Origin of the sequence: Aeromonas sp. DNRA1 (genome assembly GCF_963888745.1) — a bacterium.
GTDB lineage: Bacteria > Pseudomonadota > Gammaproteobacteria > Enterobacterales > Aeromonadaceae > Aeromonas > Aeromonas hydrophila.
Genome location: NZ_CAWPKQ010000002.1, coordinates 396,237 through 453,907, shown reverse-complemented (window position 1 = coordinate 453,907; position 57,671 = coordinate 396,237). Strand labels below are relative to the sequence as shown.

47 protein-coding genes and 2 tRNA genes (2 of these 49 cut by a window edge) are annotated in these 57,671 nt (G+C 63.5%); 25 read left to right on the top strand and 24 right to left on the bottom strand.

The genetic code is table 11. The features are described from left to right. The 3 genes from mscK to pgl form a co-directional block, all read left to right on the top strand. A protein-coding gene (mscK, locus tag AACQ43_RS08115) for a mechanosensitive channel MscK (RefSeq protein ID WP_168966884.1) crosses the window boundary here: on the top strand, nt 1-3,254 show its 3' portion. The gene continues 70 nt to the left of window position 1, outside the view; 3,254 of the gene's 3,324 nt are visible here — the last part of the coding sequence; its start codon lies off the left edge, out of view; it ends in the stop codon at nt 3,252-3,254. A gap of 211 nt (nt 3,255-3,465) precedes the next feature. Continuing rightward, on the top strand, nt 3,466-4,299 hold the full coding sequence (locus tag AACQ43_RS08110; RefSeq protein ID WP_168966882.1) for a hypothetical protein: 834 nt from the start codon (nt 3,466-3,468) through the stop codon (nt 4,297-4,299). Between the two features lie 64 nt (nt 4,300-4,363). Then, nucleotides 4,364-5,371, top strand: a complete 1,008-nt coding sequence (gene pgl, locus AACQ43_RS08105; RefSeq protein ID WP_168966880.1) for a 6-phosphogluconolactonase — start codon at nt 4,364-4,366, stop codon at nt 5,369-5,371. Nucleotides 5,372-5,471: 100 nt separating this feature from the next. Here the strand turns inward: pgl and AACQ43_RS08100 are convergent, their stop codons facing one another. Next, nucleotides 5,472-6,710: a uracil-xanthine permease family protein gene (locus AACQ43_RS08100; RefSeq protein ID WP_016351527.1), complete on the bottom strand. Its 1,239-nt coding sequence runs from the start codon at nt 6,708-6,710 to the stop codon at nt 5,472-5,474. Between the two features lie 305 nt (nt 6,711-7,015). Here AACQ43_RS08100 and AACQ43_RS08095 point away from each other — a divergent pair, with 305 nt between their 5' ends. Further along, the gene (locus tag AACQ43_RS08095) at nt 7,016-8,419 is read left to right on the top strand and encodes a hypothetical protein (RefSeq protein ID WP_168966878.1); all 1,404 of its coding nucleotides are present in this window, start codon (nt 7,016-7,018) and stop codon (nt 8,417-8,419) included. Beyond that, on the top strand, nt 8,416-8,757 hold the full coding sequence (locus AACQ43_RS08090; RefSeq protein ID WP_168966876.1) for an RT0821/Lpp0805 family surface protein: 342 nt from the start codon (nt 8,416-8,418) through the stop codon (nt 8,755-8,757). Before AACQ43_RS08095 ends, AACQ43_RS08090 begins: the two co-directional genes overlap by 4 nt. 67 nt (nt 8,758-8,824) lie before the next feature. On the opposite strand, the gene AACQ43_RS08085 is transcribed toward AACQ43_RS08090, so the two are convergent. Continuing rightward, nucleotides 8,825-10,540 carry an NAD-dependent malic enzyme gene (locus tag AACQ43_RS08085; protein WP_168966875.1) on the bottom strand — a complete coding sequence of 572 codons (1,716 nt, stop codon included), beginning with the start codon at nt 10,538-10,540 and terminating at the stop codon, nt 8,825-8,827. 241 nt (nt 10,541-10,781) lie between these two features. Here AACQ43_RS08085 and AACQ43_RS08080 point away from each other — a divergent pair, with 241 nt between their 5' ends. Then, nucleotides 10,782-11,912, top strand: coding sequence for a hybrid sensor histidine kinase/response regulator (locus tag AACQ43_RS08080; protein WP_168966872.1), 1,131 nt, complete (start codon nt 10,782-10,784; stop codon nt 11,910-11,912). A 65-nt stretch (nt 11,913-11,977) separates the two neighbouring features. Here the strand turns inward: AACQ43_RS08080 and AACQ43_RS08075 are convergent, their stop codons facing one another. The 9 genes from AACQ43_RS08075 to AACQ43_RS08035 form a co-directional block, all read right to left on the bottom strand. Then, nucleotides 11,978-12,949 (bottom strand): formate dehydrogenase subunit gamma, encoded by a 972-nt coding sequence (locus tag AACQ43_RS08075; protein ID WP_168966869.1) that lies wholly within the window; start codon nt 12,947-12,949, stop codon nt 11,978-11,980. Continuing rightward, nucleotides 12,946-13,569: a formate dehydrogenase FDH3 subunit beta gene (fdh3B, locus tag AACQ43_RS08070; protein ID WP_011706855.1), complete on the bottom strand. Its 624-nt coding sequence runs from the start codon at nt 13,567-13,569 to the stop codon at nt 12,946-12,948. Before fdh3B ends, AACQ43_RS08075 begins: the two co-directional genes overlap by 4 nt. A 4-nt stretch (nt 13,570-13,573) precedes the next feature. Beyond that, complete coding sequence (locus AACQ43_RS08065) at nt 13,574-16,450, bottom strand: formate dehydrogenase subunit alpha (RefSeq protein ID WP_168966866.1); 2,877 nt, start codon at nt 16,448-16,450, stop codon at nt 13,574-13,576. A gap of 23 nt (nt 16,451-16,473) precedes the next feature. Further along, complete coding sequence (locus tag AACQ43_RS08060) at nt 16,474-16,677, bottom strand: transcriptional initiation protein Tat (RefSeq protein ID WP_168966864.1); 204 nt, start codon at nt 16,675-16,677, stop codon at nt 16,474-16,476. A 73-nt stretch (nt 16,678-16,750) separates the two neighbouring features. After that, nucleotides 16,751-17,383: a TorD/DmsD family molecular chaperone gene (locus AACQ43_RS08055; RefSeq protein ID WP_168966862.1), complete on the bottom strand. Its 633-nt coding sequence runs from the start codon at nt 17,381-17,383 to the stop codon at nt 16,751-16,753. A gap of 10 nt (nt 17,384-17,393) precedes the next feature. Further along, complete coding sequence (locus tag AACQ43_RS08050) at nt 17,394-19,139, bottom strand: 4Fe-4S binding protein (protein WP_445206788.1); 1,746 nt, start codon at nt 19,137-19,139, stop codon at nt 17,394-17,396. 104 nt (nt 19,140-19,243) lie between these two features. Further along, nucleotides 19,244-19,891 (bottom strand): DUF3306 domain-containing protein, encoded by a 648-nt coding sequence (locus AACQ43_RS08045; protein WP_168966860.1) that lies wholly within the window; start codon nt 19,889-19,891, stop codon nt 19,244-19,246. After that, complete coding sequence (locus AACQ43_RS08040; protein ID WP_168966858.1) at nt 19,884-20,438, bottom strand: DUF3305 domain-containing protein; 555 nt, start codon at nt 20,436-20,438, stop codon at nt 19,884-19,886. Before AACQ43_RS08040 ends, AACQ43_RS08045 begins: the two co-directional genes overlap by 8 nt. 378 nt (nt 20,439-20,816) lie before the next feature. Further along, complete coding sequence (locus tag AACQ43_RS08035) at nt 20,817-21,881, bottom strand: hypothetical protein (protein WP_211162497.1); 1,065 nt, start codon at nt 21,879-21,881, stop codon at nt 20,817-20,819. Nucleotides 21,882-22,123: 242 nt separating this feature from the next. On the opposite strand from AACQ43_RS08035, the gene AACQ43_RS08030 reads away from it, so the two are divergent. After that, nucleotides 22,124-22,981: a formate dehydrogenase accessory sulfurtransferase FdhD gene (locus AACQ43_RS08030; protein WP_168966856.1), complete on the top strand. Its 858-nt coding sequence runs from the start codon at nt 22,124-22,126 to the stop codon at nt 22,979-22,981. A gap of 15 nt (nt 22,982-22,996) precedes the next feature. Further along, the gene (locus AACQ43_RS08025) at nt 22,997-23,863 is read left to right on the top strand and encodes a helix-turn-helix transcriptional regulator (protein WP_103471061.1); all 867 of its coding nucleotides are present in this window, start codon (nt 22,997-22,999) and stop codon (nt 23,861-23,863) included. Nucleotides 23,864-23,917: 54 nt separating this feature from the next. On the opposite strand, the gene AACQ43_RS08020 is transcribed toward AACQ43_RS08025, so the two are convergent. Both AACQ43_RS08020 and AACQ43_RS08015 read right to left on the bottom strand, forming a co-directional pair. After that, complete coding sequence (locus AACQ43_RS08020; RefSeq protein ID WP_168966852.1) at nt 23,918-26,026, bottom strand: sensor histidine kinase; 2,109 nt, start codon at nt 26,024-26,026, stop codon at nt 23,918-23,920. A gap of 31 nt (nt 26,027-26,057) precedes the next feature. Next, the gene (locus tag AACQ43_RS08015; protein ID WP_029299487.1) at nt 26,058-27,413 is read right to left on the bottom strand and encodes a sigma-54-dependent transcriptional regulator; all 1,356 of its coding nucleotides are present in this window, start codon (nt 27,411-27,413) and stop codon (nt 26,058-26,060) included. A 248-nt stretch (nt 27,414-27,661) separates the two neighbouring features. On the opposite strand from AACQ43_RS08015, the gene AACQ43_RS08010 reads away from it, so the two are divergent. The 6 genes from AACQ43_RS08010 to AACQ43_RS07985 all read left to right on the top strand — a co-directional run bounded on the left by AACQ43_RS08010 (nt 27,662) and on the right by AACQ43_RS07985 (nt 33,478). After that, nucleotides 27,662-28,504, top strand: coding sequence for a substrate-binding domain-containing protein (locus AACQ43_RS08010; RefSeq protein ID WP_017765080.1), 843 nt, complete (start codon nt 27,662-27,664; stop codon nt 28,502-28,504). 67 nt (nt 28,505-28,571) lie between these two features. Further along, nucleotides 28,572-29,273 carry an ABC transporter permease gene (locus tag AACQ43_RS08005; RefSeq protein ID WP_168966850.1) on the top strand — a complete coding sequence of 234 codons (702 nt, stop codon included), beginning with the start codon at nt 28,572-28,574 and terminating at the stop codon, nt 29,271-29,273. Between the two features lie 34 nt (nt 29,274-29,307). Further along, nucleotides 29,308-30,003: an energy-coupling factor ABC transporter ATP-binding protein gene (locus AACQ43_RS08000; protein ID WP_168966848.1), complete on the top strand. Its 696-nt coding sequence runs from the start codon at nt 29,308-29,310 to the stop codon at nt 30,001-30,003. Further along, a complete protein-coding gene (mobA, locus tag AACQ43_RS07995) occupies nt 29,975-30,613 on the top strand; it encodes a molybdenum cofactor guanylyltransferase MobA (protein ID WP_168966847.1) in 639 nt (212 codons plus the stop codon). The genes AACQ43_RS08000 and mobA overlap by 29 nt, the downstream gene beginning before the upstream one ends. Further along, nucleotides 30,610-32,355: a bifunctional molybdopterin-guanine dinucleotide biosynthesis adaptor protein MobB/molybdopterin molybdotransferase MoeA gene (locus AACQ43_RS07990; RefSeq protein WP_168966845.1), complete on the top strand. Its 1,746-nt coding sequence runs from the start codon at nt 30,610-30,612 to the stop codon at nt 32,353-32,355. Before mobA ends, AACQ43_RS07990 begins: the two co-directional genes overlap by 4 nt. 64 nt (nt 32,356-32,419) lie before the next feature. Beyond that, nucleotides 32,420-33,478, top strand: coding sequence for an FUSC family protein (locus AACQ43_RS07985; RefSeq protein ID WP_168966843.1), 1,059 nt, complete (start codon nt 32,420-32,422; stop codon nt 33,476-33,478). Between the two features lie 69 nt (nt 33,479-33,547). Here the strand turns inward: AACQ43_RS07985 and AACQ43_RS07980 are convergent, their stop codons facing one another. The 9 genes from AACQ43_RS07980 to AACQ43_RS07940 all read right to left on the bottom strand — a co-directional run bounded on the left by AACQ43_RS07980 (nt 33,548) and on the right by AACQ43_RS07940 (nt 40,726). Further along, nucleotides 33,548-34,921: an HD-GYP domain-containing protein gene (locus AACQ43_RS07980; RefSeq protein WP_017409128.1), complete on the bottom strand. Its 1,374-nt coding sequence runs from the start codon at nt 34,919-34,921 to the stop codon at nt 33,548-33,550. Between the two features lie 87 nt (nt 34,922-35,008). Next, nucleotides 35,009-35,629 (bottom strand): DUF3332 domain-containing protein, encoded by a 621-nt coding sequence (locus AACQ43_RS07975; RefSeq protein WP_076360281.1) that lies wholly within the window; start codon nt 35,627-35,629, stop codon nt 35,009-35,011. 128 nt (nt 35,630-35,757) lie between these two features. Beyond that, nucleotides 35,758-37,053 (bottom strand): methyl-accepting chemotaxis protein, encoded by a 1,296-nt coding sequence (locus tag AACQ43_RS07970; protein ID WP_168966841.1) that lies wholly within the window; start codon nt 37,051-37,053, stop codon nt 35,758-35,760. A 193-nt stretch (nt 37,054-37,246) separates the two neighbouring features. Further along, complete coding sequence (locus AACQ43_RS07965) at nt 37,247-37,708, bottom strand: GNAT family N-acetyltransferase (RefSeq protein WP_168966839.1); 462 nt, start codon at nt 37,706-37,708, stop codon at nt 37,247-37,249. Nucleotides 37,709-37,786: 78 nt separating this feature from the next. Further along, the gene (locus AACQ43_RS07960) at nt 37,787-38,230 is read right to left on the bottom strand and encodes a DoxX family protein (RefSeq protein ID WP_106553085.1); all 444 of its coding nucleotides are present in this window, start codon (nt 38,228-38,230) and stop codon (nt 37,787-37,789) included. Nucleotides 38,231-38,235: 5 nt separating this feature from the next. After that, nucleotides 38,236-38,991 carry an HvfC/BufC N-terminal domain-containing protein gene (locus tag AACQ43_RS07955; protein ID WP_168966837.1) on the bottom strand — a complete coding sequence of 252 codons (756 nt, stop codon included), beginning with the start codon at nt 38,989-38,991 and terminating at the stop codon, nt 38,236-38,238. Next, the gene (bufB, locus tag AACQ43_RS07950; RefSeq protein ID WP_168966835.1) at nt 38,984-39,832 is read right to left on the bottom strand and encodes an MNIO family bufferin maturase; all 849 of its coding nucleotides are present in this window, start codon (nt 39,830-39,832) and stop codon (nt 38,984-38,986) included. The genes AACQ43_RS07955 and bufB overlap by 8 nt, the downstream gene beginning before the upstream one ends. A gap of 71 nt (nt 39,833-39,903) precedes the next feature. Further along, nucleotides 39,904-40,167 carry a BufA1 family periplasmic bufferin-type metallophore gene (locus AACQ43_RS07945; RefSeq protein ID WP_016351554.1) on the bottom strand — a complete coding sequence of 88 codons (264 nt, stop codon included), beginning with the start codon at nt 40,165-40,167 and terminating at the stop codon, nt 39,904-39,906. Between the two features lie 358 nt (nt 40,168-40,525). Beyond that, nucleotides 40,526-40,726 (bottom strand): YbfA family protein, encoded by a 201-nt coding sequence (locus tag AACQ43_RS07940; RefSeq protein WP_011706879.1) that lies wholly within the window; start codon nt 40,724-40,726, stop codon nt 40,526-40,528. 214 nt (nt 40,727-40,940) lie between these two features. Here AACQ43_RS07940 and AACQ43_RS07935 point away from each other — a divergent pair, with 214 nt between their 5' ends. Beyond that, a complete protein-coding gene (locus tag AACQ43_RS07935) occupies nt 40,941-41,234 on the top strand; it encodes a hypothetical protein (protein WP_011706880.1) in 294 nt (97 codons plus the stop codon). Between the two features lie 63 nt (nt 41,235-41,297). Here the strand turns inward: AACQ43_RS07935 and AACQ43_RS07930 are convergent. Both AACQ43_RS07930 and AACQ43_RS07925 read right to left on the bottom strand, forming a co-directional pair. Next, a tRNA-Cys gene (locus AACQ43_RS07930) sits at nt 41,298-41,371 on the bottom strand. Between the two features lie 55 nt (nt 41,372-41,426). Continuing rightward, nucleotides 41,427-41,502 (bottom strand) — tRNA-Gly (locus AACQ43_RS07925). 249 nt (nt 41,503-41,751) lie between these two features. Here AACQ43_RS07925 and AACQ43_RS07920 point away from each other — a divergent pair. The 10 genes from AACQ43_RS07920 to AACQ43_RS07875 all read left to right on the top strand — a co-directional run. Then, complete coding sequence (locus AACQ43_RS07920; RefSeq protein ID WP_168966833.1) at nt 41,752-45,189, top strand: ATP-binding protein; 3,438 nt, start codon at nt 41,752-41,754, stop codon at nt 45,187-45,189. Between the two features lie 406 nt (nt 45,190-45,595). Continuing rightward, on the top strand, nt 45,596-47,281 hold the full coding sequence (locus tag AACQ43_RS07915; protein WP_139707041.1) for an ABC transporter substrate-binding protein: 1,686 nt from the start codon (nt 45,596-45,598) through the stop codon (nt 47,279-47,281). A gap of 119 nt (nt 47,282-47,400) precedes the next feature. Beyond that, entirely contained in the window at nt 47,401-48,384 is a 984-nt protein-coding gene (locus AACQ43_RS07910; RefSeq protein ID WP_011706883.1) for an ABC transporter permease, read from the top strand. A gap of 1 nt (nt 48,385) precedes the next feature. After that, a complete protein-coding gene (locus tag AACQ43_RS07905; RefSeq protein ID WP_011706884.1) occupies nt 48,386-49,306 on the top strand; it encodes an ABC transporter permease in 921 nt (306 codons plus the stop codon). Then, nucleotides 49,303-50,325, top strand: coding sequence for an ABC transporter ATP-binding protein (locus tag AACQ43_RS07900; protein ID WP_168966831.1), 1,023 nt, complete (start codon nt 49,303-49,305; stop codon nt 50,323-50,325). The genes AACQ43_RS07905 and AACQ43_RS07900 overlap by 4 nt, the downstream gene beginning before the upstream one ends. Before the next feature lie 11 nt (nt 50,326-50,336). Next, complete coding sequence (locus AACQ43_RS07895; RefSeq protein WP_101150162.1) at nt 50,337-51,329, top strand: ABC transporter ATP-binding protein; 993 nt, start codon at nt 50,337-50,339, stop codon at nt 51,327-51,329. A gap of 102 nt (nt 51,330-51,431) precedes the next feature. Further along, a complete protein-coding gene (locus AACQ43_RS07890) occupies nt 51,432-53,165 on the top strand; it encodes a glycoside hydrolase family 9 protein (RefSeq protein ID WP_168966829.1) in 1,734 nt (577 codons plus the stop codon). Beyond that, nucleotides 53,158-54,030 (top strand): BadF/BadG/BcrA/BcrD ATPase family protein, encoded by an 873-nt coding sequence (locus tag AACQ43_RS07885; RefSeq protein ID WP_168966827.1) that lies wholly within the window; start codon nt 53,158-53,160, stop codon nt 54,028-54,030. The genes AACQ43_RS07890 and AACQ43_RS07885 overlap by 8 nt, the downstream gene beginning before the upstream one ends. Nucleotides 54,031-54,190: 160 nt before the next feature. After that, entirely contained in the window at nt 54,191-56,059 is a 1,869-nt protein-coding gene (locus AACQ43_RS07880) for a beta-N-acetylhexosaminidase (RefSeq protein ID WP_168966825.1), read from the top strand. Between the two features lie 215 nt (nt 56,060-56,274). Then, nucleotides 56,275-57,671, top strand: the 5' portion of a protein-coding gene (locus AACQ43_RS07875; protein ID WP_168966823.1) for a methyl-accepting chemotaxis protein. 157 nt of this gene lie beyond the right edge of the window; the window shows 1,397 of its 1,554 coding nt (coding positions 1-1,397); it begins with the start codon at nt 56,275-56,277; the stop codon falls past the right edge of the window.

Genomic DNA, 57,671 nt, shown 5'->3' with positions numbered 1-57,671 from the left:
GCGCCCCGCAGGCCATGGCGCAGGATGTGCCCTCACGTGCCAGCGTGCAGCGGGCGCTCGATGCCCTTGGCAAGTCTGATACCCTCACCGTCAGCCAGCAGGCCGACCAGAAATTCCTGACCGACACCCTCACCCTGCTCGACAGCATCGAGAAGGAGAAGAGCAAGGCAAAGAGCCAGAGCGAGCGCATCCGCTCCCTGCCGGCCGAGCTCAGGGACATCAGCGCCAAGCTCGATGCCCTGACCCAGAACAAGAGTGCCGAGCAGATCAAGAGTGAATACGCCAGCATGAGCCTGAGCGAGCTGGAGAGTCGCCAGCCCGACGTCATGGCCAACATGCAGGACGCCCAGGAAGCCCTCGGCACCATCGGCAGCCAGATCACCAGCCTGCAAACCCTGCCGGAGCGGGCCCAGGCCCTGATGAGCCGCGCCTATCAGCGCAGCCAGGAGATCCGTACCCGTCTCAATGCCGGTGACGGGGTGAGCGGTGCCGAGAAGATGAAGCTGGGTGCCGAGCTGGCCTTGCAGGAGCTGCAACTGGCCAACCTGCAACAGCAGCTGGACAACCGCACCAGCATGCAGGATCTGGCGGTCAAGCAGCGCGACTACCAGAGCGCCCGCCTCACCAACGAGGAGCAAAAGCTGCAGCTGCTGCAAGAGCAGAGCAGTGCCAAGCGCCTCGGTGACACCGAAAAGACCGCCGAGCAGACCGGCGAGCTGGTCGCCGCGGATGACAATCCGCTGGTACAAAAAGAGCAGGAGCTCAACCATCAGCTCAGCCAGCAGCTGGTCAGCGCCACCACCAACCTCAACTCGCTGGTGCAGAAGAACCTGCAGGCCAAGAGCTGGCTGGAGCGCGGCACCCAGACCGAGCGCAACCTCAACGAACAGGTGCAGATGCTCAAGGGCAACCTGCTGCTGTCACGCATTCTCTACCAGCTCTATCAGCAGCTGGAGTCGTCACCCTCCACACTGGTGAAGAACCTGGAAGAGCAGATCGCCGACCTGCACCTGGCCCAGTTCGAGCTGAGCCAGCAGCGCGACCAGCTGTTCCAGAAGACCCAGTATCTGGACAACCTGATCGCGAGCAGCAGCGAACCGGTGAGCCAGGAGGACAGAGCCAGCCTCTCCAAGCTGCTCGACACCCGCATCAGCCTGCTCGACCAGCTCAACCGCCAGCTGGATGCCCAGCTGACCAACGCCATCAGCCTGCAGCTGACCCAGCAGCAGCTGGCGCGGATCTACTCCTCCATCGAGTTTACCCTGCAGCAGCACATCTTCTGGGTAAGCAGCAACAAGCCCATCGATGGCAAATGGTTCATCAACTGGCCGGCCCAGGCCTACAAGCAGGCCTCCGACTGGGTGCTGAAACCGGACTGGAGCGGCTGGGGTGAAACCTTGCTGCCGATCACACTGCTGGCCATGCCGCTGCTGCTGATTGGTGGCCTGCTGATCTGGAAGCGCTCGGCGCTGGTGGAGCGGCAGAAGAAGATCACCAAGGACCTGGGACGTTTTCGCCAGGACAGCCAGTGGCACACCCCGGTTGCCCTCTGCTATACCGTGCTGCAACGCCTGCCGGGCAGCCTGTTCATCCTGGCTGCCGGTCTGCTGCTGACCGACTGCGGTCTGCTCAGCTCCAAGCTGATTTTCCAGATCACCCTCAATCTGGCGCTCGGTTACCTGGTGTTCAGCGTCTATCTGGCGGTGATGCGGCCGGGCGGCATTGCCGAGACCCATTTCCGCATTGCCAGAGCCGAGCTGCAGGCCAAGCGCACCAGCATGCGCTACCTGTGGGTGCCCTTGCTGCCGCTCATCATGCTGTCGACCAAGGCGGTGGTAGAACCCTCGTCGCTGGGCAACGACGTGGTGGGTCAGGCGCTGACCCTGGCCCTGCTGGGGCTGGCCGCCTATCTGGTGTTCCCCATCTCCCGCGCCCGCATCAAGGGCGAGGCGAGCATGCAGCAGTCCATCACCGCCATTGCCCTGGCACTGGCACCGGTGGCGCTGATGGTGCTGGTGGGACTGGGCTACTACTACACCGCCCTCAAGCTGACCGGCCGGCTGATCGAATCCTTCTACCTCATCATCATCTGGAGCCTGGTCTACCGCACCGCCCTGCGCGGGCTGGAGCTGGCGGCCCGCCGTCTGGCTTATCGCCGTGCGGTGGCCAAGCGCGAGCACAAGTCCTCGGAAGATGCGGAAGGGGGTGAATCCATCGAAGAGCAGCCCATGGATCTGGAGGACGTCAGCCAGCAGTCCCTGCGCCTGACCCGCACCGTGCTGCTGCTGGTGTTCGGCGTCGCCTTCTACTGGCTCTGGTCCGATCTGGTGGCGGTCTTCTCCTACCTCGACAGCATGGTGCTGTGGCACAAGAGCGTGGGCTCCGGTGCCAATGCGGTGCTCTACCCCGTCAGCCTGAGCGATGTGCTGACCGCCATCTTCATGCTGGGGGCGGCCTGGTCGCTGGCCCGCAACCTGCCGGGTCTGCTGGAGGTGCTGGTGCTCTCCAAGCTGCGTCTGGCCCAGGGCACGGCCTACGCCATCACCACCATGCTCAACTACGTGCTGATCGGGGTCGGAACCCTCACCGCCCTCTCCCTGATGGGCATGCAGTGGGACAAGCTGCAGTGGCTCGCAGCTGGTCTGACGGTCGGTATCGGTTTCGGTCTGCAGGAGGTGGTCGGTAACTTCGTCTCCGGCATCATCATCCTGTTCGAACGTCCGGTGCGGATCGGTGACACCGTCACCATCGGTACCTTCTCCGGCACCGTCTCCAAGATCCGCATCCGCGCCACCACCATCACCGACTTCGACCGCAAGGAGGTGATCATCCCCAACAAGGTGCTGATGACCGAGCGGCTGATCAACTGGTCGCTGAGCGACACCGTCACCCGGGTCATCGTGCGGGTGGGGGTAGCCTACGGTTCGGATCTGGAGCTGACCCGCACCCTGCTGAAACAGGCGGCGGACGACAACAGCCGCGTCTTGAAAGACCCGGCCCCCATCGTCTACTTCCTCACCTTCGGCCCCAGCACCCTGGATCACGAGCTGCGCTTCTTCGTGAGCGAGCTCGGCGATCGCAACCCGGCGGTGGACGAGCTGAACCGCAAGATCGACGCCTTGTTCAAGGCCAACGGCATCGAGATCGCGTTCAACCAGATGGATGTCTACATCAAGAACATGAAGGGCGAAGAACAGAAGGTGGAGTCCGACTCCGCCCAGCCTCCCGCCCTGCCGGGTGCCCAGCCTGTCTAAGGCAGCACGCCATGCCACTCGAAGGCCCCGCAAGGGGCCTTTTTTATGGTCGGCGGCCAACAGTCCACACTGGTTTTGTGAAACGCCGGCCAGAATGGGCCACCGTTTGCCGCTAGCCTGAAGCGCTTACCTCCCCCAGTGAGGGGTCTGCCAATTCGGGTCGGCCGCGATACACTGAGGGGCCAACCCCCACATTTGCCAAGGTGCGCCAATGAGTTCTCAACCCTCTCTGCTCTCTTTTCTCGGCTCTCCCCTGCTCGGGGTGGCTGCCACCTATGTCGACCCCGCCAGCAAGGAGACCGGCGTCTACATCTGCGGGGTCGAGATCCAGCCCAGTGACGAGCTGCTGCTGAGCTTCCCCAAGGGGCACCAGCTGGCGGTGGGGGAGAAAATCACCCTGCATCTGGACAACCGCACCGGGGTCGACGAGTACGACGCCTCCTTGAGTGTCTACCGCGTCTCTTACAAGGGGGTAATAACACGCACCGCCCCGGACAAGGTGCAGGTCACCCCGCTGCAGTTCGAGCTCTGGTACGGCAACCGGGTAGTCTATGGCTTCGCCCAGCCGGACTATCAACATCCGGCCGATGAACGCCCTACCCGCGAGCTGCCGGTCACCCCGCTCACCGGCCTGCCGGTGCCTGACCTGCGCGAAGTGGAGAACAAGATCGGGGTGCTGGTGACCCGGGCCCAGTCCCAGCCGCACACCACAGTGCTGGCGTTTCTCTCCTCCGATGAGGACGACATCTTCTTCATCACCTTCCCCGAGACCTTCAAGTCGCAGTTGCTCAAGCGCGACGGTCGCTGCCACTTCGCCATCGACTCGCGGGCGGTATTCACCTACACCCGCGCCATCGAGTGGAACTACACCATCATCGCCGCCGATGCCTACCAGATCCCGCAGGATCATCCGCTGTTCGAGCCCATCCGTGCCGCCTTCGTGCAGAAGAACCCGTGGGAAGTGGGATTCTTCAGCCACCCGCAGGTGGAGCTCTACCACCTCAAGGCCCGTCAGGTGGTCTGCCCGGGGCGGGCAAAAGAGTAGCCCAGAGCAGGTCCGAAAGAGGATAAGATGACCGCCGTTGCCCATGACAAGGAGTAGAGAGCAGATGCAGCAGGTCGTTTATGTGGCGAGCCCCGCCAGCCAGCAGATCCACGTGTTCGCCCTGGCCGAGAGCGGGGAGCTCGCTCCATTGCAGGTGGTCGACACCCCGGGCCAGGTCCAGCCGCTGGTGATCAGCCCGGACGGGCACTGGCTTCATGCCGCCGTGCGGCCCGATTTTGCGCTCATCAGCTACCGGATTGGCGTGGATGGCCGGCTCAGCGAGCCGGGCTCGGCGCCGCTGGCGGGCAGCGCCTCCCACACCGCCATCTCGGCCGACGGCCGCTTCCTGCTGGCGGCCTCCTATGCCTTCAATCATGTCACCGTCTCCGCCATCGGCAGCACCGGTCGGGCAGCGCCGCCCCACCAGCAGCTCGACGGCTTGCAGGCCGCCCACTCGGTCACCCTGCTGGCCACCGACGACCGGGGCGAGCAGGAGGTGTTGGTCGCCTGCCTCAAGGAGGACCGTATCCGCCGCTTTGTGCTCTGCCGGGAGGGTCGGCTGCGCCCCCATCCGCTGGGGGATCTGCAGACCGCCAGCGGCGCCGGCCCGCGCCATCTGGCGCTGCACCCAAACAATGGCGACCTCTATTGCCTGAACGAGCTCGACTGCACTATCAACCGCTACCGGCAGACCGCCAATGGCGAAATCACACTGTGCCAGAGCCTGGAGATGCTGCCCGCCGGTTATCAGGGGGAGTACTGGGGCGCGGATCTGCATGTGACGCCGGATGGGCGCTTTCTCTACAGCAGCGAGCGGGCCAGCAGCCTGCTGACCCAGTTCGCCATTGCGCCGGATGGCGAGCTCGGCGTGGTCGGCCACTTCTCCACCGAAGCCATGCCGCGCGGCTTTGCCATCGACGGGCAAGGCCGCTGGCTGCTGGCGGCAGGGCAAGCCTCCCACCAGCTGGCGCTGCACCGCATCGATCCAGCCAGCGGCGCCCTCACCCTGCAGGCTCGCCAGCCGGTGGGCGAAGGGGCCATGTGGGTGCGGGTATTGACGCTGACGCCCTGAGCCCTCAGCACTTATCCCCGAGCCCGGCGCACCGACAAAACAGAGAGGCCACCCTGGGGTGGCCTCTCTTTCATCATCTCAACGCACAACAAGCCAGGGCTTAATCCTTGGCGCTCTCCATGGCACCCTCTTCGGAGTGCTGGGGCAGGATGAGGTTGAGCAGGATGGCGGCCACCGAGGCCAGACCCACGCCCGCCAGGGCGAAGTCACCGATCTTCATCTCCAGCGCACCGACACCCACTGTCAGGGTCACGGCCACGATGGCGATGTTGCGCGACAACCCCAGATCCACCTTGGACTCCACCAGGGTCTTGAGACCGATGGCGGCGATGGATCCGAACAGCAGCAGCATGATACCGCCCATCACCGGCATCGGGATGGAGGTGAGCAGGGCGTTGAACTTGCCGAAGAAGGCCAGAATGATGGCGAACACCGCGGCCCAGGTCATGGTGACCGGGTTGAAGTTGCGAGTGATCATCACGGCGCCGGTCACTTCGGCATAGGTGGTGACTGGGGGACCACCGATGAAGCCGGCGAAGCAGACGCCAATGCCGTCACCGGCCAGTGTACGGTGCAGACCCGGGTTCTTGGTGTAATCCTTGCCCGTCACGCCACCGATGGCCAGCACGCCGCCGATGTGTTCGATACAGGGGGCGATGGCTACCGGCAGCATGAACAGCGCCGCTGCCCAGTTGATCTCGGGGGTCACGAAGTGGGGCAGCGCCAACCAGGGGGCGTTCACCATGCCATCGAAGCTCACCTGACCCATCAGCACGGCGGCTACGTAACCCGCGATGACGCCGGAGAGGATGGGGATGAGCTTGATCCAGCCCTTGCAGAACACCGCCGCAATCAGGGTGACCGCCAGCGAGATGCCGGCCAGGGTCAACGCAACCGAGGCTGGCACGACCTGCTCACCACCGGCCCGGCCCATCGCCATGTTGCAGGCCACCTGGGCGACCGACAGGCCGATCACCATGATCACCGGACCAATCACCACCGGCGGCAGCAGCTTGTGCACGAAGCCCATCCCACGCACGCGAATAAGCGCGGCCAGGATGAAGTACATGAAACCGGCAGCAAACAGACCGAACATGGTGGAGGGCAGGCCCCAGGTCTGGGTGGCGTAAATGATGGGGGCGATGAAGGCAAAGCTGGAACCGAGGAAAATCGGGACCTGGCGGCGGGTGCAGAGCTGGAACAGCAGGGTGCCCACACCGGCGCCAAGCAGGGCCATGGAGGGGTTCAGTCCGGTGAGCAGGGGCACCAGAACCATGGCACCGAAGGCGACAAACAGGATTTGCAGCCCGGCGACACTTTGCTTGACTAAGGAAAACATGGATGTCCTTAATTTTTTGATAACTGACAGGGATATTTGACACTTTTCAGTTATCACAAGACTTTTTCAAGGCATTGAATGAGCCATTTGGCGTCATTTGTTGCCTCTTACTGCTTGGGGAGGGCGTGAAACTAGCTTTTTAGGCGGGATTCGTTGCTACAAGCATCGAGGAAGCGATTTTACGCACTTTTATCGCCGACGCCAATCGTTTTTCCACGCGGTTTTGTTGTCAGGTGTTGCCCCTGCCCCGCCACCGGCCCCCTCTATACTTGATGACGTGAATCCAGCCGGACAAGGAGTCCCACATGCCACTGCCTGCTTTCAAACCCAGCCAGCGCCGACTGCTGGTGGGCTCGGCCATCGCCCTGGCCCTGTTTGCCACCCCATTCAGCTATGACTTCAGCCATCATCAATGGCAGCTGAATCAGGCCTATGCCAAGTCCTGTTTCGTGGCCGGTACCCCCATCCTGATGGCCGATGGGGAGGAGCGCCCCATCGAGACCCTGCGGATCGGTGAACGGGTACGGGATCAATATGGCCGCAGCAACCAGATCCTGGCGATCGAACGGGTGCTGCTGGGAGAGCGCCGGCTGTACGGGCTCAACCGGCTGGCCCCCTTCTTCACCGCCGAACACCCCTTTCTGACCACCCGCGGCTGGGCGGCCATCGCCCCGGCCATGACTCGTACCGAAAACCCGACCCTCGCCGTGCTGCCGCTCTTTACCGGCATGCATCTGCTGGGTTGGTCGGAGCACGACAGCGCAGGCAACCTGGCGCTGGCCCCCCACCCCATAGAGCTGCTGGTGGAGTCCCTCTGCTGGCTTGACGCCCCGCCCACCACGGCACTGTTCAACCTGATCCTCGATGGCAGCCACAGCTATGTCGCCAATGGGCTGATCGTTCACAACAAGGATGGCGATGGCAGTGGCGGCGGCAATGGAAACGGTGGAGGAGGAAGCAGCGGCGGAGGCGGTAGCAGTAGTGGAGGCGGTAGCAGTAGTGGAGGTGGAGGCAGCGATGGCGGTGGCAGCAGCGGTGGAGGCAGCGACAGCGATGGCGGCGGCAGCAGCGGTGGGGGCAGTGACAGTGATGGCGGCGGCAGCAGCGGTGGAGGCAGCGACAGCGATGGCGGCGGCAGTAGTGGAGGCAATGACAGCGACGGCGGTGGCAGCAGCGGTGGAGGCAGCGACAGCGATGGCGGCGGCAGCAGCGGTGGAGGCAGTGACAACAATGGCGGTAGCAGCAGCGGTGGAGGCAGTGACAACAATGGCGGTAGCAGCAGCGGTGGAGGCAGCGACAGCAGCCATGGCGGTGACGACCACGGCGGTGGGGAACATGCAGGCGGCGATCGGCATGCCGGTGGTGAGCAGCATGGCGGAGGAGACCGCCACGCCGGCGGAGATCGTCACGGTGGCGGGCGTGGCCTGGGCAACGGCCTCGATGACAACGGGGTCGATGCCGTGGATGCCAGCGGCAACGAGATCCGGGGTGACGGCACGGCCGATGACAACGGGATAGACGCCGTCGATGCCAATGGCAACGAGATCCGGGGTGACGGCACAGTCGACGACAACGGGGTAGACACTGTCGATGCCAACGGCAACAAGATCCGGGGCGACGGCACGGTCGACGATCGCGGTCAGACCCTGACCGATGCGCAGGAGCAAGCGCTGATCCAGCAAGGATTCAACAGCAAGGTGCAACCATGAGCCGTTATCTGCTGATCTGCCTGGCGCTGTCGCTGTCCGGCTGTGCCACCCAGCCAACCGCCCCGCTCTATCACCAGATGGACAAGCAGGACGTGGTGCTGGCCAATCAGGCGCTGGCCGAGGCGCTGCAAACCCGCCCCAAGGGCCAGAGCCTCACCTGGTTCAACTCCGCCACCCGCCACTCGGGCAGCGTCACGCCACTGCGCACCTTCCGCCACCCCAACGGCCTCTGGTGCCGCGACTACCGCGAGCAGCTCTACATAGGCCAGGCCAGTCAGCAGTGGCAGGACACCGCCTGCCGCAGCAAGGCGGGGCACTGGCTGCCGCTGCGCAGCTGACAGCTCAGACAACAAAAGGGGGTGGCCATGGCCACCCCCTTTTGTTGCAAGTGCAAGCTTGCTGCCATCATACCCGGCGATAGGGCAGGTAGACCGGCTCCCACATGTGGTTGAGGATGTGCTGCTGCAGGTCCTGGCCGATCAGCGGGTGGGAAGGATCACGCCGCACTATGTCTTTGAGCACCGCCGTCGCCACGTGCACCGAGATGTTGCGCAGCTCGCGAATGCGTGGATAGACGGCCCCTTTCGCGAGGTCCACCTCGCTCACGCACTCCGCCAGCGCAAAGGCGGCGGTGGTGAAGATGTCTGGCGTGATCTCGCGGATCTGGCTGACGATGGCCGCCAGACCCACCCCCGGGAAGATGAAGACATTGTTGCCCTGGCCGACCCGGAACTCCTGCCCTTCGTAGTGCACATCCTTGAACGGGCTGCCGGTGGCGACGATGGCCTTGCCCTGGCTCCAGCGATAGATATCCTCCGGCAGCGCCTCGCAGTTGGCGGTCGGGTTGGAGAGCGGGAACACCATGGGGCGCGCGCAGTGTTTTTGCATCAGCTGCACATGCTCCTCCTTGAAGGCGCCGCCCGAGCCGCTGGTGCCCAGCAGCACAGTGATCGGCACGTGACGCAGCACGTCGGTCAGGTTGGCCTTGCCGGGCACCTCGGTGTCCCAGCCGGCCAGCAGCAGGCCCGGCTTGGCGTAGCGACGCTTGTACTCGTCGAGCCCCTCGCGGTTGTCACACACCAGCCCCTGGGTATCCAGGATGTAGATGCGATCGCGGGCCGCCTGCGGATCCAGCCCTTCGCGGATCATGCCCGCGCAGATCTGATCCGCCACCCCGACCCCGCCGGCTCCGGCGCCATAGACCAGGTAGTTCTGCTGGCCCAGGGTCTCGCCCTTGACCTTGACCGCCCCTATGATGCCCGCCAGCACCACGGCCCCGGTACCCTGGATGTCGTCGTTGAAGGACGGCAGCGACTGCTGATAGCGGGAGAGGTTGTTGAAGGCGTTGGACTTGCTGAAGTCCTCCCACTGCAGCACGGCGTTCGGGAAATGGCGCTTGACCCCGGCCACGAACTTGTCGATGAAGTCGTCGTACTCCTTGCCGCGAATGCGCTTGTGGGGCTGACCCAGGTACATGGGATCATCCAGCAGCGCCTGATTGTCGGTGCCGACATCCAGCGCGATGGGCAGGCAGCAGGCGGGGTGAATGCCGGCGGCCAGGGTATAGAGGGAGAGCTTGCCGATGGGTATGCCCATGCCGCCCACCCCCTGGTCACCGATCCCCAGGATCCCCTGGCTGTCGGTCACGACGATGATGCGCACCGATTTGGCATCCAGCTGACGGGCCAGGGAGCCCATGTCATCGACATTCTTCGGGGTGATGTAGAGGCCGCGCGCCTTCTGGTAGCGGTGGCTGAACTCCTGACACGCCTTGCCCACGGTCGGGGTGTAGATGATGGGGGTCATCTCCTCCACGTGGCGCGCCAGCAGGGCGTAGAACAGGGTCTCGTTGCGATCCTGCAATGCCCGCAGGTTCTGATACTTCTCGATGTCGCTGCAGGCGCTCAGAAAGCCCTGATAAACCCGATCCAGCTGGGCTTCGAAGGTTTGCACTTTGGGAGGCAACAGGCCGTCGAGCTCGAAGTCGGCGCGCTCCTGTTCGGTAAAGGCGGTGCCCTTGTTGAGATTGCGATCGTTGAGCAGATCGGTGCCAGTCAGTGCAACGGGGCGAAAATCTTGTCCCTGTGCATCTTTCCACAGCAGATATTGTCCGGTAGCCATAGTCATTCTCTTTGATTTACGTGAAATTGCCGTTCGGCAGGAGAGCAAGACTCATAATGAAATCAATCATATGACGTTTGCCTGTTTAGTTTTGTGAGCTTGGGCATACCCTGCGGCCAAAGTCCGCACCAAGGCGGGTGATGGCCTCATACCGGCCACGCGCCGCAGAGAGCGGCCAACTATGCTCAACAGCAGGCCACCGGCAGGGAGAGGTTCCCGGGGGGCAGGAGAGAACACACAGATGAGTGAAATCCTGATCGTCGATGACATGGCATCCAACCGCTATATCTTGCGCAGTTTGCTGGAAGAGGCGGGTTACCGGGTACGGGAGGCCACCGACGGCCTGCAGGCAGTGGATGCCGCCACCGAGTTCCCCCCCGATCTGGTGCTGATGGACATCAACATGCCGGTGATGGACGGTTACGAGGCGTGCCGCCGCATCAAGCAGCTGCCGGGCCAGTGGTGCCTGCCGGTGCTCTTCATCAGCGCCAACAGCGGGATCGGGGCGCTCGAGCAGGCCTTTCAGGCCGGCGGCTGCGACTATGTCTCCAAGCCGTTCCACCAGCTCGAGGTGCTGGCCCGGGTGCAAAACCAGCTGCGCCTCAAGGAGCTGGGGCGCCAGCAGGCCAAGGTGCAGCTCTACCAGAGCCTGTTTCAGCTCACCGCAGGCATCGCCCACGAGATCAACACCCCCATCGGTATCGGCATCACCGCCTCCAGCCTCATTCAGGGCGCCGGCGATCTGCTGGCCAGCGCAGTGCAAAGCGGCATGCTGGGGCAGCGCCTGCTCCAGCAGCAGCTCACCGACATCAAGGAGGGCACTGAACTGGTGGAGTCCAGCCTGCGCCGGGTCGCCCTGCTGGTGACCCGCTTCAAGGAGCTGACCCGGGATCAGACCGAGCTGCCCGCCACCCCCTTCGCCGTACAGAAGAGCCTGCGCAAGCTGCTGCAGGCCTTCACCCCCGAGTTTCTCATCGCCCGGGTCAACGCCGATCTTGGCGGCGAAGAGGTCACCCTGACCGCCCCCGAGTCGCTGTTTCTCGACCTGGTGCAGGAGCTCATCAAGAACAGCATGGAGCACGCCTTCAAGGGGCCGGGGGAGCATCGCCTCACCCTGCAGGTGGAACGCGCCGGCAGCGAGCTGCTGCTGATCTATCGGGACAACGGCCCCGGCATGGCGGCCGAGCAGCTGGCCCACCTGTTCGAGCCCTTCTTCACCACCCTGCGCGGTGACGCCCGCCACTGCGGGCTGAGCGCTTGTCGCATCCACAACCTGGTGGAGAACAATCTGCACGGTCAGCTCGCCGTCACCAGCCCGCCCGGCGAGGGGCTCTGCTACCGCATCCGGCTGCCGCTGCAGCCACCGCTCTGAGCGGCAGACACAACAAAGGGGCGCCGCAGCGCCCCTTCTCTTTCATCCTGATGTCGCGATCAGCCTCAGCCTGACTTGCCTGCCTTCGGCTCATCGAGAGTGTGCTTCACCTCTTCATACCAGAGGTCGTGGTGCTCCTTGGCCCAGGTCTCGTCCACCTCACCGGTCACCATCCCCTCCAGCGCCCCTTCCAGCTGGAACAGGCCCATGTAGATATGGAAGATAAAGCCGCAGATAAGGATCAAGGCGCCGACGATATGGATAAAGCTGGCCCACTCCATCTGACGGCGCAGCTGGCCGAAGATGGGGAAATCGAGGAACAGCCCGGTCGCCACCACGATGCCGCCAAACCAGATCAGCAGCCAGAAAATCGCCTTCTCGCCGCCGTTGGAGAAGCCTGCCGAAGGGTGACTCCCCTTGTGGGGCCCCAGCATGCCGCCCGCCTTCATGAACCACTGCACATCCACCATGTTGACGATGTTGTGGCGGAACCACTTGATGAGCACTCCCATCAGGCAGAGGAAGAAGAGCGGCCCCACGTAGTTGTGGAACACCTTGGCGAACCAGATCCAGTTCTCCCACACCCCGATGCTCACCACCGGCTTGATGAAGTGCTTGCCGTAGATGATGGCCAGCCCAGACCCGGAGAGGGTCAGGAACATGCCCGCCGTGCTCCAGTGCAGCGCCCGATCGAGCCGGCTCCAGCGCTTGAGCTTGCGCCCGGTGCGCGGTTTGGAGAGCTTGGTCGGCCCCACCGCCCAGTACATCAGGCCGCACATGGCCAAGGAGCCGAAGATGGCGATGGCACCGAGCGGCGACACCCACTTGGTCTTCACCTCGAACCAGAGCTGGCCCGGCACCGAGATGAGCACCCCGTGCTCCGGCGAGCGGGAGGTGGTCACCCCCTCCTGCCCGTCCTTCACCGCCCGCCAGTAGTCGGCGCCGGCAAAGCCGACCGCCTCTTTTTCTGCGTCGGCGAAACTTGTGGTACTCACCAGCAGCAGGGCGGCAAACAGGGCCATTAGCCAGGTTTTCATGCCGCCCCTCCCTTGCCCGCCTTGCTGGCGTCGTAAAACAGCTCTTCACCACTGCCCCAGCCCGCTTCCTTGGCGCCGCGATAGGCAACCCGCTCGCGGAAGATGTCGGAGATGACCTGCGCATCCCCCGCCAGCAGAGCCTTGGTGGAGCAGAGCTCGGCACACATGGGCAGCTTGCCCTCGGCGATGCGGTTGGCTCCGTACTTCTGGCGCTCCGCCTCGCTGTGATCCTCTTCCGGGCCACCGGCGCAGAAGGTGCACTTGTCCATCTTGCCGCGATCGCCGAAGGCGGCGGTCTTCGGGAACTGGGGTGCCCCGAACGGACAGGCAAACAGGCAGTAGCCGCAACCGATGCAGAGATCCTTGTTGTGCAGCACGATGCCGTCGTCGGTGTGATAGAAGCAGTCGGCGGGGCAGACCGCCATGCAGGGAGCGTCGGTGCAGTGCATGCAGGCGACCGAGATGGAGGTCTCCCCCGGCAGGCCGTCGTTGAGGGTCACCACCCGGCGGCGCTGGATGCCCCACTCGAGGGCATCGTCGTTCTCGTTCTTGCACGCCGTCACACAGCCGTTGCACTCGATGCAGCGCTTGGTGTCACACATGAATTTCATTCTGGCCATGAGATCAGGCTCCTACTTGGCGAAAACGGCACAGGGTGACCTTGGTCTCCTGCATCTGGGTGACCGGGTCATAGCCATAGGTGGTGACTATGTTGACCGACTCCCCCAGCACATAAGGGTCTGACCCTTCCGGATATTTGGATCGCAGATCCTTGCCCTCGAAGTGGCCGCCGAAGTGGAACGGCATAAAAGCGAGCCCCGGCTTGACCCGCGGGGTCACCAGCGCCTTCACCTTGACCCGGCCCCCTTCCGGCCCCTCCACCCACACATCCTGACCATCGCGCACGCCGACGTCGTTGGCATCCGCCGGGTTCATCTCGACGAACATCTCCTGCTGCAATTCAGCCAGCCAAGGGTTGGAGCGGGTCTCGTCACCGCCCCCCTCGTACTCCACCAGACGGCCCGAGGTGAGGATGATCGGGAACTCCTTGCTGACATCCTTCTCCTGCACCGAGGCGTACTGGGTCGGCAGGCGCCACAGGCTCTTCGAATCAGGCCAGGTGGCGTAGTCGGCCAGCAGATCCCGGCGCGGGGTGTAGAGCGGCTCGCGGTGCTTGGGCACCTGATCCGGGAAGGTCCACACCACGCAGCGCGCCTTGGCGTTGCCGTAGGGGACGAAGCCGTGCTTGATGGCGACCCGCTGGATGCCGCCGGAGAGGTCGGTCTTCCAGTTCTTGCCCTCGGCCTCTTTCTTCTCGGCTTCGGTCAGCTCGTCCCACCAGCCAAGCTGCTTCAGCAGATCGGCGGTGATCTCGGGATAGCCATCCTCTACCTCGCTCCCCTTCGGCCAGGAGTCTTCGGCCAGCAGCGAGACGCCCTGATACTCGATACCGAAACGGGCGCGGAAACCGCCGCCCCCTTCCGAGACCGGAATGCTGGTGTCGTAGAGGATGTGGCTGCCGGGGTGCTTCATCTCCGGGGTGCCCCAGCAGGGCCAGGGCAGACCGTACACTTCGCCACTGACCGGGCCGCCCTCGGCCTTGAGGTTGGTCTTGTGGAAGGTGTGCCAGTTCTGCTGGTGCGCCTTGAGCCGCTCCGGGCTCTGGCCTGTGTAGCCCACGCTCCACATGCCGCGGTTGTACTCGCGGGTGATGTCTTCCAGCAGTGGCTCGTTGTTCTCCACCTTGATGTGCTTGAACAGCTCATCGGCGAAGCCGAGCTTCTTGCTCAGCAGATACATGATCTCGTGATCCACCTTGGATTCGAACAGGGGCTCGACCACCTTGTCACGCCACTGCATGGAGCGGTTGGTGGCGGTGACGGAACCATAGGTCTCGAACTGGGTAGTGGCCGGCAGCAGGTAGACGCCGTCGGTGCGATCGTTCATGACGGCGGCGACTGTGGGATACGGGTCGACAATCACCATGATGTCGAGCTTTTGCATCGCCTTCTTCATCTCGGGGCCGCGGGTCTGGGAGTTGACCGCATGGCCCCAGTAGAACATGGCGCGGATGTTGGAGCCCTGCTCGATGAGATCGGCGTTCTCCAGCACACCGTCCACCCAGCGGGAGACCGGAATGCCGTTGTTCTGCATCGGCAACTTGCCGTTGTAGGCCTTGTTGTCAAAACGTGCCTTGATCCACTCGTAATCCACATCCCACACCCGGGCCCAGTGTTTCCAGGAGCCCTCTTCCAGCCCGTAGTAGCCGGGCAGCGAGTCGGAGGTGACGCCAAAGTCGGTGGCACCCTGCACGTTGTCGTGACCGCGGAAGATGTTGGTGCCCGCCCCGCTCTTGCCCACGTTGCCGAGGGCCAGTTCGAGGATGCAGTAGGCGCGGGTGTTGTTGTTGCCCGTGGTGTGCTGAGTACCGCCCATGCACCAGACCACGCAGCCGGGGCGGTTGTCGGCCAGCAGCTTGGCGGCGCCATGGACCTGCTGTTCGTTGAGGCCGGTCACCCGCTCCACTTCGGCCGGAGTCCAGCGCGCCACCTCTTTTTGCACCTCGTCCATGCCGTAGACCCGGGTGCGGATGAACTCCTTGTCTTCCCAGCCGTTCTTGAAGATGTGCCAGAGCATGCCCCAGATAAAGGCGACGTCTGTGCCAGGGCGCAGGGAGAGGTACATGTCCGCCTTGGCGGCGGTGCGGGTGCGGCGCGGGTCGACCACCAGAATCTTGCAGCCGTTGCGCTCTTTCGCCAGCAGTATGTGCTGCATGGCGACCGGGTGGGCCTCCGCCGGGTTGGAGCCGATAAACATGATCGACTTGCTGTTGTGCATGTCGTTCAGGCTGTTGGTCATGGCGCCATAGCCCCAGGTGTTGGCTACCCCGGCGACCGTGGTGGAGTGGCAGATCCGTGCCTGGTGATCCACGTTGTTGGTGCCCCACAGGGACGCCATCTTGCGAAACAGGTAGGCCTGCTCGTTGGAGTGCTTGGCGGAGCCGAGCCAGTAGACGCTGTCGGGGCCGGACTCCTTGCGAAGGCGCAGCACCTCGTTGCCCACCTCTTCGATGGCCTGCTCCCAGCTCAGACGCTGCCACTTGCCGCCCACCAGCTTCATCGGGTACTTGAGGCGACGCTCGCCGTGGCCGTGCTCACGCAGGGCCGCCCCCTTGGCGCAGTGACCGCCGAGGTTGAAGGGGTGATCAAACGCCGGCTCCTGACCGGTCCAGACGCCGTTTTGCACCTCGGCATAGACGCCGCAACCCACAGAGCAGTGGGAGCAGATGGTGCGCTTCACCTCGACCGGCACGTCGGCCGCCACGGTTTTGGCCTCTGCCCGCTGCATCATGGCGGGGGCCAGCCAACCGGCGGCCACGGCGCCGCCGGCCACCAGACTTGAGTTGACCATAAAGGCGCGGCGGGTCAGCCCCTGGCCGCGAGCGGCCGCATTGCCTTGCTCGCTCGCGTTGACCGGCTCGGCTCGTTTTGTCAGTTTCATAAGCTCTCCTTCACTGAGCCGGCTCAGTCGGTGCCGCGCAGGGTGCGATAAAAGTCGTGAACATGGGGGGTCTCCCGATAGCCCTGATCAGGCTTGGTATCGTGGGTCAGTGCCTCTTTGCTCACCACCCGGCCGGTGGCACCGGCCAGCGCGCCTATGGTGGCGACCACGCCCACCCCCTTGATCAGATTGCGTCGGGACGGGTCTTTCAGCTTTTCATCGCTCATCTTTCTGTGACCTCTGTTTTTGTTATGGCCAGCCGCACTGTGCCGGCTTCGCTATGAGTGAGTGGGTGCCGCGTCATGGCAGCGTCACCACAGGGGTACCAAAGGGCAGGCGCAGATCCTGCTCCAGTTTGAAAAAGTCTTCGGCAAGCGCCCCAACCGCCCGGTAGAAGCTGCCCCCCTTCGCCTGTTGCTGATCGCGGCAGCAGGCGAGCACCCAGGGGGCCAGATGGCGTTCATAGAAGCGGTTGCGCTCGGGGTGCTGCTCGGCAATCAATACCGCCATCACCTCGCACAGGGCGGCCAGGTGATCCTCGGGTTCGCACACCCCGCTCTGGCGCTCGAAACCCAGAGACTGGAGGTCTGCGCGCAGCACCGCCAGCGGCAGCTCCATCAGAGAGCCGGTGAGATACCAGGAGGCAAACGGCACTATTTCGCCGCGCCCCAGGCCGATAAAGAGATCCTGATACTCCTCGGCGAGTTCGCTTTCGCGGTGGCTGCTGGCGGCCAGTTGCACCAGCCCCAGCCCTCTGGCAAAGGGGCCCGGCATGGCCTGCAAGCCTTGCAGCCAGGCGAGTTGCTCGCCTCGGGGAGCGGCGCGCCACAGGCTCGCCAGCAGGGCATACATGTCGGCGCTGCTCTGTTCCAGATCTGTCATGGTCAGTTCGCCTGCATTCAGTGCGGTATGGCTATTCGGTTGTTCACTCATCACAGGCCCCTCATATCTTGAGCTGGGCGGCAGGATCCGCCGCCAGCGCCGTAAACACATCCTTGACCCGGCAATCCTCACACATCAGCAACCGCTGGGCGGCTTCATTCTGGAAGTGGGAGTGACCGGCCAGCTTTTGCTGGATGCGACGAATGAGGGAAGCTGGCGCAAACGGCTTGCCGCAGCGTATGCAGCAGGCGGCCTCCTCGGCTTTCAGGCTCTGCACGGCGCGGCGCACCTCGGGCACAGGTTGCAGGCGGGGTGCAAGGACAATGGCCTGCTCGGGGCAGGCTTTTTCGCACATGCCGCACTGGATGCAGTCCTGCTCGATAAAGTTGAGGCCGGGCGTGTGGCCCACCGCATGCAGGGCGCGGGTCGGGCAGACCGCCACGCAGCCCATGCAGAGGGTGCAGTCCGATTCCTTGAGCACCACTGCGCCGTAAGGGGCGCCATGGGGCACCGCCAGCGGCTCGTGGCTGCCCCCGTTGGCCTGCCAGAGGGCATCGAAGGCGGCAAACAGGGTCTCCCGCTTCTCCCCTTTGAGCGGTTTGTCGAACAACGCAGTGCCAGGGTGTTCACTGGCACGCTCCATGGCGCTCAGGGAGTGGATCGCCACCCGGTCCGCCGATAAACCGGCCCCCGCCAGCAGTACGGCGGCGCTGGCCAGCTCCCGCTCCAGCAGGGCCCGCACGCTGGCGGGGGCGTCCTCGCCAAGCACTATGCGCACCGCGCTGGCACCATAGGCGAGCGCCGCCAACCAGCTCTCAACCCCCAGACTCGCGCTCTCTTCCACCCAGACCGGCAACCAGTGGGTTGGCAGGGCAGGCAGGCTGGCCTCAAGTCGTGCCCGCTCGCTCTCCCCGGCGATCAGCAGCACAGGGTGGGCGCCGCCCGCCTCCCGATAGCGTTTGAGCAGGCGCAGCAGGTAGTCGCCGCTGGTGCTGGCATCGGGCTGGTGATAGGCAATCGCCCCGGTCGGACAGGCGGAGGCGCAACTGCCAAAGCCCTGGCAGAGGTGCGGATCTATCTGGATGCGACCGTTGACGGGCTTGAGCGCATCGGTCGGGCAGACATCGAGGCAGCGGCTGCAACCTGGCACGCCGCGAGCGGTAAAGGCACAGGCCTCGGCATCGAGGCGAAAATAACGCGGCTTGTCGAAGATGCCGGTCAGGGCGCACAGCTCGGCGAGCCGTGCGGCCAGCCCTTCGTCATCAACCAGATGCAGATAGCCGATCGGCGGGCGCTCCAGCGCAAACAGCGAAATACGGCCCAGATCGGCCACCAGATCGAAACGAGGCTCCCCCGGCAGTTCACTGACAGCTGCCGCAGCCTGCTGCGGGAAACCCTGTTGTGGAAAACAAAGCCCCGCCAGGTCAACCCGCTCCCCCTGCCCGCTCAGGCCGGTTAGCTGGTACTGACCGAGATACCCCTTGAGGCTCGGCTCGCGCAGGGTCAGGGCGTTGAGGGATGCGGTGGCGTCGAAGATGGCTTCGAGATCTGCTGCCTCGGCATTGTGGACGGATTCGGTGACCAGCAGGGTCGGCATCACGCCTTGGGGCAGCAGGCTGGCGGCGCGGCGAATGCGATCTTCCGGGCCGACCAGCAACAAGCGGCCCTGGCTCTGGTAGGAGACAGTAGCCGGGATCAGGTTGTCGGTCTTGACCGTGTGGCGCAAGGCGTCGGCGCGGGCTCGCTCATTGCGCCCCGCCACTCCCCCATCGGGGGTCAGGTTTGAGTAATGTTGTTCGATGCTCACATGCACTCCTGTGCGGTCCACCTCATGGGATGGATCGCTTGTTGGTCTTGTGGAGGAGCAAGAGCCGAGCCAACTCCCCCGGAAAAATAGTGACTGACAGGGAGTCAGGATCCCAGACGCTCCACTCCCCCACCCTTGGATGGGACATTTTGTCCACCCTCACCAACCAAAATGTCCCGATCCTTGGTGTGGGCTTGTGGATCCTGGGCCGGCAAGGTGGCGGGCGGTTCACTCCGCTGGGAGGCGGGAGAAGAAAAAGAGGGGGCAGCGGCTGGCTGGTCGGCAATGGCCTGCTCGGGTGATGCCTGATCTGATGGCGACAGTGCGCAGCCGGACTCGGCCTCTGGCGCCGTCACCGCCTCCACCAGCCAGTTGCGCAGCCCGGCGGTCAGGGCCGCAGGCAACAATTCGGGCTGGCTAAAATCCTGGGTGTAGTCGTCGAGCCCATCCGGCTTATGGCTGCGAAACATGGCCCGCAGCGCCTCCCTGTCGGGGAGTTTGGCCTTGCCCGGCTGAGCAGTTTTCAGCTGCGACTCGCCACTCTCCAGCCTCTCAACGGCAAGGGGTTCCCTACTCCCCTTGTCAGTGCTGACTACGGGGCTATCCAGCGCAGCATCTGGAGTTTCAGCTTCGCTACTGCCTTCGATGGGGGCGGCAACCGCCTCGGGGATGGCCTCTTCCCGTGGCTGCAATACCTGATGCTTGCGCGCCTCACTCTTGCGAGACGACCAGCGTTTGAGGAACTCACTCATGGGCGCGATTTCCGCTGTCACAGCCACGCTCGCGGCCATCGGGGCCGGTGGCTTTAACGGCGCCGCAGCTGGCTTGATCTTGGCTATCAACCCCCAGCTGATCCTGCGCCCGCCCCTTGCCCTTTTTGCCCTTGCGACGGGCCTCCAGCAGCTCGCCGTGACGACCGATAAAGGCCTCCACCCAGGCTTGCAGCGCTTCGGGCAGCGGGCAGGAGAGCACCTGCCGCTCGCCATCCATATAGGCGGCGGCCACGGTCTGGCTCAGGGTCAGACCATCGGCCATAAAACCAGTGTCCACACGGCTTCCGGTGACAAAGAGGCGGGGCGAGCCGGAGCTCAAATTGAAGCGATAATCCCCCCGCTCATCGCGAAACAGGGTAAGAGGCAGCGCACCGGCCGCCTCAGGTTCGGCGGGGTGGAGCGCCGCAATCTCGAAACGGCGGCTCTGCCAGCGGCCAACCTGGCTGTCGATGGCCTTTAACTCCAGTTGCAGCCAGCGCTGCGGGGACAAGGTATTGGTGGTGTCTTGCACTGTCACGGCTCCCATCAGAAGGTCTCTGCCGGGCCACCCTCCCCCGTGATCCACCCAGTTCGAGGCAGATCAGAGCAGGAGATTTATGGCGGCCACGGCCATCAATGGGATAAGACGTAGCAAGAGTGGGGCCAAGGCCGGTTTGGTGGTTGATGGGGACTTTGATGCGGGTTGGGGCCTTTGTGCGGGACATGGGTTGGCGCGGGCGTAGGTTGGCGCAGAGCGCAGCGAAGCCCAACATGCGGAGTAAAACCAATCAGCCAGTGTGTCTGATCGAGGGAATGGCAATAATCAAATAAGGCCGAACTATCCGATTATTGCCTTTGAAATATTCCGCGGTAAACGTTGGGCTATTTGGCCCAACATATGAGATATTAACTCGTAACATATATATCACTCGATGACATCTTTAAACTCTGAATTTGCCTGCATACTGAATCGCCACAATTTTAAAACTTGACCTTTATAATCGCTAGGAATTTCAATTGAAAATACGGCAGGGTCTGCTTTTGTAGTTATTGACGTTACTTGCTGTTCATAAACAGTATGCTCATTAAATGCTTCAGTTATCATTGAGCTCAGGTTACCGATTATTGTAAATCCATATTTTTCTTCATCTTCGGGTGACTCAGAATTAAACGTGTAGCGGACGCTATGTAATTTACCATTATCATCCATTACAGCCTCCGGCTGGCTACAATCTAGGCGACTATAGCGCATTAAAAAGAATGCAATGTTCTTTTCTGAAAGGTCTTCAATTTCTTCCTCGCAACAATACATTTTAATATCGCCACATATAAAGCTGGCTTGGTCATGATCGTCAACATGAGCTTCTTTACTTTCATCTACTACTAGTTCAAAAGTGAGGGGAAGTTTTGTTCCAATCATCAAATCACCGAGCAATGAAATTTCACTTTTTGCTAGCGAGTGCACAGGATTTGTTAAATATTTGTTTTTAAGCTCAATTAGCGATGAAACAGGAAGTAAAGTCCATATTCTCAGGCAGCGATAATAAATTGCAAAATAGAGAGGAACAGAATTCAATTCACTATAGCGCATCAATTTCTCAACGTAATTTTTTTGAAAAAGGTATGATGACTTTGGGTTTGGCACATTGCTATTCTTGACCTCAACAAATATCTGCCTTCCATCCTTCAAAATAATTCTGTAATCGGGCAACAATATTTCAGAGTCATCTGAAATTACCTCACCTGTATCTTCAGACTTCACCATTTTGCAGTTACCTAATCCTGCTGCAAGTTGACCGAACAAAGCCTCCATACGTTTTCCATGCAAAAGTATCGGATTTGTAAGTGATGCTTTTAATGACTCAGAAAATTTTGCAAGAAATTTATCGGTGTCTTCTGTGGACTGCAGTTTATAATCATGCTCTCGGCTAAATGCACTAAATACTTCAAGAGCTTCAAATTTTCCTGGATTTCTATTAAGTCGCTTCATTCTTTATTGTCACACCTATTAATTAGGGCGCTAAAATTACACTAAACCTTATAACTATTCTAGGATTCATTGATCAATATTTTCTGACCGGACGGAAATTTGTGGATCCTGATACAATAAGAACTGACTTTATCAGAAGCATCACGGTCGACCGAAGAAGGAGAACCTCGTCTAAAAGTAATCTGGAACAAAACTTGCTGTGTCCATCCCCTTAGATCCCGGCAACCGGTCGCGAGGGGCCCATGACACCGACCTTTATCAAAAGCAATGCTGCCGCCCAGCTCACCATGGCCGTCGAGGTGATGGATGAACAGGGCATAATGAACACCCGCCAAATCGCCTGTGAGCGGCCACTGACGGTCTACCTCAACTGGAAGGAGATAGTAACCCTGATGACGCTGGGGGCCCGCCCCGAGGCGCTGGTGTTGGGTTATCTGAAAAATCAGGGCTTTATCGAGGATATTTCGGCCATCGAGTCGGTGATCGTCGACTGGGAGAGCGAGGCCGCCGCCGTGGTAAGCAGCCAGCAGGCCGACGATCTCGACAAGTCACTGGAGAAGAAGACGGTCACCTCCGGCTGCGGTCAGGGCACCATGTATGGCAGCGTGATGAAGAAGCTCGAAGGGGTGGTCTTGGCGGCGCCCGAGCTTAAACAGAGCACCCTCTACGCCCTGCTCAAGGCGCTGTCGGCCCATAACGAAACCTACAAGATGGCCGGTGCCGTGCATGGCTGCGCCATCTGTCGCGGTAGCGAAATCCTCTCCTTTGTCGAGGATGTGGGGCGCCACAATGCGGTTGATACCCTGGCGGGCGAGCTCTGGATGCGCGGCGAGGCTGGCTACGACAAGATCTTCTACACCACCGGGCGGCTCACCTCGGAGATGGTGATCAAGGTGGCGCAGATGGGCATTCCTGTGCTGCTGTCGCGCTCCGGCGTCACCCAGATGGGACTGGATCTCGCCCGCCAGCTCGGCATCACCATGATTGCCCGCGCCAAGGGGCGCCATTTCGAGGTATTCAGCGGTCACGACCATATGGTGCTGGACGAGAAGCCGCCGGTGCTGGCGCCCAGTCCGGCCGGTCGCGGGATGCGGGATTAAGTCATGAACGAGTTTATGAACGTGAAGCAGGTGGCGGAATACCTCGATCTCAACGAGAAGAAGGTCTACCAGCTCGCCAACGAGGCGCGCATCCCCGCCACCAAGGCGACCGGCAAATGGCTGTTTCCCCGCTCCCTGCTCGACCGCTGGCTGCTCGGCAGTTGCCACGAGGGGGTGATGAACGACCGGCTGCTGCTGGCGGGCTCGGACGACGTGCTGCTCCACTACGCCAGCAGCCGCTTGGCGCAGCAGCTCGGCACCCAGGCACTGGTGGGCTACACCCCGTGTGGCACCCGTCAGGGGCTGGCGATGCTGGCGCGCGGCCATGTGGATCTCTGCGCCATCCACTGGGGCCAGGCCGAGGAGGCCCACCTGCGCCACCCGGCGCTGGTGCAGCAGTATCAGGGCCACCGCCAATGGGTGATAGTGCATGGCTTTCGGCGGGTACAGGGGCTGGTGCTGCGCCAGGGCTTGCAGCCGCAGGAGGCAAAACAGGCGCTCGACTGGCGCTGGGCCATGCGCCAAGAGGGGGCCGGCAGCCAGCGCGCCCTGCAGGAGTGGCTGCAAACCCAGGGGGAGTCGCTGACCCGGCTGGAGAGCACTGTGCAGGTCAACAGCGAGCGGGAGCTGGCCGCCGCCATCAGCCGGGGCGATGCCGACGTGGGGCCCGGCGCCCAGAGCACGGCCACCGAGTTTGGCCTCGGCTTTATGCCTCTGTCGCAGGAGTGCTTCGATCTGGTGATGCCGCAGGGGGTCTTCTTTCGCACCCTGTTGCAACAGCTGATCGGCTGGCTGCAATCCCCCGAGGGGCGCGAGCTGGCCGCCCGCCTCGGCGGCTATGACCTGACCCAAAGCGGCAAGCTGGTGTGGAGCCCGCAGTAAATAACCACTGACCCGCCGACAAAACAGCCCGCCAACCATGTTGACGGGCTGTTTTTATAACGGGCCTTTTTTACAACAGTATAAATCGCCTGCCTCACGCCCTTCGGCATTGAGGGCGATGCGCCACCCCTCCAACCGGTCGCGCTCGCCGCCGCTGGCCAGCCGGGCGTGGCTGCGCAGGCGGATGGTAAAGCAGCTGCCCTGCCCCGGGGTGGAGTCCACCAGCAGCTCGCCGCCCCAGCGGCTGATGATGCGGTGGCTCAGGGCCAGCCCCAGCCCGGTACCGGTGGCGCGGGTGGTGAAGAAGGGGTCGAAGATCTTGTCGATGATGGCGGCCTCGATGCCGCTGCCGTTGTCGATCACCCGCACCTCGGCCCCTTGCAACTGGCCGGCGTCATCCAGCCAGTCGCGGCTCTCGACCCGGATCTCCCCCTGCTCCCCCAGCGCATGGCTGGCGTTGACCAAGAGGTTTATCAGCACCTGCAGCAGCTGCTGGCGATCCGCCTCGATGGGCTGCTGGGCCTTGAGATCGGCCACCAGGTTCACCTGCTGCTGGCGCAGGGCGGAGCGCACCAGGGTCAGGCTCTCCTCGATGATGGGGGTGAGGTGCTGCCACACCGGCGCCGTCTCGTAGTCGCCGGGACGGGAATATTGCAGCAGGCTGCGGGTGATGGCGCGAATGCGCTCGATCTGGGCCAGCACCAGCGCCAGCTCCTCGCTCACCGGCGCGGCCGCCTCCCCCAGCTCCAGCTTCATCAGCTCCACGTTGCCGAGGATCACCGCCAGCGGGTTGTTGATCTCGTGGGCCACCCCGGCACAAAGCTCGCCGAGGGCCGCCAGCTTCTCGCTGATCAGCAGCTGCTGGCGGGCCTGGGTCAGCATGTGGATGTGGTGCTCGAGCTCGGCGGTCTTCTGCTCAAGGCTCCGGGTGCGCTCGGCCACCTTCTGCTCCAGCTCGTCGGCGCTGCGGGCCAGCTGCTGCTGGTGCGCCGCCTGCTGATCCAGCATGGCGTCGAACTGGCGACCGAGCTGGGCCAGCTCGTGATCGGGGTCGAGGGCCAGCACGCCGATGCGGGCCGGCTGACCCGCCTGCACCTGGCGCACCACCTTGTGCATCCGCTCGATGGGGGTGAACAAGTCGCGCGCGCCGCGATAGACCAGCAGACCGGAGAGCAGCAGCAACACCACCACGCCGGAGCCCAGCTCCAGCAGGTTGGTGAGGTAAGTGCGGATGATGGGCCACTCGAGAAAACCGACGTAGAGCATGCCGATGCGCTCGCCATTGGCGCCCAAGAGCGGCTCGTAACCCGACACATACCAGGCGTCGTGCACGAAGGCGCGATCAATCCAGGGCTCACCGCGTCCCAGCACCTGCTCGCGCACCGGCGCCGACACCCGGGTGCCCACCGCCCGCCCCAGCTGGCGACTGCTGCTGGCGGGCACGTTGGTGCTCACCCGCAGATCGCCGAGAAACAGGGTGACGGTGCCGATGCTGCCGGCCGGTAGGGTGTTCTTGGCGAACACCTGGCCCTTGAGCTCATCCACCAGCCGGGTGCTGCCGTTGATGAGCTCGCCCCCCTCCAGCACGCCCCAGAGGCTGCCGTCCCGCCCCATCACCGGGGTCAGCGAGAGGCTGACCAGGCCGCGGGTCTCCTGCCCGGCCACCGGATCATACTCCCGCTCCAGCACAGCGCGGCTGGCCAGTGCCGGCGAGAGCGCCAGCAGTTGCTCCCGCGACCAGACCACGAAGTGGCTGATGCTGCGCCCGGCGGCGAGGGCCGCGCGATCCTGCGCTGGCAGCAGATCCAGCTCGCTGCCGCTGCGCAGGCGCAAAAAATCGAGGCCGTAGTTGGCGGCGAGCGGCATCACCCATTGGCGCAAGCGGGCGGGAGATTCGCGCAGCTGCAGCTGGAAGGCCCAAGCATCGCGCAGGTGCTCGAGGTGTTCGGCCTGGCGCTGCTGCTGCACGCTCACCGCGTGGTGGGCAACGCCAAGGTCGCTGCGCACCGTGGTGAGCAGGTTCTGCCAGCTGTAGGTGAGGGTCCAGTAGAGGGTGAGCCCGATCATGCCGGCCAGGGTCAACATGATGGGCACCGAGGTGAGCAGCAGCAGACGCCAGCGCACCTTGGTTCTGAGCAACCCCGGGATCTGCGCCAGCCTCATGACTCACTCCGGCGACAAGGGGCGAGCCGGCTCATTCGATGGCCCACTCCTTGAACTTGCGCTCCAGGGTCTTGCGCGCCACCCCGAGTACCCGGGAGGCGGCCGACTTGTTGCCATCATGGCTCGCCACCACCTGCAGGATGTGAGCCTTCTCCACCTCGGCCAGCGCCCACTCCAGCGGATAGCCCTCCTCGCCCCGTGCCGACTCGGCCGGTTTGGCGCTCTGCCAGTATTCGGCCGGCGGCTTGCCCAGCAGCAGGCAGCGCTCAATGAGGTTGCGCAGCTCGCGCACGTTGCCAGGCCAGGGGTAGGCCTGCATGGCCACCACGTCCTCGTGGGTCCAGTGCAGGGCCCCCATGCCCATCTCGGCGGTGAGCTGGCGGGTGAAGTGGTGCACCAGGGCGGGGATGTCGTCGATGCGCTCGCGCAGGGGCGCCACCGGCAGCGCCACCACGTTGAGGCGGTAGAAGAGGTCTTCACGAAACCGGCCCGCCTCCACCTCCGCCTTCAGGTTGCGGTTGGTGGCGGCGACGATGCGCACGTCCACCGAAAGCTCGCGTTCGGCCCCGACCGGGCGGATGGCTTTCTGCTCCAGCGCCCGCAGCAGGGAGGCCTGCATGGCGAGCGGCATCTCACCGATCTCGTCCAGAAACAGCGTCCCCTGGTGGGCGACCCGGAACAGGCCGTCGCGCCCCTTGCGGGCGCCGGTAAAGGCCCCCTGCACGTGGCCGAACAGCTCGCTTTCAAGCAGTTCGGGGGCGATGGAGGCGCAGTTGAGCGGCACGAAGGCCCCCATCCGGCCAGAGAGCTGGTGCAGGGCGCGGGCCACCAGCTCCTTGCCGGTGCCGGACTCCCCCTCCACCAGTACGGCGGCGTTGGAGGGGGCGACCCGGGCGATCAGGGTTTTAAGCTCGCGGGTCTTGGCGCTGTCGCCGATCAGGGTGGGCGGGAACAGCTTGCTCACCTCCCGGCGCAGCAGCAGGTTCTCCCGCTCCATCTGGCGGCGCTCGATGACCCGGTCCACCGCCTGCACCATCTGATCCAGGTTGAAGGGTTTGAGAATGAAGTCGCTGGCGCCGAGCCGCAGCGCCTTGAGGGCGGTCTCCATGTCGCCAAAGCCGGTCATGAAGATGATGTCGCTGCGCCGGGTGGCGGGATCGATGGCCTCGTGCCACTCGATGCCAGAGCGCCCCGGCAGGCGGATGTCGGCGATGATGAGATCAAAATGCAGGCGGCAGCGCAGGGCCTCGGCCTCCTCCACGCTGGCAGCGGTCTCTATCTGGGCGAAGCGCCGAGCCAGCGCCTTGGCGAGGAAGCTGCGCATGCCGGGTTCGTCGTCGACGATGAGCAGGGAGAGGGCGGACCAGCGGCTGGCGGGTGCAGTCATGAAAAAAGTACCTCAGATTCGACAAGGTTCCGGGATTGTCCCACCGACCTTATAAACTGTGGGACATTTTGTCGCTAACCGGCCCCAAGTGCCAACTCCGTTTATTAAAAGCGACGGTGCCATCACGCAATTAGTGAGCTTAACCGACTGTTTTCAAATTAAAAACCGGGCCGAACAAGGCACGCGGTCAGCTTGGCACCCTGCTTGCTTAGTCCTGCCCTCTCTCCATCACCGGGTACCCTGACATCATGATCACAGCCACAGTGCGCAAACGCCTCGCCCTTGCCCTCTCCTCCGCCCTGCTGCTCAGCCTGCCGCTCTGGAGCGCTGCCAGCCATGCCGAGACCAAGGCGCCCATCCGCCTCGCCACCACCACCAGCACCGAACAGTCCGGCCTGCTGGGCTGGCTGCTGCCCCAGTTCACCAAGGAGACCGGCTACCCGGTGCAGGTGATGGCGGCCGGTACCGGCCAGAGCCTGAAGATGGGCGAGAACGGCGACGCGGATCTGGTGATGACCCACGCCCCCTCTGCCGAGAAGGCCTTCGTCGAGGCGGGCTTTGGCATCGAGCCTGAGCACCTGATGTACAACGACTTCGTCATCGTCGGCCCGGCGAAAGATCCGGCTGGTCTTGGCAAGCTGCACGACGCCGCCAAGGCGCTGGAGGCCATCAAGGAGAAGGGGCAGACCTTTATCTCCCGTGGGGACGAGTCCGGCACCCACATCAAGGAGAAGACCCTGTGGCAGGCGGCCGACGTCAAGCCCGAGTTCGCCGGCTACAAGTCCATCGGCCAGGGCATGGGGCCGACCCTGACCATGGCCTCCGAGCTGGGGGCCTACACCCTGACCGACCGCGGCACCTGGCTCGCCTACCAGAGCAAGCTGGATCTCGCCGTGCTGCTGGAGGGGGACAAGCGGTTGTTCAATCCCTACCAGGTGATCCTGGTCAACCCCAAGCGCTACCCGGATCTCAACACCGAAGGGGCCCGCACCCTGAAGAACTGGCTGGTCTCAAAGCACGGCCAGCAGCTTATCGGTGACTTCAAGGTGGCCGGCCAGCCGCTGTTCGTGGCCGATGCCAAGCCGCAGTGATGCCACGGCCGACCCTGCTCGACCTGCCCCTGGCGCCCCTCGCTACCTTGAGTGACGGAGGCGCCCGGTGCCGACCCTGATCGAAACCGCACTGGCGGCGCTAGCGCTGCTGTTCAGTGGTGACGCCGAACTGTGGCAGGTGGTGGGGGTCTCCTTCTCGGTATCGGGCCTCGCGCTCGGGCTGGTGCTGCTGCCGGCCCTGCTGCTCGGCTTCGCGCTGGCCTATCTGCCGATCCCGGCGCGCTGGCTCTGGCTCTCCTGCATCAATACCCTGCAGTCGGTGCCGACCGTGGTGATTGGCCTTTTGCTCTACATGTTGCTGTCGCGGGCCGGCCCCTTCGGCGACTGGAAGATGCTGTTCACCCAGCAGGCCATGGTGGTGGGGCAGATGCTGATCGCCTTTCCGGTGATCGCCACCATGGCCCACGCCGCGTTCGTGCAAAGCGATCGGCGCGCCTGGGAGACCGCCCGCACCCTGGGGCTCTCCTGGCCCAGGGCGCTGCTCGGGCTGATGCGCGAGTGCCGCTTCGGCCTGCTGGCGGCGGTGATCGGCGCCTTCAGCCGCATCGTCACCGAGGTGGGCTGCTCCATGATGGTGGGGGGCAACATTTTGCACTTCACCCGCAACATCCCCACCGCCATCGCGCTGGAGACCCAGAAAGGGGCCTTCACCCAGGGGGTGGCGCTCGGCATCGTCCTGCTGGCCCTGGCCCTGCTGCTCAACCTGTTGCTGACCGCGTGCCGTGGTCACAGCTATCTGAAGAACTGACCATGCCCCCACCGTCCATCCACCGGAGTACGCCATGGCCCTGACCGCCCACCAGCTGATGATGCGCTTTGGCGAACGCGACCTGTTCGAGATTGAACAGCTCTCCATCGCGGCCGGCGACGCCATCTGGCTGCGTGGCGCGAACGGGGTGGGCAAGACCACCCTGCTCAAGATCCTGGCCGGCCTGCTCACCCCGACCCGGGGCCACACCAACCTCCCCTCTGGCTGGCGCGGCAAGCTCGGCCAGTGGCTCAAGCGCGATCCGGGGCCGGGCCGGGTCACCTACCTGCACCAGACCCCCTACCTGTTTGATCGCAGCGTGCACGACAACGTGGCCTGGGCCCTCGGCCATCGCGCCGCCGACGAGGTGCGTGTGTTCGAGGCGCTGCGCCGGGTCGAACTGGAGAGCCTGGCGCGCGAGCACATCAGCATTTTGTCTGGCGGCGAGCGTCAGCGGCTGGCCATGGCCCGCGCCTGGGCACTGCAGCCCGCCTTTTTGCTGATGGACGAGCCCACCGCCAATCTGGATGCACATTCGGTTGCCCTGATGGCCGCCATGGCGCAAGATCTGCGGGAACAGGGCAGCGGCCTGGTCATCATCAGCCACCAGAGCAACGATCTGACCGACCTGTGCGAGCGGCAATGGACCCTCGCCCGAGGCCGGCTGCACGAACCCACTCCTTTGAAAATCATCGAGCGACATGACCTCAAACAGCGAACCTCGTACTGACCGCTTTCCCGTCTCCGCCGTGGTGCTGGCCGGCGGCCGCGCCACCCGCATGGGGGGCGCCGACAAGGGCTGGGTCGAGTTGGCGGGCCGCCCGCTCATCGACCACGTGCTTGACCGACTGAGCCCCCAGGTGGACGAGATCCTGATCAACGCCAACCGCAGCCAGGCCCGCTACCAGGCGCTGGCCCCGGTCATCGGCGACGACAACCCCGACTATCTCGGCCCGCTGGCGGGCATGCAGGCCGGCCTTGCCGCCGCCCGTCACGACTGGGTGCTGTTCGTGCCCTGCGACGGCCCCGCCCTGCCCCGCGATCTGATGGCGCGCTTTCGCGCCGCCCTCACCCCGGCGACCGAACTGGTGGTGGCCCATGACGGCGACTGGCTGCAACCCGTAGTAGCTTTGCTGCACAAGTCCCTGCTCCCCTCCCTGTCCGCCGCGCTGGCCGAGGGAGAGCGCAAAATCGATATCTGGTTTGCCCGCCACCAGATGGCGGTGGTGAGCTTTGCCGACCAGCCGGATGCCTTCATCAATCTCAACAGCCCGGACGAGCTGGCCGCCTACGAGGCGCGCCTGCCAGACTCCGCGACCGGACAAGGAGCCACCTCATGACCCCGGCCCCCACCCTGCCTCTGCTCGGCTTTGCCGCCTGGAGCGGCACCGGCAAGACCACCTTGCTCGAACAGCTCATCCCCCTGCTGGTGAGCCGCGGCCTGCGCCTCGGGGTGCTCAAGCACGCCCATCACGACTTTGACATCGACCAGCCGGGCAAAGACAGCCACCGCCTGCGCAAGGCCGGCGCCAGCCAGATGATGGTGGCCTCCCGCCGCCGTCACGCCCGCATCGTTGAGACCGATCTGGGTGAGGCCGATTTTCGCGAGCTGCTGGCCAGCTTCGATCAGCGCAGCCTCGACCTGCTGCTGGTGGAAGGGTTCAAGCACGAGCACTTTCCGAAAATCGAGCTGCACCGCGCCGCCATCGGCAAGCCGCTGCTGTTCCCGAGTGATCGCGACATCATCGCCGTGGCCAGCGACCAGCCCGCAGAGACCACCCTGCCCCGGCTCGACATCAATGATCTAGACGCCATCGCCGACTTCGTCTGCCACTGGCTCAAAGAGAGTCAGACGCGGGAACAGGAGGCTGGCAACGGCTTTCTGTCGGTCGAGGGGGCGCGTCAGGCCATTCTTGACGCACTCGCCCCCTCTACCCGCAGCATCGACCTGCCGCTCACCCGCTGCCACGGCGCCGTGCTGGCAAGCAACCTGGTGAGCCCCATCAATGTGCCGCCCCACGCCAACTCGGCGATGGACGGCATGGGCATGCGCAGCGACGATCTCGCAGCCGGCCGCTGGCAACTGGTGGGAGAAGTGCTGGCGGGCCAGCCGCGCAGCGAGCCGGTACTGGCCGGACAGGCGGTGCAGATCATGACCGGCGCCCCGCTGCCCCCCGGCGTCGACACCGTGGTGATGCGCGAAGAGACCGAGCTTGACGGTGAATGGGTCAGCGTCAGCGCCACCATCAAGGCGGGGCAGAACGTGCGTCAGGCCGGCGAAGATCTGGCGCTGGGCGCGGTCGCCATCGCGGCCGGCACCCGCCTCGGTGCCCCTCAGCTCGGGCTTGCAGCATCCCTTGGTCAAGCCCGGCTCAGCGTGCGCGCACCGCTCAAGGTGGCGCTGTTCAGCACCGGCGACGAGGTGCAGGCACCGGGCGAGACGCTCGCCCCCGGCCACATCTTCGACAGCAACCGCTTCACCCTGATGGCGCTCATCGCCGGGGCTGGCTGCGAGGTGATGGACCTTGGCATCATCCCCGATGATCCCGTCATCCTGCGCCAACAGCTGGCACAGGCCGCGGTCGATGCCGACCTGGTGCTGAGCTCGGGCGGGGTGTCGGTGGGCAATGCCGACTTCATCAAGCAGGTGCTGGCCGAGCTTGGCCAGATCGCCTTCTGGCGCATCCAGATGCGGCCGGGCCGCCCGCTCGCCTTCGGCAAGCTGGGGCAGACCCCCTTCTTCGGCCTGCCCGGCAACCCAGTAGCGGCCATGATCTGCTTCCTGCAATTCGTCGAGCCCGCCATCGCCCGCCTGCAGGGCCGGGTGTGGCAGCCGCTGCGCCTCTCAGCCCTGGCCGAGCAGCAGATGAAGAGCCGGCCGGGGCGTACCGAGTTCCTGCGCGGCATCTTCCATCAGGATGCCAGCGGCGTGCTGCGGGTACGCACCACCGGGCCGCAGGGCTCCGGCATCCTCAGCTCCATGAGCGATGCCAACTGCCTGATTGAAATCGTCCCCGCCCAGCCAGCCATCGCGGTCGGCGAGCGGGTCTGGATCCACCCACTCCAGGGACGAGTGGCCTGATACCGGTCTCCACCCCGCCGGGCGTGGCGGGGTGGCTGCCCCCCATGAATCCGAGGCTTGTCCCTTGCGCCTGAATGCCCCCCTCTCCCGACTCGATCTGCTGATCTACGGTCACTACCGCATCGTCCACGGCCTGCGCATCGCGCTCGCCTTCATGCTCACCTTTCTGCTGACCCGCGAGCTCAAGCTGCCGGAAAGCACATGGCCCCTCATCACCCTGGTGGTGGTGATGGGCCCCATCTCGTTCTGGGGCAATGTACTGTCGCGCGCCCTGCAGCGGGTGGTCGGCACCATCTTCGGCGCCAGCTGCGGGGTGGTGGCGCTCTATCTCGAGCTCTACTCCCTGCCGCTGATGCTGCTGTGGTGCGGCTGCATCATGTTTCTGTGCGGCTATCTGGCGCTCGGCAAGCGCCCCTACGTGGGGCTGCTCATCGGCATCACCCTCGGCGTCACCATGGGGGCCATGCCCGGCGACATCGAAACCGCCCTGTGGCGCAGTGCCGACGTGATCCTGGGTTCCCTGCTGGCGCTGCTGTTTTGCAGCATCTATCCCCAGCGCGCCTACAGCCACTGGCGGCTGCAGATGCACGACACCCTGCAGCAGGCCCAGCGGCTCTATCACACCCACCTCTCCCCCAACGTGCTGGAACGGCCACGGCTCGCCCACAGCCACGCCAGATTGCTCTCCAAGATGGTGAGTCTGCGCCCCCTGCTGAGCCCGGCCGTCAAGGAGACCCGCCTTGGCAGCGCCCTGTTCGAAGCGATCCAGACCACCATGCGCAACACCCTCTGCACCCTGGAGATGCTGGCCAACACCTACTGGCGCGATCGCCAGAGCCACTTTCTGATGCAGAGCACCCCGGAGCTGCGCGCCTGCCAGCAGGCGACCGAGGCGCTGATGAGCGAGCTGGCGCTGATGCTCAAAAGCGGCGAGCTGCAGGGCTCGGAGCTGGCCATCAGCCGTCTGCAGGAGGCGGCCGGTAGGGTGCGGATCGACGCCGGCGGCGAGGCCGCCATCAGCGGCTATCTGTGGCTCAATCTGCAACTCACCGAGCAGCTCACCCACCTGCGCCGGCTGCTGGGCCTGGTGATGCACCCACCCCGCAGCCAGAGCCACCCATAGCAAAACGCCCCGCAAAGCGGGGCGCTGTCATCTCAGGCCAATGGCTTGAGGCCAGATATGGCGCCAACATTAACTGGCGTTTGCCAACGGCTGCTCGAACGGGAGGTAGAGGGAAAAATCCTGGATCCCCGCCTGCAGGGCAGCAAAGCAGTCCGGATCAATGGCCGACCCCAGCGTCTCGGCCATCATCTCCAGCGCCTGGGGCACCGGGATGGCGCCGCGATAGGGGCGTTTAGCCGTGATGGCATCAAAAATGTCGGCCGTGGTGATGATGCGGGTCTCCAAGGCTATCTCGTCCCCTTTCAATCCTTTGGGATAACCCTTGCCATCGAGGCGCTCATGGTGCGCCCCCGCCACTTGCGCCAGCTCCTCGAACGCCCCGATGCGACTCAGGATCTCCTCGGTATAGGCGGCATGCATCTGCACGGCGGCCCACTCCTGCGCATCCAGTTTGCCCGGCTTGTCGAGAATGGCGTTGCTCACCCCCAGCTTGCCCACGTCGTGGAGCAAAGCGCCACGCTTGAGCCAGCGTCGTCGCTGCTCGGACAAGCCCATCTGGGTGGCGAGGATGTCGGTATAGAGCGCCACCCGGCCACTATGACCAGCGGTGTAGGGACTTTTGGAGTCCACCACCTGGCCGAACGCCGCCGCGATCTCGTCCAGATAGTCTTCATCCAGAGCGACTTCCCCCTGCCCGGCCGGGTGAACGAACACCCACTCAGCCAATCTGGGATCCGCCAGTCCTTGCCAGAAGTCGTCATCCGCCAACGCCTCAAACTCGCTAACCAATTGAGGATCAAACCAGCTGCCGCTGCGCTCGCGAAGCTCTTTGAGGGCGGCATCCGGGCCAGCAGTAGCGTGAAACACATCCACCACCTGGCAGAGCAGCGCTATGCGAGAAAAGAGCGGAATCGCGTCACCGGCCAGTTGCAACGGCCGACCTTTGCCGTTCCAGTGCTCATCCAGAGAGAGAATGCCGGCGGCAACCTCTTCACTGAACCGCAACTGGCGAGCGATGTCCGCCCCCCGGTGGCAACGGGTCTGGATCAGTTCGTTGGCTATCTGATCGCCATTGCGAAAGATGTGGAACAGGCTGCGAAAACGCCCCAGCAGATCCGCCTGCAACCCGGTGTGGCCCAGCACGAAGTTGACCACCTCGGAGAGGGAGCCATCCACCAGCTTGAAGTCGCGTTTGAAGTGAAGATCGTCGGTGAGATAGAGCTCGCAGATACGGGCCGCATTGCTGCTGCACCCCAGATCCTTGAGCAGCAGCATGTAATAGAGATCATGGCGCTGCCGGGCATCCAGCGCCAGCCGCTCGGCCAGCCGGGAACCTATCCAGCAACAGCGAATGCAGTGCCCTCTTGGTTGTCCCTCGGTCATGTCGAGTGCATGACTGAGGGAACCAATCAACTCTGCCAACCGCAATCCATTCACCGTCATAGCCTGCTCCCTTAGACATCATGGCGATCTTGCCTGCTGACTAGGTATACCTTATCCAGAGAGGAATAGATCTGGATTCAGATGAATTTACGCCTCGGCGCTGCCAGTCCGGGCTTTTTCCTCCAGCTGGGCCGGGGTCAGGGTCGACACCAGCCGGCCGTCGAAGTAGATGTCCAGCAACGCGCCGCGCTGCTCGCCACGCATCAGGCTGCTGCGCCCGTCCAGGTAGTGCACCTCCATCTGGGCGGTGCGCTCGTCCGGGTAGCTCACCTCCACCTCGCGCACACCTTGCGGCAGCATGGCCAGCGGCACCTTGTTGAGGGACGGATCCAGGTGCTGATTGACCTTGATCAGGGCGTCCAGCTTCTGATCCACCAGCGCCGGCGACTTGCCGGTGATGGGGTTCTTGCCCGACCAGAATTCGATGGTGTTGAACACGAACAAATCAGCGGTGGCCGCCAGGCCGTAGACCGGCGAGAGCAGGACGAAGACCCCGGCCCGGCCATAACGGTTGTCCACCACACTGAGGTTGCCCTTGGTCACCATGGAGGAGAGCCCCATCTGCCCCATGCAGCCGCTCAGTCCCACGCTTGCCACCATGCCCGCCAGCAGCGCCAGTGCCCTGCCCTTTCTTCTCGTTGCCATCGTCTTCGCTTGCTCCAGAAATAATGAGGCGGCAAGCCTAAACAGGCCGCCCCCAACGGGCAATTCACAAGCAGGGAGCGATACAGCGGGGGTTCAGACTGGGATATCGACTGCTCACCATTCACACAGCCTGTCGAAATAACGGCCAGGATGACAGCCTGCCTCTCACGAGGCAGGCCCCCTGAACGGCATCAGATGGAGAGGCTGGAGACGGTCGCCGAGACGTTGTTGGCCTCCTGCCGGATCTCCGCCATCACCTCGTTGACCTTGTCGATCTGCTGCTTGCCGAGCTCGGCGCTGCCGGCCACCCTGGCCATGTCGTCGGTCACTTTGGCGGTCAGCTCGCGGTTCTTCTGCACCACCTTGGCAATCTCGTCGGTGGAGAGCGACGTGCGTGCCGCCAGCTGGCGCACCTCATCGGCTACCACTGCGAAACCGCGCCCCTGATCCCCGGCCCGGGCCGCCTCGATGGCCGCATTGAGGGCAAGTAGATTGGTCTGATCGGCGATGCTGCTGATGGTGGAGACAATGGCCTCGATGCTTTTAGACTGCTCGTTGAGCTGGTTGATGAGCAGGATGGTCTTGTCCACCTGCTCGCTGATGAGCGACGAGGTGTCCACCACCGAGCGCAACAGATCCGCCCCCTGCTCGGCACTGCGCAGGGTCTCCTGGGCCGTGGCATGGGCCACCTGAGCGGCATCGCGCACGGCGTGGCTCTTGGTCACCCGCTCGGTGATGTCGCTGGCAAACTTGATGACCCGGTTCACCTTGCCGCTTTCGTCGCAGATCGGGTTGTAGGTGGCCTCCAGCCAGATCGCATCGCCATGACTGTTGCGCCGCAAGAAGAGCCCGGACTTGAACTGTCCCTGAGCCAGCTCCTCCCAGAAGCGGGGATGCTCTTCATAGAAGGCGTCATCACAGAACATGCGGTGATTGCGCCCCTTTATCTCGGCCAGGGTGTAGCCGAGACAGCTCAGGAAGTTGGGATTGGCCGAAATGATGTCGCCATTCGGGGTGAACTCGATCATCGCCAGCGAGCGTTCCAGCGCCTTGGTGATCGCCTGCTGGCTCAGCAGTTGTTGATGCTTGTCAGTAATGTCGCTGGCGATCTTGATCACCCGGGTCACCCGCCCCTGCGACTTGACCGGGAAGTAGCTCGCCTCCAACCAGACCACCTCGCCCCGCTTGTTGAGACGCGAGAAGATGCCGGACTTGACCCGGCCCTGCTTGAGCTGGGCCCAGAATTGCTGGTAATCGGCAGAGCGAGCCAGCTCCGGGCTGCAAAACATGCGGTGGTGCTGCCCCTGTAACTCCATCGCGCTGTAACCCATCAGGCTCAAGAATGGCTGGTTAGCCTCCAGGATCTCGCCATCCGGGGTGAACATGATGGTTGCGATCCCTTCCTTGACCGCCTCCACGAAGCCCTGGAATTCGGCCAGCTGTGCCTGGCAGGCCTGCAACTGCGCCTTCAGCTTGTTGTTGAACATGGATGTCATACCTCTGTACTGACAAGGTGGAAAAGGGCACAAGACTCGGTGCTGGGTGAACCGTCACGAACCTGTTGAGGCTGATCTTAGTTGAGCACCGCGGTGCGATCAGAATTTGGCCGATATTTTGCCACAGCCGGCGAGGGGCTCGCAGTGCAGCCTGCGCCTGATACGTGCCAGGCCCGGCGAGGGATCACCCGGGCTGCCACTCCAAGTAAGCCGGATTGGCCACAAAACCGATCCGTTCATAGAGCGGGCGCCCCTCGTCGCTGGCGTGCAGCCAGACCCGGCCCAGCTGCTGTACCCTGGCATAGTCCGCCATCTGATCCAGCAGGGCGCCGGCCAACCCCCGCCGGCGGTGGGCCGGCAGGGTATACATGTTGAGCAGATAGCCCTCCCTCCCCGCCAGGTTGCCGGGATAGGGTGGGCGCACGAAGAGGGCCAGGGTCGCACTCGCCACCACCTCGCCATCCACTTCCGCCACCCAGGAGCGGGCGCTATCCTCGGCCTTCGCCGTGCTGAAGTAGCGGCTGGTCGCCTGCCAGAGATCGAGGTCGGCCAGCGGTTCGCTCAGCTCCCCCACCTCGCAAAACAGTGCCATGCGCAGGGTCACCAGTGCGGGAATGTCTGCCTGCGTTGCCTGACGGATGATCATCGGCGCTTCTCCTTGTAATGCTCGTTGAGGTGAACAGGCACCCCGCGGGCACCTGAACAACGCGCCAGTGTGGAGACTTCACGCACGCCTGGCAAGGCGCCACTGGTCCCAGGCCAGCGGCCCCGCGCCCCAGACGACCAGAGTCAGCAGCATCCAGCCCCACAGCTGGTGATCGTAAAATCCGCCGGCCCAGAGGGTGGGATAGGAGATCACCGCCACCATGTTGAAGGCAAACAACAGGGCGGCGACCGGCCGGGTAAAAAGCCCGACCAGCAGCAGCACCGGCAGCAACAGCTCGGTGGCCGTGCCAAGCCAGGCCGCCCACTGCCAGGGCAGCAGGGGCACCTGATACTCGAATTCGAACAGATAGAGGGTGCTGTCCCAGGCGCTCAGCTTGAGCCAGCCGGAACGAAAGAAGGCCGCCGCCACCCAGCACCTGGCCAGCAGCAACAGGGCGCCGCTCAGCCACCAGGGAACGGTGGGGCCCACCGGTTGCATCAGTGTCCACTTGTGATTTGTCATCGAATTTACTCCAGCGTTGAGGTCACATCGACCAGCAGGCCCAGGGTGACGAGGCGGGTCAGAGACTCTGCAGCCTGCGAGTCCCGTGCCTGCAGGGCCGACAGGGCAATGCCCCGGCGGCAGCCATCCAGCAGGCGCCACTCTCCTTCGCTCAGGCTCAGCGGCAATACCCGACAATCGGGTTGTTTCTTTAGGGCAAGCCAGGCGGGAGCGGCCAGATCCTGCACTGTCTCGCCCTCGTGCAGGGCCATCTGCCAGAGAGCATCAACCGGGCGCGGACTGTCGAACAGACACAGATCGCAGGCCGGGATCAGCACCAGCGTCTGCCAAGCTGCTGGCAGCAGGGCGGCCACCCGCTCGGCAGGCCAGCGGCGCGTCTCGGCAGCCAGCAAACTGGTGCGTTCCAGTGCCCACTCGAAGCGGGCCAGCTCTCCCAGCCAGGGCAGATTTGCGGTGGTCGGCAGCCGGGCGAGCCAGTCGCCAAAGCCGGCACCGTAGTGCATCACACTCCCTTCGTAGAGCGGCGCTGCCAGTACGAAGCCGCGCGCCGCAGCGTCGAAAAACGCCTCCCCCACCATGGCTTTGACGGCCGGGTAGCTGCCCGCCAGCACCTCGCCAAGGCTCAGGATGAAGTGGTTGCGATAGACCTGCAGCACGGCATCCGCCGTAAAGAGACGGGAGTGGATATGGGGCAGGATGGCCTCGCTCTGGCCAAGCAGCCCCTCAGCAAACTGCTGCTGCCGGCGAGCCAGTTCAGACATGGGCGGCCTCCGGCACAAGATCGGCGGCCATGGCGGCCTCCAGCATGGCGCTCGCGCGCTCGGCCTCCGCCAACAGCACGGGGAGCGGCGGGATCTCGAGGTCCCACTCGATCAGGGTGGGAATGGCGCGCTGGCGGCAGATCTCGGCATAGAGGGCCCACACCGGCTCGCTCACCGGCGCGCTGTGGGTATCGATGTAAAGATGCCCCTGTGGCAGAGACTGATCGGTAAAACCGGCCAGGTGAATTTCGCCCACCGTAGCGATGTCGATGGCAGCCAGATAGTCGCGGCATGCAAAGCCGTGGTTGAAGGCACTGACGTAGAGGTTGTTGAGATCGAGCAGGATGGCGCAGTCGCTGCGTCGCTGCAGCTCCGCCAGAAACTCCCACTCCGGCATCTCCCCCGCCAGTTGCAGGTATGAGGAGGGGTTCTCAATCAGCAGCCGGCAGCCAAGTGCATCCTGCACCAGCATGATCTTGTCGCTCATGGTGAGCAAGGCCTCCCGGGTATAGGGGACCGGCAGTAGATCGTTGAAGTGGCGCCCCCCAATGCTGCCCCAGCTGAGGTGTTCCGAAATGCGCACCGGTTTGATGGCGCGGGCCAGCGCCGAGAGGCTGGCGAGGTGTTCAAGGTCGAGTGCATCGGCCGAGCCCAGCGACATACCGACGCCGTGCAGGCTGACAGGATAGTGCCTGGCCAGCTCGCTCAATACCTGAAAACCCCGGCTGTGACGTTCAAAGTAATTTTCGCTGTGCACCTCCAGCCAGCCAATCGCTGGCAGGGTGCGCAATATCTCGTCGTAATGGGGCGTGCGCAATCCAATACCAATCAAGGGGTTCATCGCAAAGCCTCGCTGCAAACCAGCCAAAAGAAGGCCACGGTGCCCCTGAGGCAACACCGTGGCACCCAGCCTTACTTGGGTTGCAGCGAACCGCCCGCCAGCTTCTCGCACAGCCCCTTGGGCACCACTACGAAGGCGTCACCCTGGGCATCCATCTTGGCGGTACCGGCACAGGAGCTGGTCTTGGTCGCGCAGTCGTTCTTGCTCGCCTTCACCACCCCGTAGCACTTCTCCTTTTCATCAGCAGCCATGGCAGGGGCGGCGACAAACTGGGCGCCGAGGGCCAGCAGACCGGTCATGGCGGAGGCGATGGCAGTGCTCTTTTTGACATTCATTTTCTGTTCCTTCTGATTGTGTGTGGTGTGCCCGATCGGTCACGACCGGATGCCCTCCATAGAACCGGAGCGCCGACGAATTGATTTCAAAAAAAATGCAAAATCGGCACATCTATAAAAAGCACAATTGGCAAAACATTGTTTTTAAAGGATTATTCCATTCCCCTTTCAAATGAACTTTCGCCATGAAAATGTGCACTGCGCCACCCTGCCACCGCCAATCCCAAGGATGCAGACAATAAAAAACCCCGCTACAGGGCGGGGTTTGATTGGCACGATACAACCGCGCAAGCATCGTCAGTCGATACTTGATGACAAAAAAGACAGCCGCAGCTGTCTTTTTCAATTGAAACCTGACTTAGTAGAAGATCCGCTCGCCACGCTCGCTCATCTTGAGCCATACCGGCTTGGTGCTGGTCTTGTTCCAGATCCGGTGCAGATAGCTGTAGAAACGGGCCCGATCGCTGCGAAACAGCATCACGGGGAAAGCCAGCATACCCACCAGCAGCACATAGATGCGACGAAGAATTATCTGAGTCAGGGAATAGGGATGAAACATGATAGAACTCCTTACTGGTAAGACCACTGAGCAGAGATTACTCTACAATTTGTAGGATTACTACACCAAGATTCCCATTTTTTTGCAAAAAAATCCCTTAAAAGCCTTAAAGTGAAATTAGGTTACATCCATTAACTTACAGGCAACAAAAGCTGGCAAAGCAGCTCCCGTCGACCAGATTTAATGAGTTGGCACTCAAGATGGAGTCGGTGCGATGAAACCCGCAGAAATGGCGATCATAGGGATACTGGGCCTGCTGCTCTGGTCGGAATGGCAGGATTGGCAGCTCAACCAGGCAGACAGCATCACGCTGGCCTACAAGGGAGCGCCGACCGTCAGCATGTGGCAATGCGGCCAGTTGAAACAGAAGATGATGGATGTGACCGAACACTCGGCCGAAGTGCAGTTTCAATACCGGGGACAAGACCTGACGCAGGTCAACCGCTATCTGGAACGGGAGTGGCAGCAGCAGGGCTGTGAGCAGCTGTTGTTGCAGCAAGGATATTGAGCAGCGTAATCCACACCAGGCTGGTGTGATGGAAATGCGTTATGGGATGAAACAGGAAGAAGATGGAGGCACGTTCCGGAGTCGAACCGGACTAAACGGATTTGCAATCCGCTGCATAACCGCTTTGCTAACGCGCCATGCTGACAAGGCATTGCCTTGAAAGTGATATCCATGATTGGTGCCATGGAAAATTGGAGCGGGAAACGAGACTCGAACTCGCGACCCCGACCTTGGCAAGGTCGTGCTCTACCAACTGAGCTATTCCCGCCTGTACTGCTTGCTGCCAGTTGCCTGACAACGAGGCGCATTATACGTACCCCGAGCGCGGGCACAACCCTTTTTTCGCACTTTGTGCCCTTTCCCGTGCTGTTTGCTCAGGGTTTAGACGGCTTGCCCAAAAAATCCTCACCAGGCTGTGACCCCACAGGCGAATTTGAGATAAAGTCATTGAAATGATTAGCCTTTAGTCAGAGACTTGCTGCGGTTAGTAACCGGATTCTCAATTGAAAATCACCCGATGAAATGGATCTTCAAGCCCCGTGGGCTCAGGCCGCAGCTGATGCTGGCATTTTTCATGCTAGCCATGGTGCCCTTCCTGGTCGTCACCCTGTTTTTCCTCTATAGCCACGGCAAGGATCTCACTACCCAGACTTCCAACCATCTGGTTTCCGTTCGCAACATCAAGAAGAACCAGCTGGAAGACTACTTCGGCAACCTCAAAGAGCAGATCATCAACTTCTCCCAGCAGGATTTTGCCGGCAACAGTATCGGTCGCTTCTATGGCTTCACCGGTGCCTTCGAGAAACTCGGCACCACACCGCAGGAGGCCCGCGCCCGTGCCCAGGCCCGCTATGTGCCGGGCTCCTGGGATCAGCTGCAAAAACCCGACAGCACCAGCGACATCGAACCCTCCATCAGCGCCCTGATCCTGGCGGACGAGATGTACGGCCGGGTGCACCAGCGCTTTCACCGCGGCTACGCCGACATGGTGCGCAAGTCCAACTACAGCGACATCTTTCTCATCGATCTCAACGGCGACGTGGTCTATTCGGTCACCAAACACGCCAATTTCGCCACCAACCTGCTCTCCGGCCCCTACCAGTCGAGCGGTCTTGGCAGCACCTTCGCCAAGATCAAGCGGCGCCTCGACGGCGGCCAGAAGCCACAGCAGATCTTCGAGTTCACCGATTTTGGCCGCAACGAGCTGACCGGCCAGGTGGTCGCCTACATGGCGGCCCCCGTGATGCAGTACGACTATGTGCGCGGCGTGGTGATCTTCGAGCTGCTGCCTGACAAGCTCAACCAGATCATGGCGGAGCGGGAAGGCCTCGGCGAGACCGGCGAGACCATCCTCATCGGCCCGGACAAGCGGATGCGGGCCAACGCCTGGCTGGCGCCTGAATTCAGCGTGGAGAACAGCTTTCGCCCCAACTTCCGGCCGCTGCAGACCCCGCTGGTGGTCAAGGCACTCTCCGGCGAGCAGGGAGTCGGGCTGTTTCGCTCCTACCACGATGACGAGGTGCTGGCCGCCTACACCCAGGTGAAGGTGTTCGATACCGAGTGGGCCTTCATCGCCGAGATCTCCACCAGCGAGGCCTATCGCCCCATCCGCCAGCTGGAGACACTGGTGATCCTGCTGGGGGCCGGCTCCCTGTTGCTGCTGATCCTCTTCTCCCGCTGGCTCTCCCACTCCATCACGGCCCCGCTGCGCTCCCTCACCGCCGCCGCTGAACAGGTGGCCGATGGTGCGCTGGATCACCCCATTGCCATCGAACGCACCGACGACGACATCGACCGGCTCGCCCAGGCGTTTCGCCACATGCAGCGCTCGGTGAAGGACAAGATCGAACTCATCGAACGCCAGACCCAGGAGCTGCAGCAGCAGGTCAAGCTGACCCACAAGCAGAACCTCAGTCTGCAGCAGGCGGACAAGCTCAAGGATGAGCTGCTGGCCAACACTTCCCACGAGCTGCGTACCCCCATTCACGGCATCAAGGGGATGGCTGAGTCCATGCTCGCCAGCCAGCAGGATTTGACCGAAGGGCAGCAAAAACAGCTGGGGCTCATCATCAAGAGCGCTGACGGCCTGGCCCGACTGGTGGACGATCTGCTCGACTACCACCAGATGCGCTACGGCCAGCTGGAGATCCACCCCCAGCCGGTCTCCTCCAAGGGAGTCATCCGGCTGGTGCTGGATCTCTGCCAGCACCTGGTGCAGGCCAAGCCGCTCACCCTGGTAGACATCAGCCCGGTGGAGTTGCCGCCTGTGCTGGCCGACGAGCAGCGGCTCGAACAGGTGCTCTACAACCTGGTGGGCAACGCCATCAAGTACACCCCGCAGGGCAAGGTGGTGCTCAGCGCCCTGGTGGAGGACAACTTCCTGCGCATCAAGGTGACCGACACCGGCATCGGCATCTCCCCCGAACATCTGGAGCATATCTTCGAGCCGCTGGTGCAGATGAGCCCGGAGGTCAGCAAGCAGGGGGCCGGCCTCGGCCTCTCCATCACCCGCCAGCTGGTGCACCTGATGGGGGGCGAGCTGTTCGTGGAGAGCGAGCCGAGCGTCGGCTCCACCTTCGCCTTCACCCTGCCGCTCGCCAGCGGCAAGGCGGGCAGCCTGACCCTCGACAGCCGCCAGATCGAGCACCAGCTGGTGCGCCAGCAGCCGCTGATCCTGCCGGACTGGGAGAGCGAGGATCTCCCCCCTCCCCCCGAGGATGCGCCTCTCATCCTGGTGGTGGACGACGAGCCCATCAATTTGCACATCCTGCGCCACCTGCTGCAGCCCTGCGGTTATCGCATCCTGCCCAGCAGCGACGGCCACGATGCGCTGGCCAAGCTGGCCGAGGAGCCGGTCGACCTCATCCTGCTGGACGTGATGATGCCCACCCTCTCCGGTTTCGACGTCTGCCGCCGGCTACGCCAGCAGCACCCCAAGGAGAAGCTGCCGGTACTGCTGCTCACCGCCCTCAACCAGCCCAAAGACATCGAGGAGGGCTTCAACGCCGGCGCCAACGACTATCTGGTCAAACCCTTCTGCAAGGAGGAGCTGTTCGCCCGGGTCAGGGCCCTGCTGGAAGCCAGCGCCGGGCGCGCCTCTCTGGTAGAGAATCGCTTGCTCAAGCAGGAGATAGAGCACCGTCTGCTGCTGCAGGAGCAGCTGCATCAGGATCAGGAGCGGCTGCTGGCCCTGCTCGGTGAAGGGGCCGACCCCATGGTGTTCATCGATGGCCAGGGCACAGTGCTGTTCGCCTCGCGGGCGCTGGCCCGCCTGCTGGGTCAGGAGCCGGAAGCCATGGAGGGACAACCGCTGGACGACTGGCTCGCCAGCCCGCTGACCAGCCAGTGGCCCGATCTGCACGATCGGGGGGAGCAGCAGCTGGCGTTTCTGGTGGCCGGCCAAAAAGACGAACTCAATGCCCGCGCCCTGCCCATCAGCCTGGGAGGCCAGGCCGCCTTCGCCCTCACCCTCAGCACCGAGCTGCGGCAGGACGAGAACCGGGTGATGGCGCTGGAGAACGCCCTCAAGAGCCTGTCACGCCAGGCCATCATCGAGGATGGCCAGCTGCTGGGCGAGCTGAGCCGGCTGGGCGGGGAGTTCCGCTCGCTCGCCGACGACCTCATCCGCCAGCAGGATGACGAGCCCCTGCGCCGCGCCTTGGTGGACACCATGCGGCTTACCCTGGATGCCTGGCAGCAGAGCACCGGCAAGGGCAAGATAGTGCTGGCCGAGAAGAGCAAGCTGTGGCGGGTCTACATGGACCGCTCCAGCCCTCAGACCCGCACCCTCGACAAGTACCTGAGCCTGGATACCCTGCCCAAGGCGCCGCGCTGGAAGACGGTGGTCGCCACCGCCGAGTATGTGCTGAGCCACGGCCCGCTCAACGACACCCAGCGCCAGCAGTTGCACCACAGCGCCCAGACCCTGCGCCAGCTTGCCAACCGCAAACCCTGATATCACCCCCCCCCCCAATCTGCGCCCTGGCTCACACTTGCCGGGGCGGTTTTTTTTTGTGCAGAATTAAGCCTTCGCCATACGTCAAAACGAGAGCTGATCCAATTCACACAATTGTCATAGAAGGTCGATTGACAGGGACTTATTACGCCAAAGCAATTAACATAACCTGATGATTTAAATCGAGTTAAAAGCTGTTTTGACGAAATTGACGTGAGGGCGTCGATTTTTACGATATCGACGATCTGAACAGTTGTTGTTTTCCTGTTAACTCTGCTTTGCTAGGGACGTTGGATGACACAACTACAAGGGTGCAAAACCTGGCCAACATTGAGGGCCGACCTCCCCAGCATGCGAAGTCGGTGCTCAAATCCAAACAAGGAATATAAATAAGAAAGGAAATAATATGCTTGCCAAAGTATCCAAAATCTCTACTGCTGTAATGCTGGGCACCATGATGCTTGCCGGCGCTGCCGGCAACGCCATGGCGGCCGACAACAAGACGGTGCTGACCCTGGTCGCACAACAGGAGACCGCGTGGGTCAAGAACTTCAACCCCTTCCTGCAAGCGGGTCTGTTGCACACCACTCGTCACTTCATCTATGAACCGCTGGTGATCTTCAACGATATGCAGGGTGGCAAACCCGTCTATCGTCTGGCCACCCACTACGAGTTCAGCAAGGACCTCAAGTCCGTCACCTTCGATCTGCGTGACGGCGTGAAGTGGTCGGACGGTCAACCCTTTACTGCCGATGACATCCTGTTCTCCTTCAATCTGGTCAAGGCTAACAAGGCGCTGGACGAGCGCTCAATCTGGACCCAGATCAAGAGCGTCGAGAAGCTGGCCCCCAACAAGGTCAAGTTCGACCTGACCGACGTCAACACCAACGTGGTGAACGATCTGGTACTGGTACCCATCGTGCCCGAGCACCAGTGGAAGTCGGTGAAAGACCCGGTCGCCTTCACCAACGACAAACCAGTCGGCACCGGTCCCTTCACCGAAGTGGACAACTTCTCCGCCCAGCTCTACACCCAGTGCCGCAACCCACACTACTGGGACAACGCCAACCTCTCCATCGACTGCCTGCGCATGCCGCAGATGGCCACCAACGACCAGGTACTGGCCGCGGTGATGAAGGGTGATGTGGACTGGTTCGGCTCCTTCGTGCCGGACATCGAGCGCCTCTACGTCGGCAACGATCCGAAGAACAACAAGTACTGGTTCCCGGCCTCCGGCACGGTGGCGTTCAACGTCAACTTCCAGGCCAAGAAACCGGGCAACCACGAAGCCTTCAACGACATCAACTTCCGTCGCGCCTTCTCCATGGCGATGGACCGCCAGTCCATGGTGGATATTGCGGGCTACGGCTACCCGACCGTCAACGAGTACCCGTCAGGTCTGGGCAAAGCCTTTGACTCCTGGAACAACCCGGAAGTGGACAAGAAGTACGGCAAGTACAACAAGTTCGATCTGGAAGGCGCCAAGGCCCTGCTGAAACAGGCCGGCTACAAGGATTGTGACGGCGACAAGTTCCTCGACACCCCCACCTGCCAGAAGATCGAGTTCAAGGTGCTGGTACCGAACGGCTGGACCGACTGGGTCAACACCGCCCAGATCGGCGTGGAAGGGCTGCAGGCACTGGGCCTGAACGCCAAGACCGCCACCCCGGAAGCCACCGTCTGGACTGAAAACCTCATCACCGGTGACTTCGACGTCGCCCTGCAGGGTTACTTTGCCGGTGCCAACCCGCACAAGTACTTCGAGACGGCCTTCCACTCCCGCAACATGGGTGAGCGCGGCAACCGCTTTGCGGCACCCCGCTACAAGGATCCGGCGCTGGACAAGCTGATCGACGACTTTACCCAGACCGCCGATGCCGCCAAGCAGAAGGAGATCATGTTCGAGATCCAGGACAAGGTCGGTGCCAACCAGACCATCATCCCGGTATTCAACAACCCGACCTGGTACGAATACAGCACCAAGCGTTTCCACGGCTGGTTCAGTGCCGACAACCCGGTCGCCAAGCCGCAGGTTCACCCGGACACCCCGGAGCGTCTGCTGCACGTGTTGTCACTCAAGCCGAACAGCTAATCAATCCCGGCCCCCTGCGGGGGGCCCTCTTCCCCGCCCATCCCCCTTTTTTCCCGGCTCTGCCGGGGTTGGGGTAACTATGCCCGGCGCGGGGCGGACCAGCAGTAAAAGGTATCATCATGGGATTCATACTGAGACGCTTTTCCTTCTATCTGGTCGCCTTTCTGGTGGCCGCCACCATCAACTTCCTGCTACCCAGAGCCATGCCGGGGGATCCCGTCTCCGTCATGTTTGCACGGGCCGGCGCCATGATGGAACCCGCCGCCCTGGAAGCCCTCAAGGCCACCTTCGGGTTCGTGGACGGCCCCATCGGCACCCAATTTCTCACCTATGTGAAGAGTGTCTTCACCTGGGATCTCGGCACCTCGGTGCGCTACTACCCCCAACCGGTCGCCGACGTGCTCGGCCGCGCCATCGGCTGGACCCTGTTCCTGGTGGGCACCTCCACCATCCTGAGCTTCTCCATCGGTTCCATCGTCGGCATCTTCGCCGCCTGGCACCGGGGCGGACGCATGGACAGCTTCCTCTCCCCGCTCACCCTGGTGATGCAGGCCATTCCGCCGGTGGTCATCTCGCTGCTGGCGCTCTTCCTGTTTGGGGTGAGCCTGGAGTGGCTGCCGATTGGCTACGCCTACAGCCCGGAGATCAAGCCTGACTGGGGCTGGGAGCACATCAAGAGCATCCTGACCCACGCCATCATGCCGGTGGGCACCCTGGCCATGGTGCAGGTGGGGGGCTTTCTCATCACCATGCGCAACAACATGATCAACCTGCTCGGCGAGGACTACATCACCATGGCCAAGGCCAAGGGGCTCTCCAGCAACCGGGTGATCTTCAACTACGGCGCCCGCAACGCCATCTTGCCGAGCGTCACCGCCCTCTCCATGGCGCTGGGCTTCGTCATCGGCGGATCCCTCATCACCGAGGTGATCTTCAACTACCCGGGACTGGGTCTGACCCTCTATCAGGGCATTCTGGCCCGCGACTACCCGCTCATTCAGGGGCAGCTGCTCATCATGACCATCACCATGCTCAGCTTCAACTTCCTGGCCGACGTGCTCTACGTCTTCCTGGATCCCCGTCTGCGTACCGGAGGCAAATAAGATGCGCATGCCGACTATTCTGAAAATCCTGCTGGGCAACAAGAAAGCCGCCTGCGGCCTCTTCATCGTGGTCAGCTTCGTGCTGATGGCGCTGTTCGCCCCGCTGCTGGCCAGCTACGAGCCGACCAAGCGGGTCTCCCGCCCGCACCAGCCACCCAGTGCCGAGTACGTGATGGGCACCACCCGTATGGGTCACGACATCTGGGCCCAGTTCACCAACGGCGCCCGCATCTCCCTGATGGTGGGCTTCGGTGCCGGCATTCTGGTGTGCGCCCTCGCCATCACTGTCGGCATCACCGCCGGCTACTTCGGCGGCGTCATAGATGAGTGCCTCACCTTCCTGATGAACGTGGTGCTGGTGATCCCCAACCTCCCCTTGCTGCTGGTACTGGCGAGCTTCATCGGGGAGGCGTCACCGACGGTGATCGCGCTCATCATAGGCTTTACCTCCTGGGCCTATGGCGCGCGGGTCATCCGGGCCCAGACCCTGGCGCTGCGGGAGAAAGAGTTCGTCATCGCCGCCGAGGTACTGGGCGAGCCGGCCTGGCGCATCATCCTGGTGGAAATACTGCCCAACCTCATCTCCATCATCGGGGTGAGCTTCATCGGCTCCATCATCTACGCCATCGTCACCGAAGCGACCCTGGAGTTCCTGGGCCTGGGCGACCCCACCGTGGTGAGCTGGGGCATCATGCTCTACAACGCCCAGACCTCGAGCGCCATCCTGGTCGGCGCCTGGTGGGAGATCCTGGCCCCCTGCTTCGCCATCGCAACGCTCGGTGCCGGCCTCGCCCTGCTCAACTTCGCCATCGATGAAATCGCCAACCCGCAGTTGCGCTCCCACAAGGGGCTCAATCGCTGGAAGAAACTCGCCGCCCCCGTCACCACGCCGGTGCCGGCCGTACAGGAGAAGACAGCATGAGATCGCAACAACCCCTGCTGTCGGTACGCAACCTCTGCGTCGACTACATCACCGAGAACGGCGACGTGCGCGCCGTCAACTCGGTCAGCTTCGACATCGCCCCCGGTGAAGTGTTCGGCCTGGCCGGCGAGTCGGGTTGCGGCAAGTCCACTGTCGCCTTCTCGGTAGCGCGACTGCACAAGCCGCCCGCCTACATCAGCGGCGGCGAGATCCTGTTCAAGGGGGAGAACATCCTCCACTACGGCGACGAGCGGCTGCGCGCCTACCGCTGGCAGCAGGTGTCGGTGGTGTTCCAGTCCGCCATGAATGCGCTCAACCCGGTGCTGCGCATGGAGGAGCAGTTCTGCGACGTGCTGCTGGCCCACAACCCGGGGCTGACTCGCTATGAGGCGATCAAGCGCGCCCAGGAGCTGCTCCCCATCGTCGACATCCACCCGAGCCGGCTCAAAGACTACCCGCACCAGTTCTCCGGCGGCATGCGCCAGCGGCTGGTGATCGCCATCGCCATGGCGCTCAACCCCGAGCTGCTGATCATGGATGAGCCGACCACGGCGCTCGATGTGGTGGTGCAGCGGGAGATCCTGCAGAAGGTCTATGCGCTGAAAGAGAAGTTCAACTTCTCCATCCTGTTCATCACCCACGACCTCTCCTTGATGGTCGAGTTCTGCGATCGCATCGGCATCATGTATGCCGGTGAACTGGTGGAGGTGGCGCCGGCCAAGGCGATCCTGACCGCGCCGCTACACCCCTATACCAAGGGGCTCGGCAACTCCTTCCCGCCTCTGCACGGGCCCAAGACGGTGCTGGAAGGGATCCCGGGCACCCCGCTCAACCTGCTGGAGGTGCCGGTGGGCTGCCGCTTTCAGGCCCGCTGCGCCAGGGTGCACGAGCGCTGCCGCCAGCAGTACACCAAACTGGCCGAGATCCGCCCCGGCCAACAAACCGCCTGCCACCTCTATGAGGCGCAGGATGAGCAACAAGATCCCCTGATCTATCTGGACAAGGCCGCTGGCTGTTAAGGATGTCTGTCATGCAAATCGCCCAAACCGACGCCCCCATCATCGAAGTCCAGCACCTCTACAAGGACTTCCCCGTCAACTCCAACGCCATCAAGAGCGGCAAGATGCGGGCCCTCTCGGATATCACCTTCAACCTGCACCGGGGCCGCGCCTTGGCGGTGGTGGGAGAGTCCGGCTCCGGCAAGAGCACCATCGCCAAGATCATCGCCAAGATGTACAAGCTCTCCGGCGGCCGCATCCTCTATCGCGGCCGCGACCTCGAGGAGTTCAACAAGGGCACCGCCCTGCTCGACTACCGCCAGAGCGTGCAGATGGTGTGGCAAGATCCGTTCGGTTCGCTGAACCCGACCCACACCATCTACCACCACATAGCACGCCCCCTGCTGCTGCACAGCAAGGTGATCGACAAGAGAGATCTGCCTGACATGGTCTACGGCCTGCTGGAGAAGGTGGGGCTGACCCCTGCCAAGGCCACCGCGGCCAAGTACCCACACCAGCTCTCCGGCGGTCAGCGCCAGCGGGTCAACATCGCCCGCAATCTGGCGGTGGAGGCGGAAGTGGTGCTGGCGGACGAGCCCACCTCCATGCTCGACGTCTCCATTCGCATCGGCATCCTCAACCTGATGGAGCAGATGAAGGATGAACTCGGGGTCTCTATGCTCTACATCACCCACGACATCGCCACCGCCCGCTACGTGGCCGAAGATCTGGCGGTGATGTACGTGGGCCACATGGTGGAGTGGGGCGAGGTGGACGAGATCCTGCACCACCCCCAGCACCCCTACACCCAGCTGCTCATCTCGGCGGTGCCGGACCCAGAGAAGAGCATCCACGCCGAGCTGGAGGGTGGCCGCAAGGGGGAGATCCCGCTCTGGACACCGGAGTCCTGCGGTTGCCCGTTTGCCGGGCGCTGCAATCAGGCGATGCCCCGCTGCAAGGAGACCCTGCCCCCCGTCAGCAAGCTCGCCGACAACCACTTCGTGCGCTGCTACCTCTACCAATGACAGACCGGCCGGACACGGCGTCCGGCCACGCCTCGCAACGGGGCCGTCAGGGCCCCGCAATGTGCCTCGCCACGCCAGGCGAGCCACAGGAGTAAGACGTTGATGGAACTCTTGATCAATCAGGTGGGTTACCAGTGTGACGGGGAGAAGATCGCCCTGTTGCAGAGCGACACCGACCTCGATATCCGCGGCCACCTCAGGCTGCTGCGCCAGGATGACGAACGCATCCTGCTGGAAGTCCCGCTGCAGCCAGCCGGTCAGGTCGAGGGCTGGCAGGGTCGCCACTACTGGCGCGCCGACTTCTCCCCCTGCAAAGAGCCCGGCCACTACCGGCTGGAGGCCCTCATCCAGACGGGCGCCAAGGAGCGCATCGTGCGCACCGCCCCCTTCATCATCGGCCAGGATCTGCTGGCCAGCCGCTGCCTCTCCGACGTCATTCACTACTTCAAGGGGCAGCGTGCCAGCGGCGCCTTCGATCGGGCCGACCGCCGCGCCCGCCTGTTTGGCAGCGACCAGCGCAAAGACGTGCACGGCGGCTGGTATGACGCCAGCGGGGATGTGAGCAAGTACCTGAGCCATCTCTCCTACGCCAACTACCTCAACCCCCAGCAGACCCCCATGGTGGTCTGGTCGCTGCTCAAGTGCCGGGAACTGCTGGCCCCGCGCCGCGATATCGACGGGGTAAACCTCTGCAAGCGGCTCAACGACGAGGCGCTGCACGGCGCCGATTTTCTCTGCCGGATGCAGGATGAGTCGGGCTTCTTCTACATGACCCTGTTCGACAAGTGGAGCAAGGATCCCGCCCAGCGCGAGCTGTGCGCCTACGCCACCCAGCAGGGGCTCAAGTCCGCCCACTGGCAGGCGGGTTTTCGACAAGGGGGCGGCATGGCCATCGCGGCGCTCGCTCGCGCCGCCCGCGAGAGCGTCAGCGGCGACTTTGATGCCAGCCGCTACGCCGAGGCAGCCAAACGCGGTTACCTGCACCTGCGTGAACACAACCTTGCCTACCTCGATGACGGGGTCGAGAACATCATCGACGACTACTGCGCCCTGATGGCAGCGGTGGAGCTGACCCGCACCTTGGGCCCCGAGTGGCTGGCAGAGGCCAGAGTGCGGGCCGACAGGCTGTGCGCCCGCCAGCGCCCTCACCCGGAGCTCGGCCACTACTGGTCGGCCAACGAGGATGGCTCGCGCCCCTACTACCACGCCGCCGAGGCGGGCCTGCCGGTGCTGGCGCTGCTGGAGTATCTCGCCATCGAGCCGGATCCGGCGCGCCAGGGGACGGCCCAGCGCGTCATCGAACAGGCGCTGGCCGCCGAACTGGCGCTGTGCGCCCGGCCCGGCAACCCGTTCGCCCTCGCCCGCCAGTATGTGAAGGGGGTTGATGAGGCGCCCCGGGTGAGCTTTTTCATGCCCCATCACAACGAGTCGGGTTACTGGTGGCAGGGGGAGAACGCCCGGCTGGCATCGCTGGCCGCCATGGCGTTTGCCGCCGCTGCCCAGCTGCCGCGCCAGCGCAAACCGCTGCTCACCTTCGGCCAGCACCAGCTCGACTGGATCCTGGGGCAGAACCCGTTCAACGCCTGCATGCTGGCGGGCCATGGCAGCAACAACCCCGCCTACACCGCCGGTTACCCCAATGCGCTGGGGGGGATCTGCAACGGCATCACCGCCGGCTTCGATGACGAGGCGGAGATCGCATTCATTCCAGCGGCGTACAAGGATCGGCTGGATCAGAACTGGCGCTGGGGCGAGCAGTGGATCCCCCACGCCGCCTGGTTCGCCCTGGCCATCACTTGGCAGAATGCGCAGGGAAATGGAGGTCGACATGATTGAGTACTGGGTCGGGGTCGATGGCGGCGGCACCCACACCCGCGCCCGCATTCGGGATCGGGCCGGCAAGCTGCTCGGCGAGGGGCGCGCCGCCGGCTCCAATCTGGAGCTCGGCATCGAGATCGCCCACGGCAACGTGCTGGCCGCCATCGAGCAGGCCCGTATCGAGGCCGGGCTGGCTGAGGATGCCCAGCAACAGATGGGGGTCGGGCTGGCGCTCGCCTCCGCCGAGCTGGCCGACTGCTATCACGCCATGCTGACCATGCCCTTCCCGTTTGCAAGCGTGCGACTCACCTCCGACGCCTTCGGTGCCTGCCTGGGCGCCTTTGGCGGTGAAGAGGGGGCCATCCTCATCGCCGGCACCGGCTCGGCCGGGCTCATCTATCGCCACGGCCAGCTGCACACCTGCTCCGGTCGCGGCTTTCCCATCTCGGATCTGGGCAGCGGCGCCTGGCTGGGGCTGCGCGCCATCCAGCAATCCCTGCTCTGCCACGACGGCATCCTGCCCCCCAGCACGCTGGCCATCCGTTTGCTCGATCATTTCAAACGGGATCAGGCCGAGGTAGTGCGCTGGGCCGCCCGCGCCATTCCCGCCGACTACGGCCGCTTCGCCCCCTGGGTGTTCGATGCCGCCAGCGACGGCGACGAGCTTGCCTGCCAGCTGCTGGACGAGACCTGCCAACAGCTGGCTACCCTGCTGGAGGGGATGCGCCAGCTGGGTGCCGACCGGATAGCCCTGCTCGGCGGCATCGGCATGCGCCTCGCCCCCCGTCTGGCACACCTGCCGCTGGTCAGCCCCGGCGCCGACGCGCTGGAGGGGGCCATCCTGTTTGCCCGATCGGAGGCCTACCCATGTCTGCATCCCTGAATCTGCCCCCATCCACCCCACCCCAAAGTGCGGGCCTGACCCCGGTCTGCCCGCTGCGGGGGGTACCCATGTCAGCCCTGCGGCTCCCGGCCGGGGTTGACCAATACCAGAAGGATGCTGTCTGGCTGTTCGTCCCCTTCACTCCATCAGAGGAATTTTCATGTCTGCACCCCTGATCCACACCCAGGTCGACCGACGCGATGGTGACGACGTCTGGTTTCGTTTCAGCCTGAGCCAGCTGCCGGATGCCCCCTGGAAACTCCACTTCTGCCTGGCCCGCCACATCGATCCCGGCTCGGTAGAGGGAGGGGAGCTGGAACGCCAGAGCGGCAGTTACAAGGTTTTGATCCCGCAAACGGGGGCCAGCGAGCTGTGCTTCTGCTGTCGCAACACCCCCATCAAGCGCCTCTCCGACATGCCGCGCGGCTTCTTCCTGAGCCTGCCCCAGGCCAGCAGCGGCCCCCAGCTGATGCCGGTAGAGCTGACCGGCGAGGAGCTGGGCCTGCCACCATCCGCCGCTGCGGCGCCAGATCTGCCCGAGGTGGAGCCCCTCGCCGGCATCGTGCCCCAGCCGGATCGGCTGCTGCTGCTGGAGGGCAACTTCCGGCTGGCGGAGCGCGCCCACGTCAGCGGCCCGAGCCCCCTGCTCGGCCCGCTGCTGGCCCACTTCAACGAGCTGACCGGGCTCGCGCTGGCGCAGGATCACGACGCCGAGATCCGGCTGGTTGAAAGCGGTCTGGGCCCGGAGGCCTACCGGCTGACTATCACCCCGGAGGGGGTAGTGATTGCCGCCGGCGGCGAGGCGGGCTGGCGCCACGGCCTCATCAGCCTGGCCCAGTGGTATCTGCAGCACGGCGAGAGCCTGCCCTGCATCGAGCTCAGCGATGCACCGCGCTTTGGCTTTCGCGGCATCTTTCTCGACTGCGCCCGCCACTTTCACTCCCTCGCTACCCTCAAACGCCTGCTCAGGCTGATGAGCCTCTACAAGTTCAACCGCTTCCACTGGCACCTGACCGATGACGAGGGGTGGCGACTCGAGATCAAGGCCTTCCCCCAGCTGACCGAGCTGGCCGCCTGGCGTGGTCACGCCCTGCCGGTGGGACCCCAGCTGAGCGGCGGCCCCGAGCCCTACGGCGGCTACTACACCCAGAGCGAGGTGCGCGAGCTGGTGGCCTATGGCGCCGGGCTCGGCATCACCATCATTCCGGAAATTGACATCCCGGGTCACTGCCACGCCGCCATCAAGGCGCTGCCCGAACTGCTGGTGGAGGAAGCCGACCGCTCCCGCTACCTGTCGGTGCAATATTTTGACGACAACGTGCTCAACCCGGCGCTGCCCGGCACCTACCGCTTCCTGGAAGCCGTGATGGACGAGGTGTGCGAACTGTTTCCAGGGCCGCTGGTGCACATGGGGGGGGACGAGGTACCGGCCGGGGTCTGGACCGACAGCCCCGCCTGCCAGCAGCTGATGAAGCAGCAGGGGTATCAGGATTGCCGCGAGCTGCAGGGCCACCTGCTGCGCCACTGCCAGCAGTACCTGGCCGGCAAGGGCAAGCGGATGCTGGGCTGGGAGGAGATTTTGCACGGCGACAAGGTGAGCCGGGATGCCACCATCTTCGCCTGGACCAGCTTCCAGGCTGGGCTCGACGCGGCGACGGCGGGCTATCCGGTGGTGATGGCACCGGCCCAGCACCTCTATCTGGATCTCGCCTGGAGTCAGGACATCCATGAACCCGGCCTCTACTGGGCTGGCACCCTCAATCTGGCGCAGGTCTACGCGTGTGACCCGGCCCCAGCCGATTTCCATGCCAACGATAACATCCTGGGGGTGCTGAGCCCCTTATGGTCGGAGCTGATCACCTCTCGCGATCGCCTCGACTATATGTTGTTCCCGCGCATGCTGGCGACCGCCGAGGTGGCCTGGAGCAACCCCGCCCGCAAGGCGTGGGAGCACTTCGCCGCCCGTCTGCCGGGCCAGCTGCAGATCCTTGACCAGCTTCAGGTGCGTTACCGGGTACCACAGAGGTAGTGTTATCTTTTCTCCTTGGCGGCCCTATGGCCGCCTTTTTTTACTATTTGCCAACAAAACATCAACTTGCCCCTACCATTCATCCGCCATTGTTGGCAAAATTCAGCCCCCTATGAAGCCGGTCTGCCGCCTGCTGGCGCGAGCCTGCAGCCACCTCCAGATCTGCCACAATAACAACGACAAAGTTATCAACAAGAACATCGGAGCGTATTCCTATGGCCCGCAGAGACGTCCATACCCTGGACAGCGAAGTGGAGTTTCCTGCCGACGAACAACTGGTTTCCACCACGGATCTGCGCGGGGTGATCACCTACGCCAACCCCGCCTTCTGCCGCATCGCCGGCTACCCCGTCGAGGAGCTGGTCGGCCACAATCACAACCTGGTACGCCACCCCGACATGCCCAAGGCCGCCTTCGCCGATCTCTGGGCCCGCCTCAAGGAGGGCAAACCCTGGCGCGGCATGGTGAAGAACCGCTGCAAGGATGGCCGCTACTACTGGGTCGATGCCTATGTGACCCCCATCTACGAGGGCAACCGGATCAGCGGCTACCAGTCGGTGCGCTGCAAGCCGGATCCCCAGCTCAAGCGCATCGCCAGCCAGACCTACCAGGCCCTGCTCAAGGCAGAGCGTGGCACCAGCAGCCGCCTCCCCTCCCTTGCCCGTGCCCGCCTGCCGCTGCTCGCGCTGTTGCTGCTCGGCCTGCTGGGCTGGGCCGCAAGCAGTCAGGGCCCGACGACAGCCCTGCTGATGTTGCTGCCCCTGCTGCTCATCGGCGGCGCCTACTGGCGCGAGCTCTTCGCCCTGCCGCTCTATCTGCAGCAGCTGGGCCGCGAATATGACAGCCTGACCCGGTTGGTCTACTCCGGTGACGGCCCCGGCGCCATCGCCGACTTTCACATCAAGATGCTGCAGGCCCGCATCCGCACCGTGCTGGGGCGGGTCAACGATGCGACCAATCCGCTGCAGACCCTGGCCACCAACCTGAAGCAAGCCTCCCATCAGGCCTGCCTCGACATCAACGAGCAGGATGCCCAGACCCAGCAGATGGCCGCCGCCATGACCCAGATGGCCAGCACGGCCCACGAGATTGCCCGCAACATCCAGGACTCCAACGGCCAGGTCAGCGAGGCGCGCAGCCGCTGCCAGCACACGGACAAGCAGCTGGCCCAGACCGAGCAGCGCATCGAGCAGCTCGCCAGACAGGCGGAGCAGGCCTTCAACTCGGCGGTGGAGCTGGCCAGCGAGTCGGAGCGGATCGGCAGCGTGATGGGGGAGATCCAGGGCATCGCCGACCAGACCAACCTGCTGGCGCTCAACGCCGCCATCGAGGCGGCCCGGGCCGGCGAGCAGGGGCGCGGTTTTGCGGTGGTGGCTGACGAGGTGCGTACCCTGTCGACCCGCACCCACAAGGCGACCGAACAGATCCAGGGCAGCATCCAGCAGATCCAGCACACCCTGGGCCGCTGGAAGGGGATGATGCAGGAGAACCTGCAGCAGACCCGCGAATGCGCCGAGATGACCCGTCAGGGCTCCAGCAGCCTGCACAGCGTGCTGCAGGAGATCGAACTGGTCACCGAGTTCTCCACCCAGATAGCCGCCGCTGCCGAGCA

What these genes read in the sequence shown, in the direction of transcription:
- AACQ43_RS08110 (WP_168966882.1), top strand. Translation starts at nt 3,466, where the DNA reads ATGAGTTCTCAACCCTCTCTGCTCTCTTTTCTCGGCTCTCCCCTGCTC.
- pgl (WP_168966880.1), top strand. Translation starts at nt 4,364, where the DNA reads ATGCAGCAGGTCGTTTATGTGGCGAGCCCCGCCAGCCAGCAGATCCAC.
- AACQ43_RS08100 (WP_016351527.1), bottom strand. Translation starts at nt 6,710, where the DNA reads ATGTTTTCCTTAGTCAAGCAAAGTGTCGCCGGGCTGCAAATCCTGTTT.
- AACQ43_RS08095 (WP_168966878.1), top strand. Translation starts at nt 7,016, where the DNA reads ATGCCACTGCCTGCTTTCAAACCCAGCCAGCGCCGACTGCTGGTGGGC.
- AACQ43_RS08090 (WP_168966876.1), top strand. Translation starts at nt 8,416, where the DNA reads ATGAGCCGTTATCTGCTGATCTGCCTGGCGCTGTCGCTGTCCGGCTGT.
- AACQ43_RS08085 (WP_168966875.1), bottom strand. Translation starts at nt 10,540, where the DNA reads ATGGCTACCGGACAATATCTGCTGTGGAAAGATGCACAGGGACAAGAT.
- AACQ43_RS08080 (WP_168966872.1), top strand. Translation starts at nt 10,782, where the DNA reads ATGAGTGAAATCCTGATCGTCGATGACATGGCATCCAACCGCTATATC.
- AACQ43_RS08075 (WP_168966869.1), bottom strand. Translation starts at nt 12,949, where the DNA reads ATGAAAACCTGGCTAATGGCCCTGTTTGCCGCCCTGCTGCTGGTGAGT.
- fdh3B (WP_011706855.1), bottom strand. Translation starts at nt 13,569, where the DNA reads ATGGCCAGAATGAAATTCATGTGTGACACCAAGCGCTGCATCGAGTGC.
- AACQ43_RS08065 (WP_168966866.1), bottom strand. Translation starts at nt 16,450, where the DNA reads ATGAAACTGACAAAACGAGCCGAGCCGGTCAACGCGAGCGAGCAAGGC.
- AACQ43_RS08060 (WP_168966864.1), bottom strand. Translation starts at nt 16,677, where the DNA reads ATGAGCGATGAAAAGCTGAAAGACCCGTCCCGACGCAATCTGATCAAG.
- AACQ43_RS08055 (WP_168966862.1), bottom strand. Translation starts at nt 17,383, where the DNA reads ATGAGTGAACAACCGAATAGCCATACCGCACTGAATGCAGGCGAACTG.
- AACQ43_RS08045 (WP_168966860.1), bottom strand. Translation starts at nt 19,891, where the DNA reads ATGAGTGAGTTCCTCAAACGCTGGTCGTCTCGCAAGAGTGAGGCGCGC.
- AACQ43_RS08040 (WP_168966858.1), bottom strand. Translation starts at nt 20,438, where the DNA reads ATGGGAGCCGTGACAGTGCAAGACACCACCAATACCTTGTCCCCGCAG.
- AACQ43_RS08035 (WP_211162497.1), bottom strand. Translation starts at nt 21,881, where the DNA reads ATGAAGCGACTTAATAGAAATCCAGGAAAATTTGAAGCTCTTGAAGTA.
- AACQ43_RS08030 (WP_168966856.1), top strand. Translation starts at nt 22,124, where the DNA reads ATGACACCGACCTTTATCAAAAGCAATGCTGCCGCCCAGCTCACCATG.
- AACQ43_RS08025 (WP_103471061.1), top strand. Translation starts at nt 22,997, where the DNA reads ATGAACGTGAAGCAGGTGGCGGAATACCTCGATCTCAACGAGAAGAAG.
- AACQ43_RS08020 (WP_168966852.1), bottom strand. Translation starts at nt 26,026, where the DNA reads ATGAGGCTGGCGCAGATCCCGGGGTTGCTCAGAACCAAGGTGCGCTGG.
- AACQ43_RS08015 (WP_029299487.1), bottom strand. Translation starts at nt 27,413, where the DNA reads ATGACTGCACCCGCCAGCCGCTGGTCCGCCCTCTCCCTGCTCATCGTC.
- AACQ43_RS08010 (WP_017765080.1), top strand. Translation starts at nt 27,662, where the DNA reads ATGATCACAGCCACAGTGCGCAAACGCCTCGCCCTTGCCCTCTCCTCC.
- AACQ43_RS08000 (WP_168966848.1), top strand. Translation starts at nt 29,308, where the DNA reads ATGGCCCTGACCGCCCACCAGCTGATGATGCGCTTTGGCGAACGCGAC.
- mobA (WP_168966847.1), top strand. Translation starts at nt 29,975, where the DNA reads ATGACCTCAAACAGCGAACCTCGTACTGACCGCTTTCCCGTCTCCGCC.
- AACQ43_RS07990 (WP_168966845.1), top strand. Translation starts at nt 30,610, where the DNA reads ATGACCCCGGCCCCCACCCTGCCTCTGCTCGGCTTTGCCGCCTGGAGC.
- AACQ43_RS07980 (WP_017409128.1), bottom strand. Translation starts at nt 34,921, where the DNA reads ATGACGGTGAATGGATTGCGGTTGGCAGAGTTGATTGGTTCCCTCAGT.
- AACQ43_RS07970 (WP_168966841.1), bottom strand. Translation starts at nt 37,053, where the DNA reads ATGTTCAACAACAAGCTGAAGGCGCAGTTGCAGGCCTGCCAGGCACAG.
- AACQ43_RS07965 (WP_168966839.1), bottom strand. Translation starts at nt 37,708, where the DNA reads ATGATCATCCGTCAGGCAACGCAGGCAGACATTCCCGCACTGGTGACC.
- AACQ43_RS07960 (WP_106553085.1), bottom strand. Translation starts at nt 38,230, where the DNA reads ATGACAAATCACAAGTGGACACTGATGCAACCGGTGGGCCCCACCGTT.
- AACQ43_RS07955 (WP_168966837.1), bottom strand. Translation starts at nt 38,991, where the DNA reads ATGTCTGAACTGGCTCGCCGGCAGCAGCAGTTTGCTGAGGGGCTGCTT.
- bufB (WP_168966835.1), bottom strand. Translation starts at nt 39,832, where the DNA reads ATGAACCCCTTGATTGGTATTGGATTGCGCACGCCCCATTACGACGAG.
- AACQ43_RS07945 (WP_016351554.1), bottom strand. Translation starts at nt 40,167, where the DNA reads ATGAATGTCAAAAAGAGCACTGCCATCGCCTCCGCCATGACCGGTCTG.
- AACQ43_RS07940 (WP_011706879.1), bottom strand. Translation starts at nt 40,726, where the DNA reads ATGTTTCATCCCTATTCCCTGACTCAGATAATTCTTCGTCGCATCTAT.
- AACQ43_RS07935 (WP_011706880.1), top strand. Translation starts at nt 40,941, where the DNA reads ATGAAACCCGCAGAAATGGCGATCATAGGGATACTGGGCCTGCTGCTC.
- AACQ43_RS07920 (WP_168966833.1), top strand. Translation starts at nt 41,752, where the DNA reads ATGAAATGGATCTTCAAGCCCCGTGGGCTCAGGCCGCAGCTGATGCTG.
- AACQ43_RS07915 (WP_139707041.1), top strand. Translation starts at nt 45,596, where the DNA reads ATGCTTGCCAAAGTATCCAAAATCTCTACTGCTGTAATGCTGGGCACC.
- AACQ43_RS07910 (WP_011706883.1), top strand. Translation starts at nt 47,401, where the DNA reads ATGGGATTCATACTGAGACGCTTTTCCTTCTATCTGGTCGCCTTTCTG.
- AACQ43_RS07905 (WP_011706884.1), top strand. Translation starts at nt 48,386, where the DNA reads ATGCGCATGCCGACTATTCTGAAAATCCTGCTGGGCAACAAGAAAGCC.
- AACQ43_RS07900 (WP_168966831.1), top strand. Translation starts at nt 49,303, where the DNA reads ATGAGATCGCAACAACCCCTGCTGTCGGTACGCAACCTCTGCGTCGAC.
- AACQ43_RS07895 (WP_101150162.1), top strand. Translation starts at nt 50,337, where the DNA reads ATGCAAATCGCCCAAACCGACGCCCCCATCATCGAAGTCCAGCACCTC.
- AACQ43_RS07890 (WP_168966829.1), top strand. Translation starts at nt 51,432, where the DNA reads ATGGAACTCTTGATCAATCAGGTGGGTTACCAGTGTGACGGGGAGAAG.
- AACQ43_RS07885 (WP_168966827.1), top strand. Translation starts at nt 53,158, where the DNA reads ATGATTGAGTACTGGGTCGGGGTCGATGGCGGCGGCACCCACACCCGC.
- AACQ43_RS07880 (WP_168966825.1), top strand. Translation starts at nt 54,191, where the DNA reads ATGTCTGCACCCCTGATCCACACCCAGGTCGACCGACGCGATGGTGAC.